The organism is Agrobacterium sp. LR_9, assembly GCF_041954855.1.
Lineage (GTDB): Bacteria > Pseudomonadota > Alphaproteobacteria > Rhizobiales > Rhizobiaceae > Agrobacterium > Agrobacterium leguminum.
On the sequence record NZ_JAVAYA010000001.1, the window covers coordinates 114702 to 168829 of the forward strand.

The 54128-nt window shown below is 58.6% G+C and carries 61 protein-coding genes and 1 tRNA gene (2 of these 62 cut by a window edge); 29 read left to right on the forward strand and 33 right to left on the reverse strand.

The genetic code is table 11. The features are described 5' to 3' along the window. The 5 genes from RAC79_RS00540 to pncB form a co-directional block, all read left to right on the forward strand. Positions 1–140, forward strand: partial view of a DUF475 domain-containing protein gene (locus RAC79_RS00540; protein WP_065654712.1) — the 3' end only. It extends 967 nt beyond the left edge of the window; 140 of the gene's 1107 nt are visible here — the last part of the coding sequence; the start codon falls outside the window, past its left edge; the stop codon is at positions 138–140. A gap of 363 nt (positions 141–503) precedes the next feature. After that, positions 504–848 (forward strand): helix-turn-helix domain-containing protein, encoded by a 345-nt coding sequence (locus tag RAC79_RS00545; RefSeq protein WP_174038712.1) that lies wholly within the window; start codon positions 504–506, stop codon positions 846–848. 18 nt (positions 849–866) lie between these two features. Then, positions 867–1718: an NlpC/P60 family protein gene (locus tag RAC79_RS00550; protein WP_174038713.1), complete on the forward strand. Its 852-nt coding sequence runs from the start codon at positions 867–869 to the stop codon at positions 1716–1718. A gap of 95 nt (positions 1719–1813) precedes the next feature. Beyond that, entirely contained in the window at positions 1814–2173 is a 360-nt protein-coding gene (locus RAC79_RS00555) for a hypothetical protein (RefSeq protein ID WP_080852826.1), read from the forward strand. Positions 2174–2384: 211 nt separating this feature from the next. After that, positions 2385–3689 carry a nicotinate phosphoribosyltransferase gene (gene pncB / locus RAC79_RS00560; protein WP_174038714.1) on the forward strand — a complete coding sequence of 435 codons (1305 nt, stop codon included), beginning with the start codon at positions 2385–2387 and terminating at the stop codon, positions 3687–3689. Positions 3690–3797: 108 nt separating this feature from the next. Here the strand turns inward: pncB and RAC79_RS00565 are convergent, their stop codons facing one another. Then, complete coding sequence (locus RAC79_RS00565) at positions 3798–5192, reverse strand: M17 family metallopeptidase (RefSeq protein WP_174038715.1); 1395 nt, start codon at positions 5190–5192, stop codon at positions 3798–3800. A 142-nt stretch (positions 5193–5334) separates the two neighbouring features. Between RAC79_RS00565 and RAC79_RS00570 the strand changes: the two genes are divergently transcribed. Then, a complete protein-coding gene (locus tag RAC79_RS00570; RefSeq protein WP_236780813.1) occupies positions 5335–6159 on the forward strand; it encodes a tetratricopeptide repeat protein in 825 nt (274 codons plus the stop codon). Between the two features lie 72 nt (positions 6160–6231). Here RAC79_RS00570 and RAC79_RS00575 read toward each other — a convergent pair whose 3' ends face one another. The 9 genes from RAC79_RS00575 to RAC79_RS00615 all read right to left on the reverse strand — a co-directional run bounded on the left by RAC79_RS00575 (position 6232) and on the right by RAC79_RS00615 (position 15099). Then, on the reverse strand, positions 6232–7218 hold the full coding sequence (locus tag RAC79_RS00575; protein WP_065654708.1) for a type II secretion system F family protein: 987 nt from the start codon (positions 7216–7218) through the stop codon (positions 6232–6234). A 9-nt stretch (positions 7219–7227) separates the two neighbouring features. Next, entirely contained in the window at positions 7228–8232 is a 1005-nt protein-coding gene (locus tag RAC79_RS00580; protein ID WP_065654707.1) for a type II secretion system F family protein, read from the reverse strand. 15 nt (positions 8233–8247) lie between these two features. Next, positions 8248–9720 (reverse strand): CpaF family protein, encoded by a 1473-nt coding sequence (locus tag RAC79_RS00585; protein ID WP_065654706.1) that lies wholly within the window; start codon positions 9718–9720, stop codon positions 8248–8250. Between the two features lie 33 nt (positions 9721–9753). Beyond that, positions 9754–11037 (reverse strand): CtpF protein, encoded by a 1284-nt coding sequence (locus RAC79_RS00590; protein WP_374996844.1) that lies wholly within the window; start codon positions 11035–11037, stop codon positions 9754–9756. A gap of 34 nt (positions 11038–11071) precedes the next feature. Beyond that, on the reverse strand, positions 11072–11764 hold the full coding sequence (locus tag RAC79_RS00595; RefSeq protein WP_078051408.1) for a CpaD family pilus assembly protein: 693 nt from the start codon (positions 11762–11764) through the stop codon (positions 11072–11074). A gap of 56 nt (positions 11765–11820) precedes the next feature. Continuing rightward, a complete protein-coding gene (locus RAC79_RS00600) occupies positions 11821–13404 on the reverse strand; it encodes a type II and III secretion system protein family protein (protein WP_174038716.1) in 1584 nt (527 codons plus the stop codon). After that, a complete protein-coding gene (cpaB, locus tag RAC79_RS00605) occupies positions 13401–14207 on the reverse strand; it encodes a Flp pilus assembly protein CpaB (RefSeq protein WP_174038717.1) in 807 nt (268 codons plus the stop codon). The genes RAC79_RS00600 and cpaB overlap by 4 nt, the downstream gene beginning before the upstream one ends. A 113-nt stretch (positions 14208–14320) precedes the next feature. Then, positions 14321–14836 carry a prepilin peptidase gene (locus RAC79_RS00610; protein ID WP_174038718.1) on the reverse strand — a complete coding sequence of 172 codons (516 nt, stop codon included), beginning with the start codon at positions 14834–14836 and terminating at the stop codon, positions 14321–14323. 83 nt (positions 14837–14919) lie between these two features. Next, a complete protein-coding gene (locus RAC79_RS00615; protein ID WP_174038719.1) occupies positions 14920–15099 on the reverse strand; it encodes a Flp family type IVb pilin in 180 nt (59 codons plus the stop codon). Between the two features lie 414 nt (positions 15100–15513). On the opposite strand from RAC79_RS00615, the gene RAC79_RS00620 reads away from it, so the two are divergent. After that, the gene (locus RAC79_RS00620) at positions 15514–15924 is read left to right on the forward strand and encodes a pilus assembly protein N-terminal domain-containing protein (protein WP_020812471.1); all 411 of its coding nucleotides are present in this window, start codon (positions 15514–15516) and stop codon (positions 15922–15924) included. A gap of 185 nt (positions 15925–16109) precedes the next feature. Here RAC79_RS00620 and RAC79_RS00625 read toward each other — a convergent pair. Then, a tRNA-Leu gene (locus RAC79_RS00625) sits at positions 16110–16196 on the reverse strand. Positions 16197–16315: 119 nt separating this feature from the next. Further along, positions 16316–16621 carry a SelT/SelW/SelH family protein gene (locus tag RAC79_RS00630; protein ID WP_174038720.1) on the reverse strand — a complete coding sequence of 102 codons (306 nt, stop codon included), beginning with the start codon at positions 16619–16621 and terminating at the stop codon, positions 16316–16318. A gap of 145 nt (positions 16622–16766) precedes the next feature. On the opposite strand from RAC79_RS00630, the gene RAC79_RS00635 reads away from it, so the two are divergent. From RAC79_RS00635 to RAC79_RS00650, 4 genes are all read left to right on the forward strand, one after another. After that, the gene (locus RAC79_RS00635) at positions 16767–17216 is read left to right on the forward strand and encodes a DoxX family protein (RefSeq protein WP_174038721.1); all 450 of its coding nucleotides are present in this window, start codon (positions 16767–16769) and stop codon (positions 17214–17216) included. A 137-nt stretch (positions 17217–17353) separates the two neighbouring features. Then, positions 17354–18079: a type 1 glutamine amidotransferase gene (locus tag RAC79_RS00640; RefSeq protein ID WP_162934007.1), complete on the forward strand. Its 726-nt coding sequence runs from the start codon at positions 17354–17356 to the stop codon at positions 18077–18079. A 58-nt stretch (positions 18080–18137) separates the two neighbouring features. Continuing rightward, the gene (locus RAC79_RS00645; protein WP_059759498.1) at positions 18138–18326 is read left to right on the forward strand and encodes a YegP family protein; all 189 of its coding nucleotides are present in this window, start codon (positions 18138–18140) and stop codon (positions 18324–18326) included. 178 nt (positions 18327–18504) lie between these two features. Then, positions 18505–19617, forward strand: coding sequence for a GH25 family lysozyme (locus tag RAC79_RS00650; RefSeq protein WP_174038722.1), 1113 nt, complete (start codon positions 18505–18507; stop codon positions 19615–19617). Between the two features lie 12 nt (positions 19618–19629). Here the strand turns inward: RAC79_RS00650 and RAC79_RS00655 are convergent, their stop codons facing one another. Further along, positions 19630–20505, reverse strand: a complete 876-nt coding sequence (locus tag RAC79_RS00655; protein WP_174038723.1) for a DMT family transporter — start codon at positions 20503–20505, stop codon at positions 19630–19632. Positions 20506–20621: 116 nt separating this feature from the next. On the opposite strand from RAC79_RS00655, the gene RAC79_RS00660 reads away from it, so the two are divergent. Next, complete coding sequence (locus tag RAC79_RS00660) at positions 20622–22034, forward strand: PLP-dependent aminotransferase family protein (RefSeq protein ID WP_174038724.1); 1413 nt, start codon at positions 20622–20624, stop codon at positions 22032–22034. Positions 22035–22106: 72 nt separating this feature from the next. Continuing rightward, positions 22107–22424: a hypothetical protein gene (locus tag RAC79_RS00665; RefSeq protein ID WP_003524488.1), complete on the forward strand. Its 318-nt coding sequence runs from the start codon at positions 22107–22109 to the stop codon at positions 22422–22424. Positions 22425–22495: 71 nt separating this feature from the next. Here RAC79_RS00665 and RAC79_RS00670 read toward each other — a convergent pair whose 3' ends face one another. Beyond that, entirely contained in the window at positions 22496–22954 is a 459-nt protein-coding gene (locus RAC79_RS00670) for an Rrf2 family transcriptional regulator (RefSeq protein ID WP_174038725.1), read from the reverse strand. A gap of 154 nt (positions 22955–23108) precedes the next feature. Between RAC79_RS00670 and RAC79_RS00675 the strand changes: the two genes are divergently transcribed. Continuing rightward, positions 23109–23996, forward strand: a complete 888-nt coding sequence (locus tag RAC79_RS00675) for an NAD(P)/FAD-dependent oxidoreductase (RefSeq protein WP_174038726.1) — start codon at positions 23109–23111, stop codon at positions 23994–23996. On the opposite strand, the gene RAC79_RS00680 is transcribed toward RAC79_RS00675, so the two are convergent. After that, positions 23997–24773 (reverse strand): AraC family transcriptional regulator, encoded by a 777-nt coding sequence (locus RAC79_RS00680; RefSeq protein ID WP_174038727.1) that lies wholly within the window; start codon positions 24771–24773, stop codon positions 23997–23999. Positions 24774–24867: 94 nt separating this feature from the next. On the opposite strand from RAC79_RS00680, the gene RAC79_RS00685 reads away from it, so the two are divergent. Continuing rightward, on the forward strand, positions 24868–25275 hold the full coding sequence (locus RAC79_RS00685; protein ID WP_078051400.1) for a DUF2000 family protein: 408 nt from the start codon (positions 24868–24870) through the stop codon (positions 25273–25275). A 69-nt stretch (positions 25276–25344) separates the two neighbouring features. Here RAC79_RS00685 and lepA read toward each other — a convergent pair whose 3' ends face one another. The 3 genes from lepA to RAC79_RS00700 form a co-directional block, all read right to left on the reverse strand. After that, entirely contained in the window at positions 25345–27183 is a 1839-nt protein-coding gene (gene lepA, locus RAC79_RS00690; protein ID WP_035240402.1) for a translation elongation factor 4, read from the reverse strand. Between the two features lie 61 nt (positions 27184–27244). Then, a complete protein-coding gene (locus RAC79_RS00695) occupies positions 27245–28114 on the reverse strand; it encodes a carbon-nitrogen hydrolase family protein (RefSeq protein ID WP_174038728.1) in 870 nt (289 codons plus the stop codon). After that, positions 28111–28719, reverse strand: coding sequence for a GNAT family N-acetyltransferase (locus RAC79_RS00700; protein WP_174038729.1), 609 nt, complete (start codon positions 28717–28719; stop codon positions 28111–28113). Before RAC79_RS00700 ends, RAC79_RS00695 begins: the two co-directional genes overlap by 4 nt. A gap of 73 nt (positions 28720–28792) precedes the next feature. Here RAC79_RS00700 and RAC79_RS00705 point away from each other — a divergent pair, with 73 nt between their 5' ends. The 3 genes from RAC79_RS00705 (at position 28793) to RAC79_RS00715 (ending at position 30410) form a co-directional block, all read left to right on the forward strand. Next, positions 28793–29194: a ketosteroid isomerase-related protein gene (locus RAC79_RS00705; protein ID WP_078051397.1), complete on the forward strand. Its 402-nt coding sequence runs from the start codon at positions 28793–28795 to the stop codon at positions 29192–29194. Positions 29195–29289: 95 nt separating this feature from the next. Continuing rightward, entirely contained in the window at positions 29290–29871 is a 582-nt protein-coding gene (locus RAC79_RS00710; RefSeq protein ID WP_142844142.1) for a helix-turn-helix domain-containing protein, read from the forward strand. Between the two features lie 20 nt (positions 29872–29891). Continuing rightward, complete coding sequence (locus RAC79_RS00715) at positions 29892–30410, forward strand: GNAT family N-acetyltransferase (RefSeq protein ID WP_078051395.1); 519 nt, start codon at positions 29892–29894, stop codon at positions 30408–30410. An 18-nt stretch (positions 30411–30428) separates the two neighbouring features. On the opposite strand, the gene RAC79_RS00720 is transcribed toward RAC79_RS00715, so the two are convergent. Next, complete coding sequence (locus RAC79_RS00720) at positions 30429–31502, reverse strand: dienelactone hydrolase family protein (protein WP_174038730.1); 1074 nt, start codon at positions 31500–31502, stop codon at positions 30429–30431. A gap of 145 nt (positions 31503–31647) precedes the next feature. Between RAC79_RS00720 and RAC79_RS00725 the strand changes: the two genes are divergently transcribed. Continuing rightward, entirely contained in the window at positions 31648–32742 is a 1095-nt protein-coding gene (locus RAC79_RS00725; RefSeq protein ID WP_174038731.1) for an AraC family transcriptional regulator, read from the forward strand. 7 nt (positions 32743–32749) lie between these two features. Here the strand turns inward: RAC79_RS00725 and RAC79_RS00730 are convergent, their stop codons facing one another. Together RAC79_RS00730 and RAC79_RS00735 are read right to left on the reverse strand one after the other, a co-directional pair. Continuing rightward, on the reverse strand, positions 32750–33853 hold the full coding sequence (locus RAC79_RS00730) for a TRAP transporter substrate-binding protein (protein WP_065654685.1): 1104 nt from the start codon (positions 33851–33853) through the stop codon (positions 32750–32752). Positions 33854–34012: 159 nt separating this feature from the next. Further along, on the reverse strand, positions 34013–34483 hold the full coding sequence (locus tag RAC79_RS00735) for a group III truncated hemoglobin (protein ID WP_174038732.1): 471 nt from the start codon (positions 34481–34483) through the stop codon (positions 34013–34015). A 138-nt stretch (positions 34484–34621) separates the two neighbouring features. Between RAC79_RS00735 and mbfA the strand changes: the two genes are divergently transcribed. Continuing rightward, a complete protein-coding gene (gene mbfA / locus RAC79_RS00740; RefSeq protein ID WP_174038733.1) occupies positions 34622–35605 on the forward strand; it encodes an iron exporter MbfA in 984 nt (327 codons plus the stop codon). A gap of 56 nt (positions 35606–35661) precedes the next feature. Here the strand turns inward: mbfA and RAC79_RS00745 are convergent, their stop codons facing one another. Continuing rightward, a complete protein-coding gene (locus tag RAC79_RS00745) occupies positions 35662–36276 on the reverse strand; it encodes a transglutaminase-like cysteine peptidase (RefSeq protein WP_003524508.1) in 615 nt (204 codons plus the stop codon). 118 nt (positions 36277–36394) lie between these two features. Continuing rightward, complete coding sequence (locus RAC79_RS00750; RefSeq protein ID WP_174038734.1) at positions 36395–37183, reverse strand: carboxylesterase; 789 nt, start codon at positions 37181–37183, stop codon at positions 36395–36397. Positions 37184–37370: 187 nt separating this feature from the next. On the opposite strand from RAC79_RS00750, the gene infC reads away from it, so the two are divergent. The 6 genes from infC to pheT all read left to right on the forward strand — a co-directional run bounded on the left by infC (position 37371) and on the right by pheT (position 43323). Continuing rightward, positions 37371–37907: a translation initiation factor IF-3 gene (infC, locus tag RAC79_RS00755; RefSeq protein ID WP_078051391.1), complete on the forward strand. Its 537-nt coding sequence runs from the start codon at positions 37371–37373 to the stop codon at positions 37905–37907. Between the two features lie 189 nt (positions 37908–38096). Further along, positions 38097–38300, forward strand: coding sequence for a 50S ribosomal protein L35 (gene rpmI, locus RAC79_RS00760; RefSeq protein ID WP_035264590.1), 204 nt, complete (start codon positions 38097–38099; stop codon positions 38298–38300). Between the two features lie 40 nt (positions 38301–38340). Beyond that, positions 38341–38745, forward strand: a complete 405-nt coding sequence (gene rplT / locus RAC79_RS00765) for a 50S ribosomal protein L20 (protein WP_003493358.1) — start codon at positions 38341–38343, stop codon at positions 38743–38745. 176 nt (positions 38746–38921) lie between these two features. Then, positions 38922–39800 (forward strand): lipopolysaccharide kinase InaA family protein, encoded by an 879-nt coding sequence (locus tag RAC79_RS00770; RefSeq protein WP_142844129.1) that lies wholly within the window; start codon positions 38922–38924, stop codon positions 39798–39800. Beyond that, positions 39793–40875 (forward strand): phenylalanine--tRNA ligase subunit alpha, encoded by a 1083-nt coding sequence (gene pheS / locus RAC79_RS00775; protein ID WP_142844128.1) that lies wholly within the window; start codon positions 39793–39795, stop codon positions 40873–40875. The genes RAC79_RS00770 and pheS overlap by 8 nt, the downstream gene beginning before the upstream one ends. 24 nt (positions 40876–40899) lie before the next feature. Further along, on the forward strand, positions 40900–43323 hold the full coding sequence (pheT, locus tag RAC79_RS00780; RefSeq protein ID WP_142844126.1) for a phenylalanine--tRNA ligase subunit beta: 2424 nt from the start codon (positions 40900–40902) through the stop codon (positions 43321–43323). Between the two features lie 38 nt (positions 43324–43361). On the opposite strand, the gene RAC79_RS00785 is transcribed toward pheT, so the two are convergent. Next, positions 43362–44363 (reverse strand): aldo/keto reductase, encoded by a 1002-nt coding sequence (locus RAC79_RS00785; RefSeq protein ID WP_142844124.1) that lies wholly within the window; start codon positions 44361–44363, stop codon positions 43362–43364. Between the two features lie 115 nt (positions 44364–44478). Here RAC79_RS00785 and RAC79_RS00790 point away from each other — a divergent pair, with 115 nt between their 5' ends. Next, positions 44479–45369 (forward strand): LysR family transcriptional regulator, encoded by an 891-nt coding sequence (locus RAC79_RS00790; protein WP_065654677.1) that lies wholly within the window; start codon positions 44479–44481, stop codon positions 45367–45369. Here RAC79_RS00790 and RAC79_RS00795 read toward each other — a convergent pair whose 3' ends face one another. From RAC79_RS00795 to RAC79_RS00810, 4 genes are all read right to left on the reverse strand, one after another. Next, positions 45370–45813: a GNAT family N-acetyltransferase gene (locus RAC79_RS00795; protein ID WP_080855824.1), complete on the reverse strand. Its 444-nt coding sequence runs from the start codon at positions 45811–45813 to the stop codon at positions 45370–45372. It lies immediately after the preceding gene. A 1-nt stretch (position 45814) separates the two neighbouring features. Continuing rightward, the gene (locus RAC79_RS00800; protein ID WP_065654675.1) at positions 45815–46765 is read right to left on the reverse strand and encodes an aldo/keto reductase; all 951 of its coding nucleotides are present in this window, start codon (positions 46763–46765) and stop codon (positions 45815–45817) included. A gap of 109 nt (positions 46766–46874) precedes the next feature. Further along, positions 46875–47858: a GlxA family transcriptional regulator gene (locus RAC79_RS00805; RefSeq protein ID WP_125145158.1), complete on the reverse strand. Its 984-nt coding sequence runs from the start codon at positions 47856–47858 to the stop codon at positions 46875–46877. Beyond that, a complete protein-coding gene (locus RAC79_RS00810; protein ID WP_174038735.1) occupies positions 47858–48418 on the reverse strand; it encodes a cysteine hydrolase family protein in 561 nt (186 codons plus the stop codon). The genes RAC79_RS00805 and RAC79_RS00810 overlap by 1 nt, the downstream gene beginning before the upstream one ends. 180 nt (positions 48419–48598) lie before the next feature. Here RAC79_RS00810 and RAC79_RS00815 point away from each other — a divergent pair, with 180 nt between their 5' ends. Further along, positions 48599–49582, forward strand: coding sequence for a Gfo/Idh/MocA family protein (locus RAC79_RS00815; protein WP_174038736.1), 984 nt, complete (start codon positions 48599–48601; stop codon positions 49580–49582). Here RAC79_RS00815 and RAC79_RS00820 read toward each other — a convergent pair. Both RAC79_RS00820 and RAC79_RS00825 read right to left on the reverse strand, forming a co-directional pair. Then, positions 49579–49950, reverse strand: coding sequence for a hypothetical protein (locus RAC79_RS00820; RefSeq protein ID WP_174038737.1), 372 nt, complete (start codon positions 49948–49950; stop codon positions 49579–49581). The two genes, RAC79_RS00815 and RAC79_RS00820, sit on opposite strands and share 4 nt — an antisense overlap. A 12-nt stretch (positions 49951–49962) precedes the next feature. Beyond that, a complete protein-coding gene (locus RAC79_RS00825; protein WP_078051379.1) occupies positions 49963–50205 on the reverse strand; it encodes a hypothetical protein in 243 nt (80 codons plus the stop codon). A gap of 189 nt (positions 50206–50394) precedes the next feature. Here RAC79_RS00825 and xseA point away from each other — a divergent pair, with 189 nt between their 5' ends. Further along, on the forward strand, positions 50395–51993 hold the full coding sequence (xseA, locus tag RAC79_RS00830; protein WP_142844121.1) for an exodeoxyribonuclease VII large subunit: 1599 nt from the start codon (positions 50395–50397) through the stop codon (positions 51991–51993). On the opposite strand, the gene RAC79_RS00835 is transcribed toward xseA, so the two are convergent. From RAC79_RS00835 to RAC79_RS00845, 3 genes are all read right to left on the reverse strand, one after another. Then, complete coding sequence (locus RAC79_RS00835) at positions 51994–53196, reverse strand: mandelate racemase/muconate lactonizing enzyme family protein (protein ID WP_174038738.1); 1203 nt, start codon at positions 53194–53196, stop codon at positions 51994–51996. Positions 53197–53244: 48 nt separating this feature from the next. Beyond that, positions 53245–53952 (reverse strand): FadR/GntR family transcriptional regulator, encoded by a 708-nt coding sequence (locus RAC79_RS00840; RefSeq protein WP_078051376.1) that lies wholly within the window; start codon positions 53950–53952, stop codon positions 53245–53247. Between the two features lie 107 nt (positions 53953–54059). Then, a protein-coding gene (locus RAC79_RS00845) for a MarR family winged helix-turn-helix transcriptional regulator (protein WP_162936740.1) crosses the window boundary here: on the reverse strand, positions 54060–54128 show its 3' end. It continues 432 nt past the right edge of the window; only the last 69 of its 501 coding nucleotides appear in the window; its start codon lies beyond the right edge, outside the window; the stop codon is at positions 54060–54062.

Genomic DNA, 54128 nt, shown 5'->3' on the forward strand with positions numbered 1-54128 from the left:
AGACCATGGTGCATATTCCGGAGGTCATCACGGGCCTTGGCGGCGCTGGCCTGATCGGTATCTCGCTCTGGTCGTCGATCCGCTATAACCGGCGACAGAATGTCGATGCGGTCGAGGCCGCGCGCGGCGCGGAGATCTGATCCGCATTTACCCATGCCTTCCGCTGTCGCGGCGGAAGGCAGTTTTTAATCATTGAATTATTTTTTGCCTGTTTTTGTTGCTAGTTGTCCTTTGCGGAAAATTTCGCCACAAGGCGGAGTTAATGCCTTAAGTTGCTGTTTTTACGGGTATTTGTGCGCTGCATCAAAACTGGCACGCTTCCTGCATCTCATTCTGCAAGTCCAGAGGGGACATGATGGCTCGAAAACGGGTCAACAAATACCGCCGCGCCGCGCGATCTTTCTAATCTGCGCCGTGCGGCGGTTCTGTTTGTGCGGGATGGTTCTTGAGTTTTCCGTTCGGTTGAATGAAAACGATAAGACAACGACTGGAAGGGTCACGGTTTGCCTGCACAATTGTCGCCCACGGAGGCTCTGGGTCTCTGGCATCGTGTATCCACGGCGCAGGTCATTGACGATCAGCCGGATTTGACCTTGCGTCAAACCGCCATCCTGCTGCAGATTTATCTCGTGCCGCCGCCGCACACCGTGCGCGGTATCGCCGCCATGCTGGGTGTGACCAAACCGGTTATTACCCGCGCCCTCGACAGTCTGGGTGCTCTTGGATTGGTCGACCGGGTTCGGGATGAGCGGGACAAGCGCAATGTCGTGATAAAACGCACGGTGGCCGGTTCGCTTTATCTGGAAAAATTCGGCGATCTGATTATTGATCAGGCACGCAAGATCTAACCTCTGGATGTGAAACCCATGATGCTCGACCGCCGCCTGAATGTCTTCCGCTCCGATCTCGCCGATGAAAAGCTGCAGGGCGTCGTGCAGGCCGAACGTTTCGTCAGCGGCTCGCCCGCGCAGATCGCGGTGCCGGTTGTTGGCCTGCGGCCGACGCCGGACCTTGCCGCCGGCATCGATACCGAGCTGCTGTCTGGCGAAACCGTCCGTGTTTTCGAGCACGCGAATGGCTGGGCATGGGTGCAGGCGGATGCAGATGGTTATGCCGGCTATGTGCCGGAAACGGCGATCGGCGATGTCGTTGTCGCCACCCATCGGGTGATTGCACCGCGCACTTTTCTCTATCCAGCCGCTGAATTGCGCAAACCGCCGGTCGCAGCGCTGTCCATGGGCAGTCTCATCCGCATCGTTGGTGAGGCGGAGACACGCGGCACCCGTTACCTGCTGACCGAGAAGGGCGAAGGCATCATCGCCGCCCATTGTCGCGCCGTGGATGCGGCGCTTGAAGAGGATTATGTGGCGGTAGCACTGCGCTTTATTGAGACCCCCTATCTCTGGGGCGGCCGTTCCGGCTTCGGTATCGATTGTTCCGGCCTTGTGCAGCTTTCCATGGCCATGGCGGGCCGGCGGGTTCTGCGCGATACCGACATGCAGGTGAAGTCGCTCGGCGTAGAAATAGAGCGGGATGAATTGCGCCGCGGCGATCTCGTCTTCTGGAAGGGCCATGTCGGCCTCATGGAAAACGAGGAAGTTCTGCTGCATGCCAATGGCCATACGATGAATGTCGCACGCGAAAATCTCGATGCGGCCATCGAGCGCATCGGCTGGCTTTACGAAAAGCCGACGGCTTTCCGCCGCCTGGAAGACTGAAAAGGCGGCTTTCACGAAATTGTGCCTGTGAGGCCCTTTGTGCGAGAGCCGCCGACCGCCTACATCGGTTGGATGATGGTTCGGGACCGGCATCGATGAAGACAAGAACGGCGACACGATTGGCAGCGATCTTCGCGGCGGTTTTGCTCAGCGCGTCAGCGCAGGCGCAGACGGTTTTCCAGAATGGTTTTGCTCCCGCGCCGGATGCCTATGCAAACCTGCCCGGCGTCAAGGATCCGCGCACGCTGCAGCCAAAGGTCCGTTACAATTGCCACAGCGCACTTGGCTCGACCGGATATTCCCGCGGCCCCTACCGGAATGTTTTCGGCAGCCGTGGACTTCCCGTTCAGGGTTACCGCTGCACCGATGAAAACGGAATTTCCAGCTTCGGCGGCAGAAACCCGGTTTCCAAGGACTGGTATCCCGGCATAAACCCCGTAGACCCGACCTTCTGAGGCGGCATCGCTCCAAGCAGCGGACCGAAAACCCCATTGCGCTCTTCGGAAAATCGATGCGCGGGCGGTGGCGGCGGGCATTTGCCTGGCCGGTGCTCTGGACTTGTTGTCGCTTTTTCAGATAAATCTTCCGCATGACAGGTTGATACCTGCCGGGGTGCGGAGTGACATCGGCTATTCTGACCTTTGGCCGATATTGGGGAATGCGAGTATGACGAAGACCGATATAGCCACCCGTGTCCATAATCATACCTGGAAACTCGACCCTATCGTCCGCAGCCTGATCGATACGGATTTCTATAAGCTATTGATGTTGCAGATGATCTGGAAACTCTATCCGGAAGTCGATGCGACGTTTTCGCTTATCAACCGCACGAAGACGGTGCGGCTGGCGGAAGAAATCGACGAGATGGAGCTGCGCGAACAGCTCGATCATGCACGCACCCTGCGTCTTTCCAAGAAGGAAAACATCTGGCTTGCGGGTAACACGTTCTACGGCCGCTCGCAGATTTTCGAGCCGGAATTCCTCTCCTGGCTGTCGAGCTATCAATTGCCGGAATATGAGCTTTTCAAGCGCGACGGGCAATATGAGCTGAATTTTCATGGCCGCTGGATGGACACGACGCTCTGGGAAATTCCGGCGCTCGCCATCATCAACGAGTTGCGCTCGCGCAGCGCCATGCGTTCGCTCGGTTATTTCACGCTCGATGTGCTTTACGCCCGCGCAAAGGCCAAGATGTGGGAGAAGGTGGAGCGGTTGCGGGAGCTGCCGGGCCTGCGCATTTCCGATTTCGGCACCCGCCGCCGCCACAGTTTCCTTTGGCAACGCTGGTGCGTCGAAGCGCTGAAGGAAGGCATCGGGCCCGCCTTTACCGGTACGAGTAACGTCCTGCTCGCCATGGATTCCGATCTCGAAGCCGTGGGCACGAACGCGCATGAACTGCCGATGGTGGTAGCAGCGCTGGCGCAAACGAATGAGGAGCTGGCTGCTGCCCCCTATCAGGTTCTGAAGGACTGGAACCGGCTTTATGGCGGCAACCTGCTGATCGTGCTGCCTGATGCCTTTGGCACGGCGGCTTTCCTGCGCAACGCGCCGGAATGGGTGGCAGACTGGACGGGTTTCCGTCCCGACAGTGCGCCGCCGATCGAAGGTGGGGAAAAGATCATCGAGTGGTGGCAGAAGATGGGCCGCGATCCGCGCAAGAAGATGCTGATCTTCTCCGACGGTCTCGATGTCGACGCCATCATCGATACCTACAGGCATTTCGAAGGCCGCGTTCGCATGAGCTTCGGTTGGGGCACCAACCTCACCAATGATTTTGCCGGTTGCGCGCCAAAAACCATCGCCAGCCTCAAGCCGATTTCTATCGTTTGCAAGGTGAGCGACGCCAATGGCCGGCCGGCGGTGAAGCTCTCGGACAATCCGCAAAAGGCTACCGGCGACCCGGCCGAAGTGAAGCGCTACCTGAAGTTCTTCGGCGAAGAAGACCACAAGGAACAGAAGGTTCTGGTTTAAAGCTTTTCCAGGAAAAGTGGAGCCCGGTTTTCATCCGGAAATGCTCTGAATTGAGAACGGGCGCTCCGGTTGACGAAGCGCCCGTGGAAGCCCGAACCTATCAGCAGATTACTTCGCGAACTGGTGTGCGATGTAATGGAAGAGTGCGCGGATACCCTGCGCCTCCCCACCGATCGAGGAGTGATGTCTCTCGCTTAGAGACCAGCCGTAAATATCGAAATGCGCCCAGCGCCTGGTATTGGTAACGAAACGCTTCAGGAACAGGGCGGCGGTGATCGATCCGCCCATGCCGCCCGAAGGCGCGTTGGTGATATCGGCTGCGCGTGAGCGGATATCCTTGTCGTAGCCCATATAGAGCGGCATGCGCCACAGCGGATCGTCCGTGTCGATGCTGGCTTCCGCGATATCATGCGCCAGATCCTCATCATCGGTGTAGAAGGGCGGCAGATCCGGGCCGAGCGCGACGCGTGCGGCACCCGTCAGCGTTGCCATGTCGATCATCAGGTCCGGCGCATCTTCGTCCGCATAGGCCAGCGCATCGGCCAGAACAAGACGGCCTTCAGCGTCGGTATTGTCGATCTGCACCGTCAGCCCCTTGCGGCTGCGGTAGATATCGCCGGGGCGGAAGGCATTGGAGGAGATGGAGTTTTCGACCGCGGGCACGAGAACGCGAAGATCGACCGGCAGCTTCGCATCCATGATCATCAGCGCAAGGCCGAGCACATTGGCCGCGCCTCCCATATCCTTCTTCATCAGCGCCATGGAGGCGGCGGGTTTAATATCGAGGCCACCTGTATCGAAGCAGACGCCCTTGCCGACAAGGGTGAGGCGCGGATTGCCCTTCTTGCCCCAGTTCATCTCCAGAAGCCGCGGCGCGCTTTCGCTGGCCCGGCCGACAGCATGGATCAGGGGGAAGTTTTCCTTGAGCAGATCATCGCCGGTGGAGACCTTCACCTTTGCCTTGTAGTGGGCGGCAAGCGCGCGAAAGGCAATCTCAAGCTCATCCGGACCCATGTCGTTGGCCGGAACATTGATGAGGTCGCGCGCAAGGAAAACACCGGCCAGAACGCGCTTGATCTCGCCGTCTTCCGCGTCCTGCGGAATAAGGAGCTTTGCCCCGTTCGTCTTGGTGGTCTTGTATTTGTCGAAGCGGTAGCTGCCGAGACCGAAACCGAGAGCGAGGCGATTGGCCGTCAGGGGTGCGGTCTCGATGTGCCATTCGCCTTCCGGCAGCTCACGGGCGAGTTTCCCGGTGATGAAGGGGATTTCCGAGGGATTGCCGCCGAGGCCGAGAAGCACGCCACCCAGCGAGCCATCGGCGGAAGGAACGAGCAGGATGGCGCCTGCCTCCGCCTTGAACCCCGCCTTCTTCGCCCAATCCAGAGCGACAGGGTCGATGGCGCCCTGTTCGATATGGGCCGGTGTGACGGCGAAAACCGGCAATGTGCTGCCGGCCTTGGAGCTGAAAGGGGTCGGGCGTTCGATGAACTGATAGGGCGCCATTGTATGCTTCCGTAAATGTCGAGAATCGGTGCGATTAACGCTCTGTTAGGGTTAACAGATTATTGCTTAAGCGAAAGTTGCGTCATGTGAGTCTGTCGTGTGTCGGGCGCAAGATCGATCATTCTTGGGCGGGGGCGCTGCCATGACTGCATTTTCTTTGGGCGAGACAGGCCGGACAGGGTTGCTGCGGGGAGCATGTCTTGCCGCATTGGTTCTTGCGGTTTCAGGATGCGCGAGCACCAACAAGCCTGATCGCATGTCCACCGGGTCCATTCCGGCCGCCACACGCTCCTATGATCAGATGAACATGGAGCAGCTGCGGCAGGCGGAGGAGAGCGCCGGCAAAGCTTATGAACGCAGCCCCAAGGATAAATCGGTCGGCATGAATTATGCCAGCGTGCTGATGATGACCGGCAAGAACACACAGGCTCTCGCCGTCATGCAGCAGATCGCCATCGCCAATCCGGCCGACCGCGATGTCCTTGCCGCCTATGGCAAATCGCAGGCCGCCGCCGGCCAGCTGGAACAGGCGCTTTCGACCATCCAGCGTGCACAGACGCCGGACCGGCCCGACTGGAGGCTTTATTCCGCCGAGGGCGCCGTGCTCGATCAGCTTGGACGCTCGAACGAGGCGCGTTCCCGCTACAGGCAGGCGCTTGACCTGAAGCCGAACGACCCGAGCGTGTTGTCCAACCTCGGCATGTCCTATGTCCTGTCGAGCGATCCGCGCACTGCCGAAACATATCTGCAATCTGCCATCGCCCAGCCGGGCGCCGATAGCCGCGTTCGCCAGAACCTCGCGCTCGTGGTCGGTCTACAGGGCCGCTTTGCCGAAGCCGAGCGCATCGCGGTTCAGGAACTCTCGCCACAGCAGGCACAGGCAAACCTCACCTATCTGCGTGCCATGCTTTCGCAGCAGAACTCCTGGCAGCAACTGGCGAAAAAGGACGGCAAGCCGGCTGGTTGATACGCTTTCGCAGGTATAGAAGGGTTGCCCTGATCGAACGATTTCCGGTTTCGCTCCTGCGCGTTTCCGTCGTTAGAACGTGTCGGCGACACGAATGCCGGCAGGCCCGAGAATAACGGCGATGAGAACCGGCAGGAAGAACACTATCATCGGTACAGTCAGTTTGGGCGGCAGCGCTGCGGCCTTTTTCTCAGCTTCATTCATTCGCTCGTCTCGACCTTCCTGCGCCAGAACACGCAGAGCCTGTGCGAGCGGCGTGCCATATCGTTCCGCCTGGATGAGGGCCTGCACCACGCTTTTGACACCGTCCAGTTGTGTGCGCATACCAAAATTCTCAAGCGCGACACGCCTGTCCTGAAGGAAGGACAATTCCGCTGTCGTCAGGATCATTTCTTCCGCAAGTTCAGGCGACTGTTCTCCCATCTCTTCCGCCACGCGGCGCATGGCCGCTTCCATCGAAACACCGGATTCGATGCAAATCAGCATGAGATCAAGTGCATCTGGCCAAGCCCGCTTGATCGAGACCTGTCGCTTGGTCATGCGGTTAGAAACGTAGATATTGGGAGCATAAAAGCCGATATAGCCGAAAAGAAGAACGGCCATCAGTCGAATGAAGAAGGCTTTATCCGCAAGATTTCCGAGAACGAAAATCCAGGTGAATGCGACGGCCAGAAAAATGAACGGCAATATGAATCGGGCGGCAAGAAATGTATTAAGCGCATTTTGCGAACGAAAACCGGCCGCTCGCAGCTTGTTCATTGTGTTCTTGTCGGCGAGCGCTTCCTGGAGATTGAATTTTTCGACGATTCGCCGTGCGGACTTGTTGTTGTTGCCACGCAGGGAGGCCTTGCCGTCTCTGGTTGCAGTTGCCAGACGCTCGCGCTCGCGGCTGCGAATAAGTTCCCGTTCGGACGATACGGCCTTCATTCGCTTGGCAAAGTCCTTTCGTTCGAAGAAAGGCGTAATGAGCGTATAAAGGGTGGCGAAAACCGCCACTGTTACAAGAATCGCAATTATAGTTTGCGGATTTGTCAGGTCTGAAAGGAGATTTCCTGTCATCGGTGACCCTCAAATATCGAAATTGATCATTTGACGCATGATGAAAATTCCGATGAGCATCCATAGCCCGGATGCACCCAGAATGATGTGCCCGCGCATATCCGTGAAGAGGACCGCGAGATAGTCGGGCGACGTGAAGTGCACCAGCAGCATCACAATGAAAGGCAATGCGCCGATAATGACGGCCGACGCTTTTGCCTCCATCGATAGAGCGTTCACTTTGGCGCGCATTTTCTTTCGGTCACGCAATACCTTTGAAAGGTTGGATAATGCCTCCGAAAGATTGCCGCCCGCCTGTGCCTGGATATTGATGACGGTGCTGAAGAAGCTGACTTCGAAAAGCGGCATGGTCAGCATCATACGCTCTATCCCTTGGGGAATCCCGATACCAACCTGCTGCGCATCTACGACCCGCTGAAACTCTGTTTTCACCGGCTCCTGACCATCGGACGCGATCAGTCGCACGGCGTCGTTCAGCGGCAATCCGGATTTGATTGAGCGGCACATGACATCCAGCGCATTGGGAAATTCCTCAAGGAATTTTTTCTGCCGGCGCTTGAGGATGAACGCCAATACCCAACGGGGCAGCCCTAAAGCAACTACTGCGCCTATGAGCAGGGCGGTTATTAATGATAGATCATATAGAAGCGCGATGAGAGTGGCGAGAGCCGAAGCACCTGCGCTCAGGAGATGAAACTGCCGAACGGAGATTGCCAGCCCAGCCTGCACCAGTTTATCGCGCAGGCTCACATTCTTCGCTTTTTTCGCCTTTTCATTTTGTTTCTTTTCCATATCCCGCAGGCTGTCCTGCATGGATTTGCGGCGCTTGCTGAGTTCCTGGACCCGATCGCGTGCAGCTTTGATATTTACGTGATCCGTCTCTGCCGCCTGCACCCGCTTGAAACGGCTTGTGGTCTTTTTCTCGACCTCTATCTGCTGGAAAAGAAAGACGTAGGCGAGTGCTCCTGCCGAGATGGCGACAAGTACGGCCAGTAACGCTATTGTCGGGTCCATGGCAGTCGCTTTCCCTTAGGATGTCTTTTCCATCTCATCGAGCGCGGCTGCCAGGCGTTTCTCTTCGCCGTAATAGCGTGCACGATCCCAGAAATTGGGCTTGCTGATGCCGGTCGATACGTGCCTGCCGATCAGCTTGCCGTTCGCATCTTCGCCTTCGATTTCGTATCGCATCAGATCCTGCGTGACGATGACATCGCCTTCCATACCGATCACTTCCGTAATCTGGGTTATCCGGCGCGAGCCGTCACGCAGACGCGCTGCCTGAATGACGACATCGATCGATCCCGAAATGATTTCACGCACGGTCTTGGCCGGCAGGGTGAAGCCGCCCATGGCGATCATCGATTCGATACGGCTGAGGCATTCGCGTGGCGTATTGGCGTGCAGCGTTCCCATCGAACCGTCGTGACCGGTGTTCATGGCCTGGAGAAGGTCGAAAACTTCCGGTCCGCGCACTTCGCCGACGATGATGCGTTCGGGCCGCATGCGAAGGCAGTTCTTGACGAGATCGCGCATTGTGATCTCGCCTTCCCCTTCGATATTGGGCGGACGCGTTTCGAGCCTCACCACATGCGGTTGCTGCAGCTGCAGTTCGGCGGTGTCTTCACAGGTGATGACGCGTTCATCCTTGTCGATGAAGCTCGTCAGGCAGTTAAGAAGCGTCGTCTTACCCGAGCCGGTGCCGCCCGAGATAACGACATTGCAGCGGACGCGACCGATGATCTTGAGCAATGTAGCGCCTTCCGGCGTGATCGCTCCGAAACGTACGAGCTGGTCGAGTGTCAGCTTGTCCTTCTTGAATTTTCGGATCGTCAGCGCCGGACCGTCGATGGCAAGCGGTGGAGCGATGACGTTGACGCGCGATCCATCCGGAAGGCGGGCGTCGCATATCGGGCTCGACTCATCCACGCGTCGGCCGACCTGGCTGACGATGCGCTGGCAGATGGAAAGCAACTGCGCATTGTCACGAAAACGGATATCGGATTCGATGGTCTTGCCGCCGACTTCGATGAAGGTCTGGCCGGAACCGTTGACCATGATATCGGCAATGTCGTCGCGTGCGAGAAGCGGCTCCAGCGGCCCGTAACCAAGAACGTCGTTGCAGATATCTTCGAGCAGCTCTTCCTGCTCGGCAATCGACATGGCGAAATTCTTGATCGTGATAATGTCGTTGACGATATCGCGAATTTCCTCGCGCGCGCTTTCCGCGTCGAGCTTGGCGAGCTGCGAAAGGTCGATCGTATCGATAAGCGCGGAAAATACCTGGCTCTTGGTATTGTAGTAGTCTTCCGTGCGGGCGCGTTTTCTCTGCGCGAGCGGTGCACTTGCGGTTGCTTGACGCACCACCGGTGATTGGCCGGGTTCAAGAGTGTCAAGTGCAGCAGAACGAGGTTCAGGCGCCGCCGTTACCTGCATGGGCACAGGTGCAGCAAGATCCGGCTTCGTGCTTCTGGCTGGGCCTTCAGGCCCGCGTTTTCCGAACATCGGCGTTTCCGTCTAAGGACGCAGGCAGAAGGCCTACTTGCGCTTGAGAATATTCTTCAGTTTTTCCAGACCGCCGCGCCTGCTTTTGCGCAGCACGGAGCGGCCGGTGATGGTATGGGCGATTTGCGAAAAGGTTTCCGCCGTCTGGGATTTTTCATCCATCTCGCTGATCATGCGTCCGCTATTGGCGGCGTTTCCGAACAATTGTGCGTCGAATGGGATAATCGCAATCGGCTCGATTTCCAGCGGCTCAAGGAAGTCCGCCGGCGCGATTTCCGGACGCTTGGGCATGCCGACCTGATTGAGAACGAGGTGCGGCAATTTATCGTTGGGTCTCAGCTTGATGAGAGCGTCGAAGAGATTCTTCGTATTGCGCAGATTTGCGAGATCGGGAACCGCCGTTATGACCACCTCATCGGCTTCCGCAAGGACTGCGCGCGTCCAGTCGCACCACTGGTGTGGAAGATCGAGAACCGCAACCGGGGCACTGCGCTGCAAAACCTCGAGGATCGGCAGAAAAGCCTGACGATCGAGATCGTAGGTTCTGTCGAGAAGAGACGGTGCCGCCAAAAGCGACAGATGATCGGAACATTTCGTCAAAAGACGGTCGAGAAATACCTCGTCCAGCCGCTCCGGCGAAAAGACCGCTTCAGCCATGCCCTGGGCAGGGTCCTGATCGAAATCGATATTCGCCGTTCCATAGGCAAGATCCATATCCGCCAGAATGGTTTCCGTGAAGAAAAGACTCGAAATGCCGAAGGCGCAATTATGCGCGATGGTCGATGAACCTACGCCGCCCTTGGCACCAATGAAGGCGATGTTGCGGCCCAGCGGCTCCGCTTCCGGATCGACGAAGATCGCGGCGATCGAAGCCAGGAGATCGGCCATATTGACCGGAGCTACGAGATATTCGGAAATGCCGTTGCGGATGAGATCGCGATAAAGCGTGATGTCGTTGTGTCGGCCGACAATGATGACACGCGTGGAGGGATCACAAACTTCCGCCAGGGGCGCGAGATCGTCCAGCAGCGAGGCGGTTGAGCTTGCCGTTTCAAGAACGATGAGATTGGGCGTGGGCGACGTGGAAAACATCGTGGCTGCCGCATTGATATCGCCCTTGGTCACCCGCAGGGTAACCTTGCTCATGCGCCGGTCGCTGGACAATCCGTCCATGACGCCTTGCATGTTGTCGCTGACGCAGAAAGCGTGAACGGAAATGCGGGGCAGGGGGCGCAGGCGATCCATATCCGAAGCGCGCACGGGCGGCTCGGCTTCCCCGCCGCCGCTAGGTTTGATATCGTATTCTACAGCGCTCATCGTCTATCCTGCCGTGACAAATTTTGGGTCTGCATCAATCTGTTGCCGCGGTCGAAGTCTTGCCGCGATAGGTGTCGATGACGACCGCGCGGCGCTCGGCATCGATCGGGCTCATGCCACGCGGGCCGACCAGATCCATGGGATTGGCGATCTGCGCTGCGAGATTGCTTTGGGACGCGCACCCGAAATTGTACCAGTTCTTATTGGCGAAGGTATTGTCCGAGAGATCCTCTGGCCATTGGCCGCACTGACCGGTCATGGCGGTAACGGCGACATAGCTCAAACGGATGGGAGAGGCGTCGCCATTGGGGGAAGCGGCATAACGCGTCTCCATGATCTTGCCCGGCGCCACACCCGCGCCGGAAAGCGTCGAGCGAATCTGTTTCGCCATTCGCGATGCGGCCGCCGAGTTGGCCGATCCCGACGGCGTCTGAATATTGATGATCCCGGTGGACATCGACGCATAATTCTGGGCAAAGCCGCGGACATTATCCGCCATCGCTGTGGTCAGCCGACTGTCGCTGGCCGAGACCGGAATATCCAGCGAATGCTCCGCTTCCGACAGGGTAATCGGGTGGCGTGTGCGATAATCGTCGGGAATGGCGTTGGTGGTCATCGGATCGCGTGCGCAACCCTGCAACAGGCCGGCGGCAAGCGCGGCAACGACGACGAGGCCGGTCCGTCTTCCGGAAAGGTAGGGGGAAAAGGAGGAATAGGGTTCCTTCATGACGTTTCCTGCCCTGACCGGGCTTGCTGTGAAGAGGGGATTTTGTGTGCGTGTCGTCATTTGTAGATGAACCCCACTGACCCCTGATAGGGCGCGGCCTGAACCTGATCCTTGCGGCCATAGACCTTGTTGACGCGGTTCATGAAATACATGGCAGCGTCGTTTTCCGGATTGAAGTTATCATCTGGCCGGGCGATCTGATTGCGGGCAACGGGCCGCACCAGATAGGGCGTTGCGATAATGACCAGTTCGGTTTCGTTGCGCAGGAAGTCCTTGCTGCGGAAAAGCGTGCCGAAAATCGGGATTTTCGACATGCCCGGAAGCCCGGACATTGCCTGGCGGATATTGTCCTGAACGAGACCTGCAATCACGATCGAACCGCCAGAGGGAAGCTCGACCGTTGTGGATGTTTCACGCTTGCGGACAGACATGTAGGTCGAACCTGGAATGCCTCGCCCGTAGTTTCCGGTGACGACATTGCCTTCATAAGTCGGTTCAGACACGTTGGTCTCGATCTTGAGACTTATCCTGCCGGGCGAAAGCACAACGGGCCTGAAGTTCAAAGTGATGCCGTAGTCGACTGTTTCCATCTCGCGTTTGATGAGATTGGAATTCGTTTCCTTGTCGAACGAAACCTCCTGTTCTGCAGAAATCCGGAAGTCTCCCCCCACATAAAATTTTGCCTGCTCCCCGGAAATTGCCGTCAGGCTTGGTTCCGCCAATGTACGCATGACGCCAGCCTGCTCCATGGCGTTGAGGTAGGAGGCGAATCTGAGAGAGCCTGAACCTATCGCACCGCTGGCGATCCGGGACGCACCGTCGATCGCGTTGCCAAGGTTGGACGGATTTGCGAATTCGAAACCGTTGCCGCTTGTTGAACTGCTGATGGAGCCGTTGAAGCCGAGTTGCTTTAGAACCTGTCTGCTTACTTCGGCGACGGTGACCTTCAGCGTCACCTGATCTTCACCTTCGATCGTCAGCATGTTGACGATTTGCGATACCTGTCGGCGCTCGGCAAAAATCGCCGCATCGCCGCCATTGTCGCCGCCCGTCAACGATATATTGCGGGTGGTGGCCTCACCGCCTTTTAGAAAGGCGTCGGCAAGTTGAACGGCGCGTGCGGAGTCCTGAGGTGTGCGCACGGATCCCGTAAGAACGATGTTGTCCGAGACGATTTCCACCTTGATGTCCGACTCCGGAATGAAACGGCGGATATTCGCCTCGAGCCCGGAGATGTCCCTCTCTACTTCCAGATCGAGACTGACGATTTCCCGGCCACCCTCACCAAAAATGAAAATGTTGGTCTGTCCTACCGTTTTACCGAAAAGATAAATACGTCTGGACGTGCGGGTGACGGCATCGGCAAGACTCGGATCGGCAACGAGAATGTCGTGTGCATCTTCGGGCAGGTCGATGACCAACGCCTTGTTTAAACCCAGCTTTAAGCGCTTGCGAATGCCTGTGCCGCTTTCGGTAATCCGCACGATGCTTGTGCTTTGCGCCTCCGCTTCGCTGACGTGCAGAAACTTGGGGGAATGCTGGCCGGGAAGGCCTGAAAAGGCCAGGCAGAATGCGAGCCCACCCGCCATCGATGAACGCAGGCGTTGGTTGAGACGATTTGTCATGAGCCTTCCGGTCATTGTGATGCTCCTTGACCGCTCTTCACGATCGAGCCGGATTTGATCACTTGAATTTCCGGCTGTCCGGAGCCGCCGCTGAGAAGATGGCCAGCCGAAAGCGTATCGTTTTCCTGCGCATCGGCGACGGAGCGCAAAGCAAGCGTGAGACGGTCCGCCATTTGCTGCGCCACCGTTATGATCTTCGCCTGTTCCGGTGTGAGTTCGAGCGTGGCGGTTGCGCCGACCACCGCCGACGTTCCGTCCTCGCCTTCCTTGATCTGCTGATCGATTGCCAGGACACGAACATTGTTCAAAACATTTTCGGTCAGAAAGTTATTATTGTCGCCCTTGCGGACCATGATCACATCGACCCGGTCATTCGGCAGCACGAAACCGCCTGCGCCTGTCGAGACGGAAATCTCGGTGGCGACAGCGCGTTTCCCGGCCGGCAAAAGGGAGGACATGATGCGCGTGCTGGAATCGACCACTTTTTCCGGCCGTATCGGCTCACCTTCGAACAGAGGCAGCCGCACGACCGCACCGGTGAGTTCGGTGATGGCGTCAGGCCTTTTCGCTTCCGTTATGAAACTGCCGACCACATTGCCCTGTGGCCAGGGTGTCCAGCGCACGGAACTGTCGTTCAGGCGGCTACCGACGGGCAGATTGACCGAAGAGACGAGAACGTTGACCGTCGGTTCTTTCTGGATGATCGTTTCTGCTTTTTCGATGACCTGCTTCGTGCCGGAAATCTGCATGGCGACTAGGCCGGCAAGACCGGCGGCCACCAGAGCAACGGAAAGGATAACGATACGCGACGGTTTCATGCTCGATCCTTGAGGGAATCAGATTCTTGTCCCGTCAGGATGGCGCGCGATTGGTATAATTATGGTTAATATTATGCCTGGATTTGTAGTTAACCGATACTTAACGCTCAATGTTACTCAAGAAGGCCCGCAATGGCTGCCTTGACAAGTGGTGTTTCCCCATAGGTTAGAAGACCAGCTACCGCTATGCCGATACCGTAAGGGATTTTTTTTGCCACCAGCAGGGAATCTGGCACCGGAATGCCGGCCGCCATGATTTCTCTTGAGCGTGTTCGCAAAAGAAGGATGCCGACCGTCAAAGCACCGCCGATAAATGTCACCGCAAGTAGAAACTCGATGACGGAGATGTTGAAGCCATACCAGATCGCTGCGGCGGTCAAGAGTTTCGCATCTCCCCCGCCCATGACATTGGCGGCAAAGAGCGCAAAACAGGCGGCAAAAACTGCAGTGCCAGCGGCAAAACTAAGGGCAAAAGTTTGCCAGTCCATGCCTGAAACGGGCGCGACGATTATAAAGGAAAATAACAGGATGAGCGGTATCCTGTTGGGAATCGTCATGGTAAAGAGGTCGTTCAGCGCGGCGAAGCTGAGACATAATGGAAGTATAAGGAATATCGCCGCAACTGTCATAATTTTTAAATCTACCTATGGTTACGGATTGTGTTGCGCCGACGATGGCCGGCGCAACACAATCAAATTCAGTATCAACTAAATTACTCGTTTTTCTTCACGTTCATGTAGCTACCCAGGTTCGTGAACTGGGTGCTGAGCTTTGTGCCCAGAGTGGTGGCGCCGCCGATGATGGCGACAGAAATGAGCGCAGCAATCAGGCCGTATTCGATTGCAGTAGCACCGGATTCATCCTTGAGGAAACGAGCGAAAATCTTGGTCATAGGGTCTCTCCTAACTTGTGTTGGTTCAGCACGCCGACAACTGTTCTCCGTTGTTCGGTTGGGTTCAAACTACAGCGGGGCGATTTCCAAGCGCTTAAAAAAAACGATTAACTCAAAGTAAACGGCAGGATGAGTTTCTCTTGGTAAATAAAAACAAAAAGTATTGTCTGCATTTTTATATTTGCTGATAAACAAATATATTCAGACGCTGGCCATTTCTCTCGTCCGGCTAAGTTTCGGTTGAAAGAGGCGAAGCTGTTCAATTTTGACGCGGGGCGAAGAGACATGAAAATATCAATACATTACGAATGGTTACCATCCTCGTTCCGGATTTCCGCCATTTAACGCTTCATTCACTAAAACCGCGCATTCTGTGGAGCAACAAAGTGCGGGTAGTGAGCAAGGGCCAAACGCGTGTCATCCGGAAAACTGGCGAAAATTGTGGTCGGCTTGTCCGTCTTTCTATCGGGTTCGCTGCAGCCCGCCTTTGCTGAGGATGACATTTTGCGCGTTTCGATGAATCACGCCCGTGTCCTTCGTCTCGACCGCGCCGTCAGCAAGGTTATCGTCGGCAACTCCAAAGTCGCCGATGCTACCGTTGCCGATGCCACCACGATTGTTCTGACGGGTCGCAGTTTCGGCACGACCAATCTCGTGCTTCTGGATGCCGATGGTAATCCAATCGTGGATGAACGCATTCTCGTCTCCATCGACGAGGGCAATACGGTGCGTGTTTTCCGCCAAACGGAGCGGACCGTTCTGTCCTGTACGCCGAATTGCGAACAGCATTCGCAAAATAGTGGCGATAAAGACGCTCAGCCATAACAGGCAAGGTCGATCATATTTCAGACAGGACAACAGGCCTTCCGACAAAAACGGAAGCGGCCTGCTCGTAGCTTTTCTGTAAGTGGAAAAGGCGAAAAAGCAACACGCTTTCCGGCGTTCACCGGTCGGCGATATGTTGCTGTTTTTCGGCTAAGTTCTTGATCTGGCTAAGATCAAAAATGGAATGGTGCCCAGAAGAGGACTCGAACCTCCACACCCTTGCGAGTACCAGCACCTGAAGCTGGCGCGTCTACCAATTCCGCCATCTGGGCGACGGAGAGCGATGTACGAGGGCAGCCGCCCGGTGTCAACAGACTTTTTGAACTTTTATGACGATCATTGATTTTAAAGGGAAAAAACTTGGTTGGGGCTGTTGAAACATGTGGCCGGGTCAGGTGTCGAGCCCTTCATGCTTCGTTCTGTCCACATGACCGAGGCCGCGCTCCGGGTCGATGATGTCACGGATTCTCTGTTTGAGTTCTTTTGGGCCGGGAAAACCGCCATCGCGTTTGCGTTCCCATATGGTCGTGCCGTCGACGGTGATCTCGAACAGGCCGCCGGTTGAGGGAACGAGGCTGACTTCGCCGACATCGGAAGCGAAGGTCTGAAGGATTTCCTGCGCCATCCAGCCTGCCCGGAGCAGCCAGTTGCATTGCGTGCAATAGCGGATGGTTATGCGGGGTTTTGTCTCGGTCATCCTCAGGTCTCCTTCACCGCGCAGCGGCAATAATGTTCACGATAATGTCAACTATAATACTCATGTTTTTACCGGGCGTACGCTTGTTCTTATCATGCGGCTTTGCGAACAGAGAAGCTGTCGAAGGCTGAAACGTGGAGATCCTATGGCCCAGTTCGAGAATAATCGTCAGCGTCTTTTCGTTCCGGCGGTCGCACCGCTTTATAATGCGACACATGATCTGGCGGAGACGATCCTGCGCGTCACGGCCGGGCTTCTTCTTGTCACCCATGGTTTCGGCAAGATCGTCAATCCTTTCGGCGCAGTCGGCATGGTGGAGAGCCTCGGTTTTTATCCCGGCGCCTTCTGGTCGCCGCTGCTTGCCGCCACGGAATTTTTCGGCGGCATTCTGGTCGCCATCGGCCTGTTCACACGGCCGGCATCTTTCGCGGCCATGATCGTTCTTCTGGTAACGGTTTATTTTCACGGCATCGTAAAGGCGGAAGGTCTGGGCGGCGCGGAAAAATCGATCCTTTGGGCCGCGATTTTCCTGTTCTTTGCCGTTCGTGGCGGCAACCTGCATTCCGCAGACGCCAAGCTGGCGCGTGAATTCTAAGGCGCATAGGTCAGGTCATCCGCCTGTCGTCGCACTGACGACGCCGCGGCTCTTGAAAATCGATTTTTCTCGTGGTGAAGCTGGATTCGATCGGCACTCTTGGCCGGTTGAATCCATTGTCGTCTCCACGAGGTCTTATGCGCGTCGCAATCATAGAAAACATGGCGGGTACGCCGCATGGGCAACTCGGCGTAGCGCTGGAAGAAGCGGCGGCGGAAATCCATGTGATCCGCGCCTATGCGGGTGAGCCTCTCCCAACGGATGCCGCCGACCATGATGCGCTTGTCGTTCTGGGCGGCGAACAAAACGCGCTTGACGATGCGCTTTATCCCTATCTGGCTGATCTCGCCCTTCTCATGAAAGCCTTTGGCGATGCTGGTAAAGCGGTCATGGGTGTGTGCCTCGGCAGCCAGTTGCTGGCGCGCGCCTATGGCGGAGAGAATATTCTCTCGGGACCGCCGGAATTCGGCTGGCAGGATGTCTCCCTGACGGAAGAGGGCGTGTCCGATCCGCTATTGGCCGGGTTGGAAAAGACCTTTCCTATTTTTCAGTGGCATTGCGATACATTTACGCTTCCGCCGGACGCCACGCGGCTTGCGACCAATGGCGCGACACGAAATCAGGCCTTTCGCATCGGCCGGGCGGTCTATGGCACGCAATTCCATTTCGAGGCCTCGACCGCCGTGGTTGATGGCTGGTGCCAGGCGTTTCCTGCTTCCGTCGAAAGAATGTCGCCGGGCTGGCTGGAGAATTATCGTGACCACCGTGGCTTGCGCGCAGAAATGGCCGATGCAGCCGGGCTGGAGATCGCTCGAGCCTGGGTGCGGCTCATTCAGATCGGCGATTTTCCGTTGCGAAAGTGACCGAGGCCGAACAGAGTTGCGGCTGATGGACTACCGCGCGAAAGGAGGCGCAAAGATTATGTACAAATTCGAAATCTATCAGGACAAGGCCGGCGAATATCGTTTCCGCTTCAAGGCATCCAACGGGGAGACAATGTTCTCGTCGGAAGGGTACAAGGCGAAGGCGTCGGCCATCCATGCGATCGAATCGATCAAGAGAAACTCCCCCGGCGCCGACACTGTCGATCTGACCGCCATGACGGCCTGAGCCGCGCCACGACGCGAGAACTCGAACCGTTTCGCCTGCCAGAAATGACGGGCGCATCGGCGTGTGCCGACGTAAAGATAAGATTCAGTCTTTTTTGATAATCTTCCGTTAGCATTTGTATTTCGAGGTCTCCGGGCGGCATCAGAGTGCCCCCGATTTGTTTTGCGTACGGGTTCTCATGCGTTCATCGGCTGTGCCAGCACTTTTCTTCGGTTGCTTCCTGCTTGGAGGCTGCACGTCCAGTTCCGGGCCGGAAAGCCTGGTGGCCGGTTTGCCCTCGAAGGAAACGACGAGTTCGGTCACGCCATCCGCGCCGGTGCCGCAGGCAAGTGTCGGTACCCAGCCCATTTCAGCACAGCCACGGCAGGAAGTTCTGGCATGGGGCGGGCCGGTGCCTGACGAACCCAAGGCCTTTTCCGCTGTCACCCCCAGGGCGTCGTTAACGCAGAATGCGCCTGAAATCCGTTTGCCGGTTCCGTCACAGGCGGCGGGAATGGTGCGGCCGGCGGAGCGCCCCACGATCAACCAGATGGAGCGCCCGGTCCAGTTGGCCATGGCTGCGGCCCCGGCGGCGAGCGCCGGTGCGCAAATCCGCTCGCGCATTTTCCGCTCCAGCTTCAGCGATGCCAAGCCGATCAATTTCGGCAAGGTCCAGCCGCGTCATTTCCAGGTCCACGGGGTGGATGTATCCCGCTGGCAGGCCAATATAAACTGGCCGCAGCTGCGCACACGCGGCGCCAATTTCGCCTTCATCAAGGCGACGGATGGCGGCGACCATCTCGATCCGATGTTCCGCACCAACTGGCAGCGCGCGAAGGAGGCGGGCATTCGCCGCGGCGCTTACCACTTCTTCTACTGGTGCCGCAACGCCAGCGAACAGGCGGACTGGTTCATTCGCAATGTACCGCGCGACCCGGACGCCCTGCCGCCGGTCATCGACGTGGAATATAACGGCGAATCGAGCTGCAAGATGCGCCATTCCCGTGAACGCGTTCTGGAAAAGATGCGCGTCTTCATGGACAAGCTTGAGCGCCATTACGGCCAGCGGCCGATCATTTATACGGCGCCCGATTTTTACAAGGACAACCTCCAGGGCGAATTCCAGGATTATCCCTTCTGGCTGCGCGCCGTCGCCCAGCATCCATCGGTGGTTTATCCCGGCCGCAAGTGGCTGTTCTGGCAATATTCCGGTTCCGGCCTGTCGCACGGCGTCGATGGCCGCATCGATCTCAATGTCTTCAACGGCAGTGAGGATGCATGGCATCGCTGGGTGGACCGCCGTTCGAGCTGAGGATGGCAGCCGTCAACGCGCGAATTTTCGTGCGCCTGCAACACAGAGCACCACCACAAGCGTAACGGCGATCATGGCCGGGCTCACTTCCTCATGCAGCAGGGTCGCGGCAAGTGCCAGCCCGAAAAAGGGCTGAAGCAATTGCAGTTGGCCGACGGCTGCGATGCCGCCAAGCGCCAGCCCGCGATACCAGAAGATGAAGCCGATCAGCATGCTGAACAGGGAAACATAGGTAAGGCCGGCCCAGGCCTGCAGATTGATGCCGGCGAGTGTTTCCGGCCCGGTGAAGAAAGCAAGCGGCAGTATTACCGGCAGGGAAAGAACCAGCGCCCAGGAAATGACCTGCCAGCCGCCCAGCTTGCGGGAAAGGGCAGCACCCTCCGCATAACCGAGCCCGCAGACGATGATTGCGCCGAGCATCAGAAGATCGCCGGCAAGCGAGGCCTCGATCCCGGCGGCAAACGAATTCGACAGCGAAAACCCCGCAACAAGCGCGCTTCCAAGACAGGAAAAGAGCCAGAAGACGGGGCGTGGGCGTTCTCCGCCGCGCAGCACGGCGAAGATTGCTGTTGCGAGCGGCAAGAGCCCCACGAAAACGATGGAATGCGCCGAGGTGACATGCCGCAGGGCGAGTGCGGTCAGTAACGGGAAGCCCACCACGACACCGAGCGAGACGATGAAAAGCGATGTCAGGTCATCGCGCGCCGGGCGCTTTTGCCTGAACAGAAACAGCAGCGCCAGCGCCAGCGCGCCGGCAATGCTGGCGCGGGCGACGGTCAGGAACACCGGATCGAAACCCGTTACCGCAATGCGTGTCGCGGGCAGCGAACCGCTGAATATCACCACGCCTGTCAGACCGCTCAGCCAGCCGCTCGTCGTCTTGTCCATTGTCAACTCCTGCGTTTTGCCTTTCTTGATCCGGAATGGCTGGCAGGAACAGCGACAATCATATACAATTTCAACAAACTGTTATGGTATCATAAGCGGTACAGTTGGAGGAAAGTGTGGACGGACAAGTCGCTGCGGGCACGCGCATAGAGAAGGTGATGGCAAGTGTGCGGCAACGCATCGCCTCGCGCAGCCTGGTGCCTGGCGCGCGCCTGCCGTCGGTCAGGGCACTGGCGAAGACCATGCAGGTTTCCACCTCCACCGTTGTCGAGGCCTACGACCGGCTCGTGGCGGATGGTACGATAAGCTCGCGCCCCGGCTCCGGTTTTTTCGTTTCGGGCCCGCTTGCGCCCCTGTCGCTTGCCGATATCGAGCCGCAGCTCGATAGGGCGGTGGATCCCTTGTGGGTCTCGCGGCAGGCGCTGGATGAGGGTTCCGTTCTCGCCAAACCCGGCTGCGGCTGGCTTCCCGCATCGTGGATGCCGCAGGAAGCGTTGAGGCGGGCGATGCGCGGGCTTGCCCGCGCCGACGCCGCCCTGCTGACGGATTATGGCAGTCCGATGGGGCTGTTGCCGCTGCGCCAGCTTCTGTCGCGCCGGCTGGCCGAACACGGGGTGCAGGCGGGCGCCAGCCAGATCATGCTCACCGATTCAGGCACGCAGGCGATCGATCTTCTGTGCCGTTTCCTGCTGCAACCGGGGGATACGGTTGTTGTCGATGATCCCTGTTATTTCAATTTCCACGCCCTCTTGCGGGCGCATCGGGTGAAGATCGTCGGTGTTCCCTATACGCCGACCGGACCGGATCTGGCACTCTTCGAGCAGGCGCTGAAAGACCATCAGCCCCGGCTTTATATTACCAATTCCGCAATCCATAATCCGACAGGTGCAAGGCTTTCCGCCGTTTCCGCCCATCGCCTGCTGATGCTCGCCGAACAGGTGGGGCTGACCATCATCGAGGATGATATTTTTGCCGATTTCGAAACCCAGGCCGCGTCCCGGCTGGCGGCCTTCGACGGTCTTAACCGCGTCGTCCAGATAGGCAGTTTTTCAAAAACACTGTCGGCCTCCGTGCGGTGCGGTTTCATTGCAGCGCCCGTCGCATGGGTGGAAGCCCTGACAGATCTCAAGATCGCCACCACTTTTGGCGGAACGCATTTTTCGGCGGCGCTGATCCTGTCGCTTTTGACTGATGGCAGTTACCGCAAGCATGTCGAGGCGCTGAGGCAACGTCTTGCGGCAACGATGCCGGAGGTGGCGGCGCGTCTGAGGTCGGTCGGATGTGTGCCGTGGATCGAACCGCAGGCGGGCATGTTTTTATGGTGCCGTCTGCCGGACGGGGTTGATGCCGCCGATGTGGCGCGCCGCGCGCTTTCGCGGCAGGTGGTGCTGGCCCCCGGCAATGTGTTCAGTTCCTCGCAGAACGCCTCCGGTTTCATGCGTTTCAATGTCTCGCAAATGGCAGGTCCGCAGGTCATGACGGTGCTGGCGGAGGCGCTTCAGAAAACACCCGAACCTCGTCGGTTGTAAGCGTTCTGGAAGGAATCGGAACAAAATCCCGTGAACGTCGTTTTCTCCGCAGAATGAAGAGGAGGAAACACCATGACATTCGATCCCAACAACCCGCGTCCGGACCGCGATCTTCGTCCGGAAGTGAATATCAGCAATGAACCGCGTGCCCGCACGTCGTCGTCCTGGGTGCCGTGGTTGGCGATCATCGTCGTCGTATTGGTGGGCGTTTTCGCCTGGTCGCAGATGAGCGGCCCGACCACCGATCCGGCCACGACATCCTCCACCACGCCGCCTGCGGCAACGGATCAGGCACCGGCGCCCATGGCTCCGACCGCTCCGGCAACACCGCCTGCGAACAACACCGCACCGGCAAGCCCGAATACGGGCGGCACGCAGACCCAGCCGTAACGGGCCTACTGATATGATAAAACCGCCTGCCTCCGGGCAGGCGGTTTTTCTTTGCGGCCCTTTTCCGCGCCCTAAAGCTGCTCCATCGCGGAAGGGTGGTTGGAAACCCTGGACCAACGGCTGATGGATTCCTGTGCCAGTTGCGAAAGGGCAATGCTCCCGAAACGGGATAGCAGAATGTTTTCCGCCTCTTTCATGGCGTCGAAAAGTACTGCATTGACGGCCTGTTCAATAACGCAATTCGGGTTGTCGCCCGCCAGCCCGATTGAGAACAGTTCCGGTGCGCCAAGCGCCCGGTAAATGTCGAGCAGCGTGATTTCGCTGAGCGGCCGCGCCAGCACCCACCCGCCGCCATGGCCCTTTTCCGACGAGACATAACCATGCTCGCGCAAGCCGGCCATCGTCCTGCGCACCACCACCGGATTGGTCTGAAGCATCGCCGCGATGCTCTCGGATGTCGCCGCACCCTTATGATTTTCCATATGGATCAGAATATGCAGCACCCGTGAAAGGCGCGTGTCGTGTCTCATCGTCCAAACCCGTCTATTTACACCGACGCTATCACTTTCGAGGTGACGTAACAATATAAGTTGCGTGACTATTGACTCCGAAAATCACGTAACAATATAAGTATCGTGAAACGAACGGGCACTTCCGCCTCTTTCCTGAAACGATGGGTGCATCATGAAATTCGACGTCATCATTATCGGCGGCAGCTATGCCGGCCTCTCAGCCGCCCTGCAGCTGGGACGCGCCAGAAAAAACATTCTGGTGGTGGACGCTGGGGAACGGAGAAACCGTTTCGCCAGCCATTCCCACGGTTTTCTCGGCCAGGATGGAAAGGCGCCGGGTGAAATTATCGCCGAGGCGCGCCGCCAGATCGAACGTTACCCGACCATAGATTGGGCTGAGGGCAGGGTGACTGATGCCGAAGGCTCCTTCGACGATTTTGTAGTCGAGATCGACGGCAGCCGCCGTGAGACAGCGGACCGGCTGATCCTCGCCATGGGCGTCACCGATGAATTGCCTGCTATTGCCGGGCTGAAAGAGCGTTGGGGCTCTTCGGTCTTCCATTGCCCCTATTGCCATGGTTACGAGCTCAATCAGGAAAAGATCGGTGTCATCACCGCTTCACCTCTGGCCATTCACCACGCATTGATGCTGCCCGACTGGGGCGAGACGACCTTTTTCACCAATGGCGTATTCGAACCGGATGGGGATCAGCAAGCATTGTTGTCGGACCGGGGCGTGCGGGTGGAAACAACCCGCATCCGGGAAATTACGGGGCATGCGGATGTCGTTCTGGTGGATGGACGCAGCATCCCATTGGCTGGCCTTTTCACCCAGCCGAAATTGCGTATCGCCTCGAACTGGCTGGAAAAACTTGGCTGCGCCGTGGAGGAGGGGCCGATGGGATCGACCATCGTGACAGATCCCATGAAACAGACCACCGCCCGCGGTATCTTCGCCTGCGGTGATGTGGCAAGGCCTGCCGGCTCAGTCGCCCTTTCGGTGGGAGACGGCGCCATGGCGGGTGCTGCGGCGCACCGGTCAATCCTGTTTCCGGAATGATCAATGCGAAACAAGATTGAGCCAGCGGCCCGGCGGCATGCCGAAGGCATTTTTGAAATGTCGGGTAAAATGCGCCTGATCCGCAAAACCGCAGGCAAATGCCGTTTCCGCAAGGCCCGCACCCGCACGCATCATCTCTTTGCATTTTTGCAGCCGGCGCATGATGAGATAACGGTGCGGGCTGGTGCCGAACAGGAAGCGAAAGTGCCGAAAGAGCGTGAAGCGGTCGAGCCCGCTTATCCGCTCCAGCTCTTCGGAACCGACGGTGTCGGCGCTATTCTCCAGCAGATAGTCCCGGCACCGTAAAACGGCGATCCGGTCGATCCGTTTGATGGTTCTGGCGCTTCCGTTTGAATGTTTCCATAGCAAATCCGCCAGTCTCGACTGCCAGTCGGTGAGAAGCAGATTGTCCGGCTTGCCTTCCAGATTGCCAAGCGCCTCGATGAGGCATTGCCGGAATTCCTCATCCTCGATGACGGGATTCTGGGCGAAGGGCAGCGCGTTATATCCCGCCTCAGTCGTTTTTTCGGGCGGAAGATAAAGCATACGGTAGCGCAGGCCTTCATCGGTGCCTGCGCCGCCATCGTGAACTTCGTCCGGATGCAGCACGATTACCCTTCCGGGCGTGCTGAAATGCGATTTCCCCCGATAGGAAAATGTCTGGACGCCGGAAAGCGTGACACCCAGCGCATAGGTATCATGACGGTGCGGCGCATAGGCGTTGCCATGAAAGCGCGCTTCGATGCGTTCTATGCCTTCGCTGGAGGGTGCCTGCACGATCCCTTCGAATTTGCACGAACGTTCAAGATCGCCGACGCCCCGAGGCGCTAGGATCGCTTCTCTTTCGTAACCACAGCCAGATTGAGTTCGCATGTTTGATACCAAGATCGCCGTCATCCTTCGCGATGACCTTGCCGTGTGGCAAAAACTGAACGTTACCGCATTTCTCATGTCCGGGATCGTCGCCCAGACCAAGGAGATCATTGGAGAACCATACCGCGACGGGGCAGGCAACGTCTATAATCCCCTGTCCATCCAGCCGATTGTCGTCATGGCCACGGATCAGGAGGCGCTGCGCAAAATCCATCAGCGATCCCTCGAGCGCGACGTCACGACTTCGCTTTATATCGAGGAAATGTTCGCCACCGGGCACGATGTCGCCAATCGCCAGGTATTTTCGGAGTTTTCGCCGGAGAATGCCAAGGTGGTCGGCATGGCGCTGAGGGCCGACAGGAAGATCGTCGACAAGATCACCAAGGGCGCAAAGCTGCACGCGTGATAGAAGCCTAAACGCAAAAGGGAGGCTGTGGGCCTCCCTTCCATAGCGATGGCAATATGATTTTGCCGCTTATTCGTCGTTCATCTTTAGCGCAGCGATGAAGGCTTCCTGAGGAATTTCCACCTTGCCGAACTGGCGCATGCGCTTCTTGCCTTCCTTCTGCTTGTCCAGAAGCTTGCGTTTGCGCGTCGCGTCGCCGCCGTAGCACTTCGCCGTCACGTCCTTGCGCAGCGCGCGTACGGTTTCGCGGGCGATGACCTTGCCGCCGATGGCCGCCTGGATCGGAATCTGGAACATGTGCGGCGGAATGAGTTCCTTCAGCTTTTCGCACATGCCGCGCCCGCGCCGATCGGCCGCCGAGCGGTGCACCAGCATGGAGAGCGCATCCACCGGATCGCCATTGACAAGGATCGACATCTTGACGAGATCGCCTTCGCGATAGTCGATGATGTTGTAATCGAACGAGGCGTAACCCTTGGAGATGGATTTCAGCCGGTCGTAGAAATCGAACACCACTTCGTTGAGCGGCAGTTCATAGGTGATCATCGCACGGTTGCCGACGTAGGTCAGCTCCGTCTGCAGGCCGCGCCGGTCCTGACAGAGTTTCAGGATGCCGCCGAGATATTCGTCCGGCGTCATGATCGTCGCCTTGATCCAGGGCTCGCGGATTTCCTTGATCTTCACAACGTCGGGCATGTCGGCCGGGTTGTGAAGTTCCTTCTCCGTGCCATCGGTCAGCGTCATTTCATAGACGACCGAAGGCGCGGTGGCGACGAGATCGAGATTGAACTCGCGCTCAAGGCGTTCCTGAATGATTTCGAGATGCAGCAGGCCGAGGAAGCCGCAGCGGAAACCGAAGCCGAGGGCGGCGGAGGATTCCATTTCGAAGGAGAAGGAGGCGTCGTTGAGACGAAGCTTGCCCACCGCCGCGCGCAAATCTTCAAAGTCGGCCGCATCGACCGGGAAGAGGCCGCAGAACACCACGGGCTGCGCAGGCTTGAAGCCGGGCAGGGCCTGCGCCGTCGGGCGCTTGTCGTCGGTGATGGTATCGCCAACACGGGTATCGGCGACTTCCTTGATCGAGGCGGTGATGAAGCCGATCTCGCCGGGGCCGAGGCTGTCGACATTGACCATCTTCGGGGTCAGCACGCCGACGCGCTCGATGCCGTATTTCGCGCCCGAACCCATCATGCGGATCTGCTGGCCCTTGCTCAGCACCCCATCGATGACGCGCACCAGAACCATGACGCCGAGATAGGTGTCATACCAGCTATCGACCAGCAGCGCTTTCAGCGGTCCGTTTTCGCCGACTTCGCTCTTCGGCGGCGGCAGACGGTGGACGATGGCTTCCAGAACATCCGGAATGCCAAGACCGGTCTTGGCGGAAATCATCACGGCGTCGGAGGCGTCGATGCCGATCACCTCTTCGATCTGCTCCTTGATGCGGTCGGGTTCGGCCGCCGGCAGGTCGATCTTGTTGAGCACCGTCACCAGTTCGTGATTGTTGTCGATGGCCTGATAAACGTTGGCGAGCGTCTGGGCTTCCACGCCCTGCGATGCGTCGACCACCAGCAGCGAACCTTCACAGGCCGAAAGCGAGCGGGACACTTCGTAAGCGAAGTCGACGTGGCCGGGCGTGTCGATGAGGTTCAGCACATAGGTCTCGCCGTTATTCGCCTTGTAGTGCAGGCGCACGGTCTGGGCCTTGATGGTGATGCCGCGTTCGCGCTCGATATCCATCGAATCGAGAACCTGTTCCGACATGTCGCGTTCGGCAAGGCCGCCTGTCGACTGGATCAACCGGTCGGCCAGCGTCGATTTGCCATGATCGATGTGGGCAACGATCGAGAAGTTGCGGATATGGTCCAGGGGCGTGCGGGTCGAATTTGTGCTCATGTCCCGCGCTATAGCAGGGGCTTGTCACACCGCAAAGCGGGAATTTGGTTAAAAGCCTTTTAAAATGGGCTTTTCAGATCGCAAATTGCTCCGGCCAGTCGCGCCGGGTGGCCACCTGTCCTTCGGTGCGGAGCCTTGCGACGGCGGCAAGATCGATATCGGCGATCAGAAGCGTGCTCTGTGTCACCGCATCGCTTTCGCTTTCCGCAATGACGCCGGATGCCGGCATGCCATAGTCCGAAGGCACGTAAAGGGCGGCGCGGCCGCGATTTTCATCAACCGCAGGAGACCAAGGGGCCTCGCCCGCGGTGGGGGAGGAGAGGATGGCATATTGGTTTTCCAATGCCCTGGCCTGCGCGCCGATGCGCACCCGGTAAGCACCCGCCAGCGTATCGGTGCAACTCGGCGCGAGCACCAGTTCCACATCCAGTTCCGCCAGTCTGCGGCCCAGCATCGGGAACTCGTTGTCGTAACAGATGAGGATGCCCAGCCTGCCTATCGGCGTCTCGAAGGCTTTCAGGCCCTCGACGCCGGCATGAATGTTCCATTGCTCCCGCTCGAAGCGGGTCATGATCTGCTTGTCCTGATAACCGATCAGCCCATCCGGGCCGAACAGCCATGCGCGGTTGCGGAACTTGCCGTCCGGGTCCTTCACCGGCGCGCTGCCCGGCTGGAAGAGGATTTGATGTTGCCGCGCCAGCTCCTCGCAAAGCTCCACCCAGGACGGGATCAACGGCTGTATCTCTTCGATGGAACGATGCAGATCGGAGCGCGCGGCGGGCGGCAATTGCCCGGTCAGCGTCATTGCCGAATATTCCGGCAAAAGCAGCAACTCAGCGCCTTTTTCCTTCGCTTCGCGAACGATGGCGGAGAGATGCGCGGCATAAGCCTCCCATGTCTCGATCAGCTCGATGGCATATTGGCTGGCGGCAAGGCGTGTCATTTGTCTCCGTCTCCGGCAAAAATGGTCTTCATCCAGAAGGACAGCGGCTTCGGGCTTTCAACGCTTTCGTCGAGGTCCTGCCATGTGAAGCTGGTGCGCAGTTCCGGGTGATGGCTATAACCGCGCTTTTCCCAGAAAGCGTTCAACGGCACGTAGTCCGCCGGGCGTCGTGGATGGTCTGCGGGTCGCTCCACAGCACAGAAAGTGCACCTGTCGAAACCGAGCCGCTTTGCATGCGCCTCCCGTTCTTCGAAGAAGCGCACGCCAATGCCGTGGCCGCGATAGTCGGGCAGAAGTACGCTTTCACCGAAGTAGAATATCCGGTCCGGATCGTAACCTGCTTTGACGAAGGGCTCCTTTACCTCCTCGGTCTCTGCCGCCATCGGCATGCCGGTCGACATGCCGACCACTTTGCCGTCATCAAGCGCCAGCACGAAGACCGCGCCGTCCGTATCGGCATAGGTCGCGAGATATTTGCGCTCATAGTCCAGCGAGCCGTCATAGAGATAGGGAAAGGCGCGAAACACCTCGATCCGCAGGCGCGCGAGGTCATCGAAATAGGGTGTGGCGTCAATGCCGGAAAGAGACTTGATTTCGACGGTCATGGGCATTTTCACTTTCGGTTGCAATGGTTATACCGTCATGGAAAACCCGCGCAAGCATTGAACGGAGAAGACGATGACCGCTGCCGAGACCATCCGCGCCTACTACGAAGCCTTCAACCGTCAGGACATGGATGCTTTTCTGGCGCTTCTTCACGATGAGGTGGTGCACGACATCAATCAGGGCGAGCGCCAGACCGGCAAGGCCGCCTTCGCTTCCTTCATGGACCATATGAACCGCTGCTATAAGGAAAATCTCACCGACATGGTCATCATGGCGAGCGAAGATGGCAAGCGTGCTTCCGCAGAATTCATCGTCAACGGCGAATATCTCAAGACCGACGAGGGATTGCCCGAGGCGAATGGCCAGAAATACGTACTGCCGGCCGGTGCCTTTTTCGACCTGAAGGACGGAAAAGTTAGCCGAGTAACGAACTACTATAATCTGAACGACTGGATTGCCCAAGTCGGCGCCTGACACGTTCTTTTGCCGCAAAGCAACTGGCGGCAAAGACGGTGATAATTTCCATTATCATGGATATTGACACCATCATATGAGAGTGCAATTCTCATATGATGGAAAACGAAGATCATATTCTTGAGCGCTCCATCGGCGAGCGGATCAAAACATTGCGGGCTGAAAACGGCCTGACGCTGGACAGGCTCGCCGCCGAATCCGGCGTCAGCCGCGCCATGATTTCCCGGATCGAGCGTGGAGAGGCGAGCCCCACGGCCTCGCTGCTGGCCCGCATCTGCGCAGCCCTTGGCCTGTCGCTTTCCGGTTTCTTCGCTGAAAACGAAGAGGCTGTGTCCCCGCTTATGAAAAAGCGTGATCAGCAGCTCTGGAAAGATCCGGAGACCGGTTATGTGCGCCGCGCCATCTCTCCGCCGCGTGTGGGATCCGATGTCGATATCGTCGAAGTCGAATTTCCGCCCGGCGCGCGCGTCGGCTTCCCTCCGCATGCGGCGAGCCGGGGGATGACGCAATATGTCTGGCTTTTCGAAGGTGTACTGGAAATGACGAGCGGCGGAGACGTTCACCGGCTGGAACCCGGAGATTGCCTTTTCATGCCGGTTGGCGAGGGGCATGTTTTCCACAACCCCTCCGAAAAACCTGCCCGTTATGCCGTCGTGCTGGACCAAAGACAGCGCTGATTTCCCCGACAGGAGTTTTTATGACCACCATCCGCGTGTTGAACCGGGAAGAGACCATCGATGTCTTGCCCGAACTCTGTGAGGTTCTGGCTGCCTGCGTGAACGGCGGCGCGTCCGTCGGCTTCATGTTGCCCTTTTCTCCACAGGATGCCGAACCTTTCTGGCGATCCGCAGCGGAAACAGTGGGCGAGGGGGCGACCATTCATGTGGTGGCGGAAGTGGATGGCAAGGTGATGGGCACCGTGCAGGTCGGCCTTGCCTCCAAACCCAACCAGCCGCATCGCGGCGATTTGATGAAGCTTCTGGTGCATCCGTCCGCGCGAGGCCTCGGACTTGCCCGCAAGCTCATGCAAAAAGTGGAGGAGGAGGCGGCAAAACGTGGTCGTACCCTGCTGGTGCTGGATACGGCCACGGGCAGCGATGCCGAGGCGATCTATCCTCGCCTCGGCTGGGAGCGGGTCGGCGTCATCCCCGATTACGCCCTGTTTCCTGATGGACGCTTTTGCGGCACGACCCTTTTCTATAAGCGGATCGGCTAGGCCTTTCAGTCTGCCGCCTTACTGACCCGGCTTCAGTGTACGGTTGAAGGCGGCAGCGATAATCGTCTCCAATTGTGCGTGAATATCCGCGCGGTCCCGCGGTCCGGCCGGTTCGCAGATGGGATCGCGCTCGCCGACGGATTTGAGAAAGGCGTCGGCATCCGGTTTGCACAACGGCAGGAAGCTGAAATGATTGGCCTCGTCCACTTGCTGATAGGTCGCGCCGGGCACTTCGTTCGCGAGTTTATCTGCAAGCACGGCGGGTGGAATTTTGCCCTTACTGCCGAGATTGATGAAGGTGAGCGGAATATCGATCTGCTTCAGGCTGTCAGGCCGAAAGGCGAGCGCCAGACCGGGATCGACCAGTACGGCGGACCGAATACGGGGATCGCGGTTCTGCTGCTCGAAACGTGCCTTGTCGATGGTTCTGAGATCGAGCTTCGGCACGCTGACCGGCTCGCCCTTGAGATAACCCCGGGCACCGGCGAACCATTGGCAATCCATCATCGTGGCATAGTCTTCGCAATAGCGCGCATAGGCATCGAGATCGGCGCGCGCGCCCGAAATCTCCATCGCCGCGCTGCCGCCGAGCGAAAAGCCGAGCACGCCGATCCTTTGCGCGTAAATCGCACTCGACCATTTGCCCTTTGCCGTTAGAACAGTGACAATCGTGGAGAGATCGTCCGTTCGCTCCCAGATTTTCGGTGTATCGGCGGGTGTGGAATCGCCGCTGGTGGTGCCGGGGTGGTTGGCTCCGGCCACAATGAAACCTTCGCTCGCAAGTTTCGCGGCGATCCATGCCATGCCGGACACTCGTGAACCCGAGCCGTGAGACAGAAGCACAAGCGGCAGCCGACCCGGCTTCACCGCGCTATCCTTGAACACGGGCGTGCCCTGAAAAATCCGGTCATCGCCGGAAACCGTCTGCGTGCCCTTTCCGTCGGAGGGATACCAGATGGTGACGGCAAGGTCCTTGCCGCGTGCCGGCGAATGGATGGCGGTTTCGCTGACGCCGACAGCCTCGCCTGCAAGAACAGGCTGGCTGACGAGAGCGGAAAACAGGATGGCCGTGACGGTGGCGATAGGGCGCATGAAAACCTCGTGCGGTTGGAAAGAACGGGGTTCAATCTGCGCCGCCACATATGTTTTGCGTCCTTGATCGTGTTAAAGGTCGTCCCGAAACGCGATCTGGTCCATGAATTGGCAATATAAGCCGTTGTTTCGGGGATATTCATTCGTGCTGTTCATTCCGCTGCCTTTCGTCGTGGCGCTTCTGCTGGTTGTCATGTTCATCGTGTTCTTTCGAGGCGGAGACGATGTGCGAACCAATCGGGCCTTTCTGACGTTGATCGCGCTTTGTGCCCTTCAATCCGTCCTTGTCGGACTGCGCTGGGGGTATGGCGTCAGCGAAGCGCGTTATGTTTTGCCGGTCCTCGCCGCCTGCCTGCCGCCGCTCGTCTACATTGCTTTTCGTGGGCTGATGAGAGTGGCGGCCGAGAGCAGGATAGCGATGCTCGCGAACCTCGTCCTATCGCCTTTGCTCATCGTCATCATGGAATTCATCTGGCCGATGGCGATCGATCTTGCGCTGATCGTCATCTTTGTCGGCCACGCCATTGCCCTGCTTCTTCTTGGCAGAAAGGGGCCGGATGGGCTGGACGAGGCCCAATTTGCCAGCGTCACCTCGGCGCACCGGGCGCTTATTATCGCTGCAATCGCTCTTTGCGTTTCTGCCCTGTTCGATCTGCTCGTGTTTTTCGATTTCGAATGGGCGCATGGGCAGAATGTTGCAGCGCTGGTCAGTAACGCCAATCTTTTTGGCCTGCTGTTGATTGGCCTCATGGCCGCGCTGGCCGGCAAGAGCAAGGGACCGCAAACAGGCATAGAACCTGTCGCGGAATTGTCAGCATCGGCGGAGCCATCGGAACAGGACCGCGATATCGTCGCAAGGGTTGATCGGCTGATGGAGACACAGGCGCTTTACCGCGACGAGGATCTCAACCTGTCGCGGCTTGCAAGACGCCTCGGCCTGCCGAGCCGGCAGATATCAGGCGCGATCAACCGCTCGCTCGGCGTCAATGTCTCGCAATATGTCAATCAGTTGCGCATCCGCGAAGCCTGCCGGTTGCTTGAAGAGACGGAGCAATCGGTGACGGCGATCATGCTGTCCTCCGGCTTTCAGACCAAGTCCAACTTCAATCGCGAATTTCGCCGCGTCACCGGCATGAGCCCGGTGGACTGGCGGGAGCGTGAAGTGTGGAAGCTGGTCTCTCCAAACAAAACGGTCACCCGGCAGATGCCGGATGACCGTTTGAAGATCGTCGGGAAATGATGGGGGATCAGAGCGTGCCGTTGCGCTGCTGGATCATCATATAGGTGTCATAGGTATATTCGGCGATCTGGGCCCATAGATAGGCGTCCTTCTTGAAGGCCTGCTGGCTCTCGTAGATTTTCTTGAAGCTTTCGTTCTTGGCAGAAATCTCCGCATAGGTGTCCTGTGCCGCCTTGTGGCAGACATCGAGGATTTCCTGGCTGAAGGGGCGCAGGATGGCGCCCTGCGCCACGAGTTCCTTCAGCGCCTTGGGATTGCGGGCGTCGTAACGCTCCAGCATGCTGGCGCTGCCGGCGGCGCAGGCGTCTTTCAGGATGCGCTTGTAGTTCTCCGGAAGCTCGTTGAACTTCTGCAGGTTCACGAAGGCATGCACGGCCGGGCCGCCTTCCCACCATGCCGGGTAGTAATAATATTTCGCGACCTTGTAGAAGCCGAGCTTCTGGTCGTCATAGGGACCGACGAATTCGGTGGCGTCGATCGTGCCCTTTTCCAGAGCAGCATAGACATCGCCGCCGGCGATCTGCTGCGGCGTGACACCGACCTTCTGCATCACCTGACCGGTCAGGCCGGCGATACGCATCTTCAGACCCTTCAGGTCGTCGATGGTGTTGATTTCCTTGCGGAACCAGCCGCCCATCTGGGCACCGGTATTGCCGAGCAGGATCGAGTAGATATTGTGCTGGGCAAGGAATTCGTTGAGCAGCTCATTGCCGCCGGCCTGGTTGAACCAGGCATTCGTCTGGCGTGCATTGAGACCGAAGGGAACCGAAGTTCCGAGCGCGAAGGTCGGGTCCTTGCCGACGTAATAATAGGAGCAGGTATGCGCCATTTCGACGGTCCCGGCCGTCACCGCATCCGCCGCCTGCAGCGCCGGCACGATTTCGCCGCCGGCAAAGTGCTGAATGACGAAGTTGCCGCCGGAGGCTTCCTTGACATGGTCGGCGACGATCTGGCCCGCGCCGAAAAGAATGTCGAGGCCCTTGGTGAAGGACGACGTCATGCGCCAGGTGATCTTGGGGTTTTCCTGTGCGATGGCCGGAGCGGCAAGCGCCGTTGCGGTAACACCGGCGCCGAGAGCGCCCGCCTTGCGGATAAATGATCTGCGATCCATGTCGATAAGCCCCGTTATGTCTGCATATTGCAGGCGAACCGCACGGTACGCCTCCCGCAGGTTAATCATTTATCCCCGCAGCCATCAAGAGGGAATGTTCGAAACTTGCGTGATCTCCGGTGATGCTTGGCGAATGTTGCTTTGTCACGTCTTTCCGCGTCACTTGCTGCGCATCAACGCCGGGTCGTCCATTGCAGGATTATAAAACAGCGAAAGCGTCAGGCTTCTGGCGATGCGTTCCGCCGTTTCCATGAACCAGCCATGGGCCTCTCTGTTCGGCGCGATGTCATCCAGCGTGGCGGAAAAAAGCGCAAGCCATTGCGGGAAAAGCTCCGCCGACATGCCCTTTACGCCGAGATGCGCCTGCACCGGCTTGCCGCCATAACCACCATTCTTGAACGCGACAGCCGCCCAGAACTGTTTCATCCTGGCCATATGTTCCGGCCAGCGCCCGGCAAGCCGCGCATCAAAAACCGGGCCGAGCGTGGGATGTTCAAGAACGCGGCCGTAGAATGTCTCCACCAGCAAATCGATGAAACCGGCATCGACGCCAATCTCCGCCATGGCTTTTTCCGCCCTGTCCTGAATTTCCGCGCTGTGAGCGGCTCTGGCCGCAACGTCGTCCTGCATGGTGTTTCCTTTTTGCGAATTTACTCCGCTGCGATGCGGCCCGCAATGCGACCCTTTGCCTTATTAGAATTATTCTAAGAAGGCTTGATCCCGGTGCGATGCGGATGTATTTAGAATTATTCTAAAAAGGTTTCAGCCATGTTTCGCAGTCTTTTTTCCCTGTCCAAACGTCCCTTTTCCTCCCTCGGCGAACAGGAGATTCTCGCGCTCGCTATTTCATCCGAAGAGGACGATTCCCGTATCTATCGCTCCTATGCCGATCATCTGCGCGCGCAATATCCGCAATCGGCTAAAGTCTTCGACGATATGGCGGAGGTCGAGCAGCAGCATCGAAACGTGCTGATCGATATGCATCGCCGCCGCTTCGGAGAAACCATCCCGCTGATCCGCCGCGAACATGTCCGTGGTTTTTATGAGCGCACCCCGGACTGGCTGGTGAAGAATCTCTCGCTCGAAAAAATCCGCGCCCAGGCCGAATTGATGGAAGCGCAGGCGATCCGCTTCTACGATGAGGCCGTCAAGCGTACCAGCGATGCCTCAACACGCAAGCTCCTCGGCGATCTGGCCGAGGCGGAGCGGGGTCACGAAGACATTGCGCAGATGCTGCAAGAAAAACACCTTGATGAAAACGGCAAGACCGAAGAGGCGGAAACCGCAAAACGGCAATTTCTTCTGACCTATATTCAGCCGGGTCTTGCGGGGCTTATGGATGGCTCCGTCTCGACGCTCGCGCCGATTTTCGCGGCCGCCTTTGCCACGCAGGATACCTGGCAGACCTTCCTTATCGGCCTCTCGGCCTCCGTTGGTGCGGGTATTTCCATGGGCTTCACCGAAGCCGCCCATGATGATGGCAAGCTTTCTGGCCGCGGTTCTCCGGTAAAGCGGGGCCTGGCCTCGGGCATCATGACGGCCATAGGCGGCCTCGGCCACGCATTGCCCTATCTCATTCCGCATTTCTGGACGGCGACCGCGATTGCCGCCGTCGTCGTTTTCGTGGAACTCTGGGCCATCGCCTTCATTCAGAACCGCTTCATGGAAACGCCGTTCCTGCGCGCGGTGTTTCAGGTGGTCCTCGGCGGCTCACTGGTGCTTGCGGCCGGCATTATCATCGGCAATGGGTGAAAAAAGAAAGAGCCCGCAATAGCGGGCTCTTAATTCCTTCGAACCTGGCATAGGCGTTAGCGCAATGCGCCGACCAGCACGTCGCGGCCATCCTCAATGGAGACCCAGCGGCCCGTATTGAAGGACGCCTGCCGCTTCAGATAGGTGTAGTTGGTGTCGGTCCACAGCTTCACGTCGTCGGTGAGATTGTCGAGAATATAATCGCCGTCGGTGGTGCGAAGGGTCAGCACGGCATGGCCTTCGCCATCCGGCTTGCGCACGACGGTGATCAGAAGATCAGCCACGGAAAAACCACGCTCGACCAGCTTCTTTCGCTTCAGCAGCACGAAATCTTCGCAGTCGCCGGCGGTCGTCGGATATTCCCAGACTTCGTCCTTGCCGTAGATTTCCTGATCGGTCATCGCCACGATGGTGGTGTTGACGGACGTATTGACCTCGCGAATGACATCCCAGCCATAATCCGTGACGCGCGGCGGCGGCGTCGCCTTGCTGCGAATATTGCATTCGTCGGCATATTTCTGACAGAACTCATAATGGCCGATAGGCTGGGAGGTAATCCCCCCCGTCACCATGGAAGGGCTTCCCTTGGTTTCCGCCGTGGCGGAGGCAGCAGTCATTAGCCCGGCGGCAACTGCAAACAGCAGCGCACGCGCCAGCGGTGCGTTCATCATGAAACCCGTCCCTTAATTCTTAACGAAAAGTTAAGAGGGATAGGGGGCTTGAGTCAATCGCTAGCAATCGGCGGCGCGCAAGACTCGTCGAATATGGTTAAGAGCGTTGCGCAAATGCCTATATGGCAAGGGCTTTGACCGCGGCGAGCATCCGCTCGATATCCTGCGGCCGGGAAAGCCGATGGTCGCCGTCGCGGATCAGCGTCAGCACGACGTCGTCGGACGGAAGGTGTTCGATAAGCTTTAGTGCATGCTGATAGGGAACATCCGGGTCGCGCATGCCCTGCAGGATGTGAACGGGGCAGCCGGTGGTGATGATACCCTGCAGCACGCGGTTCTGCTTCCCGTCCTCTATCAGCGCGCGGGTGAAGATGTTGGGCTCGGGGCTATATTCCGAATGTTCCTCGAAATAACCCTTTTCCGCCAGAGAGGTTTTTTCCGCATCCGAAAGGCTGGGCTCTATCAGCTCCTGCGTGAAATCCGGCGCTGGCGCAATGAGGACGAGACCGGCGACGGATGGCGCGCTATCCGCCTTGCGCAACTCCTCGACCATGCGTAGCGCAATCCATCCGCCCATGGAGGAGCCGATGAGAACGACGCGCGACGGCGCCTTTGCGCGCACCACGGCAAGCGCCTCTTCCAGCCAGCGGGAAATCGTGCCCTTCCTGAAGTCGCCGCCGGAGGCGCCATGGCCGGAATAGTCGAGCCGCAGGCAGGCAAGACCGTTTTCAGCGGCGAAGCGATCGAGTTCAACCGCCTTGGTTCCGGTCATGTCGGAACGATAGCCGCCGAGCCATACCAGCATCGGTATATTCTCACCCGAAGCCGCCGGGCGATGAAGGAAAGCAATGTCGCGGGTGTCGTTGTCTGGGCCTACGCGCAGGAATTCAGCGGCTTGTTCGGTCATGTCTATGCAATTCTCCTGATTTTGGTGCAACAACGGCGGCGTATTTGCAAAAACCGTGACAACAGGTGATCTTTTCGGGCAGATATGCTATTGACTTCGCCACGGCAATAACGACATTTCCGCCGCTTGTACCAAACAAGCTGTTTTTTGCTGACGTGATCCAGAAACAGATCAGGAGAATACGACCATTCGCAGACCTTTCAAAGCCGATGCCCCCGTCAAGGAGGGGCCGCGCTCCAACCGGGAAATTCGGGTTCCCAGAGTTCAGCTTATTGATGAAGAGGGCCAGAACCTCGGTAGCATGCCGACGGATCAGGCTTTGAAACTGGCGGAGGAGGCCGGTCTCGATCTCGTTGAGATTTCGCCGAACGCTGAACCGCCGGTATGCAAGATCCTCGATCTCGGCAAGCTGAAGTACTCGACCCAGAAAAAGGCCGCTGAAGCGCGCAAGAAACAGAAGATCGTCGAAGTTAAAGAAATCAAGATGCGCCCCAACATCGACACGCACGACTATGACGTGAAGATGAAGGCGATGGGCCGTTTCTTTGACGATGGCGACAAGGTGAAGGTAACGCTGAAGTTCCGCGGCCGCGAAATGGCCCACCAGGAACTCGGCATGAAGCTTCTCCTTCAGGTGAAGGAAGACACCCAGGCGATTGCCAAGGTGGAGGCCGAGCCGAAGCTGGAAGGCCGTCAGATGATGATGGTTCTCGCCCCGAAATAATTTGCGCCAGCCTTTTAAGGCCGCATGAATCGCCATCGCAAGGGGAAGTTTGCTTTCCCCGTTGCGCTTTTAGCCGACTGCGGTTATAAGCGCGCGTCCGAACGGTCCGGCAGGGCATGCCGAGGCCGTTCCTGAATAGCTTGAAATAGGCCTCGTCTGCCTGTTTCGATACAAAAACGGAGTAGCAAAATGCCCAAGATGAAGACGAAGTCCGCTGCAAAGAAGCGGTTCAAGATCACCGCAACCGGTAAGGTTGTTGCAGCCGCCGCCGGCAAGCGCCACGGCATGATCAAGCGTACCAACAAGTTCATTCGCGACGCGCGCGGAACCATGGTTCTCGCCGACGCTGACGGCAAGAAGGTCGTCAAGAACTACCTGCCGAACGGTCTCTGAGACTTTTCCGCACATTTGGACACTTTAAGGAGATCATGACATGGCACGCGTAAAACGTGGCGTAACTTCCCGCGCCAAGCACACCAAGACACTCAAGGCAGCCAAGGGCTTCTACGGCCGCCGCAAGAACACCATCCGCGCAGCAAAGGCTGCCGTGGATCGTTCCAAGCAGTACGCTTACCGCGACCGCAAGGTCAACAAGCGCAACTTCCGCGCTCTGTGGATCCAGCGTATCAACGCTGCTGTTCGCGAATTCGGCCTGACCTATGGCCGCTTCATCGACGGCCTGAACAAGGCTGGCATCGAAGTCGACCGCAAGGTTCTGTCCGACATGGCTATCCATGAGCCGGCAGCATTCGGCGCGCTCGTCGAAGCAGCGAAGAAGGCGCTTGAGTACCTCAAGGATGCTGGTACGGCCAACGAGTTTGAAACCGCTGTAAAGTAATTACGGCGCGGACAATCTGTTGTTCATTTGAAACCCGCGCCGGTTCTCCGGCGCGGGTTTTGCGTTTGGCTGGTGCAACCGCCTGGTCGAGAATGTATCGTAGTTTTTAATTTAGAAATTTAGGAAAAATAGAGTATCCAGCGCGTCTGCCCTGAAAAATCTCCTGGTGGACGAGAATGCTGGTTAATGAAAATCAGGCTGATACAGCCGAAGGGTTTCGAGTACATCTTGATGATGCAGATATTGCCACTCTCATGCACGCTTTGTTAAAAAGCGAGCGGCGGGTCCAGAAGGTTGAGCTGTCGCAACTGACAGTATGGATCAAGCGCCAGGGCACGGAAACGCCGTCCTGGTGGATAAAGCTGCAGACCTTTCTCGCAAAGCTGCTTCCTTACACCTTCATGCGCCCTTCGCCGCCGCTCGACGGTGCCGGCCTGATGCGTCGCGAACTCGACACGCTGCAGGCCTTCAAGGCCAGTGGTTTTCCGGTTCCGCCCGTGATCTATTCTTCCCGGACCGCAGTTGTGCTGGGCGACGTTGGCCCCACCATCATCGAGCGCATGGACGCGATAAAGACAGCCGCGCCGGCGGAACATGATGCCCTGCTGGTAAAATCTGCCGAGGCACTCGGCGAATTGCATGCGGCAGGCCTTTGCCATGGGCGCCCGCATGTGCGCGACTTTTTTCTCGAAGACGGCCGCGTTGGTTTCATGGATTTTGAGGAGCGCCCGCAGGAAGTCATGCCGCTCGAGACGGCGCAGGCCCGCGATGTCTGGCTGCTGTTTTTACAGGTCGCGACCCGCGCCTGCGATGCGCGGAAAACCTGCGATGCCGCCTTTGCCCGCTGGCGCGAAAACGCCCCGCCCCGGGCGCTGGAAGAATTGTGCCGTCTGACCGGCATTCTGGGGCGTTTTTTACCGGTTGCCCGGTTGATCGGGCGCGTGCGGATGGGTAGTGATCTGCGACGCTTTATCATGGCGACCGACTATCTGATGAATGCTGTGAACCCCGAAGCCGCTGTTAAAAAGACCGGCAAGGCAGGAAAAGATGACTGAACTTGATACCTTGAAATCGCAATTGATGTCGGAGATCGCCACGGCTGCCGATGAGCCGGCCATTGAAGCCGTGCGCCTTTCCGCGCTTGGCAAGAAGGGCTCGGTTTCGGAGCTTCTGAAGACGCTTGGCAGCATGACGCCGGAAGAGCGCCAGACCCGCGGCGCCGCCATCAACCAGCTCAAGACCGAAATCACCGACCTCATCGGCGAGCGCAAGAATGCGCTGAAGGACGCTGCCATTACTGCCCGGCTGAAGGCGGAAACGGTGGATGTCAGCCTGCCGGTCCGCCAGTCTCCGGCCGAGCGCGGCCGCATTCATCCGATCAGCCAGATCGTCGATGAAATCACCGCGATCTTCGCGGATATGGGTTTCTCGATCGCCGAAGGTCCGGATATCGAAACCGACTATTACAACTTCACGGCGCTGAATTTCCCCGAAGGCCATCCGGCCCGCGAGATGCACGATACCTTCTTCTTCCAGCCGGATGAAAAGGGCGAGCGCAAGGTGCTGCGCACCCACACTTCGCCAGTGCAGATCCGCACCATGGAAAGCCAGAAGCCGCCGATCCGCATCGTCATTCCCGGCAAGACCTATCGCCAGGATTCCGACGCTACCCATTCGCCGATGTTCCATCAGGTCGAAGGCCTTGTCATCGACAAGAAGGCGCATGTCGGCAATCTGCGCTGGATTCTGGAAGAATTCTGCAAGACCTTCTTCGAGGTCGACAGCGTCGTCATGCGCTTTCGCCCCTCCTTCTTCCCCTTCACGGAGCCGAGCTTCGAGGTGGATATCCAGTGCGACCGTTCCGGCCCCATCGTCAAGTTCGGCGAAGGCAAGGACTGGATGGAGATCCTCGGCTGCGGCATGGTGCACCCGAACGTGCTGCGAGCCGGCGGGCTGGACCCGGATGAATATCAGGGCTTTGCCTGGGGCATGGGCCTCGACCGCATCGCCATGCTGAAATACGGCATGCCGGACCTGCGCGATTTCTTCAACGCCGATGTCCGCTGGATGAACCACTACGGCTTCCGCCCGCTCGACATGCCGACGCTGTTCGGCGGTTTGAGCGTTTAATCCGGTTAGCCAAGGAGCAAAGACATGAAATTCACTCTTTCCTGGCTGAAAGAGCATCTCGATACCGATGCGACGCTGGATGAGATTTGCGAGCGGCTGACGGCAATCGGCCTTGAGGTCGAGGACGTTGACGACAAGGCGGCCTACAAGCCTTTCGTCATCGCCAAGGTGCTCTCCGCCGAGAAGCACCCGGAAGCTGACCGCCTGAAGGTTCTCTCCGTCGACGCCGGCGACGGCAAGCCGGTGCAGATCGTCTGCGGCGCGCCGAATGCACGCGCCGGCCTCGTCGGTGCGCTCGCGCGTCCGGGCGTGTATGTTCCGGGCATCGACGTCACCCTTGCCGTCGGCAAGATACGCGGCGTGGAAAGCCACGGCATGATGTGCTCCGAAAAGGAGCTGAACATTTCCGAAGATCACGACGGCATCATCGACCTGCCGGAAGATGCGCCGGTCGGCACCTCCTTCGCCGCCTATGCCGGGCTCGACGATCCGGTCATCGAAATCAACCTGACCCCGAACCGCCCGGACTGCACCTCGATCTACGGTATTGCCCGCGATCTCGCTGCTTCCGGTCTCGGCAAGCTGAAGACGAGACCCGCGCCGTCCTTCAAGGTGGAAGGCGCAACCCCGGTCGACGTGAAGCTTGAGCTGGACGATGCGGCGCTCTGCCCCGGCTTTTCGCTGCGCGTCGTTCGTGGCGTGAAGAACGGCCCCAGCCCGAAATGGATGCAGCAGCGCCTGCTGGCAATCGGCCTGCGTCCCATCAATGCGCTAGTCGACATCACCAACTACATGACCTTCGATCAGGGCCGGCCGATGCACGTCTTCGACGCCGCCAAGGTCAAGGGCGATCTCACGGTTCGCCGCGCAAAAGAGGGCGAGACGATCCTCGCGCTCGACCAGCGTGAATATAAGCTCGGCCCGAACAATGTCGTCATCGCCGATGAGAAAGGTCTCGAATCCATCGGCGGCGTCATGGGTGGCGAACATTCCGGCTGCGATGACAATACTGTCGACGTGCTGATCGAATCCGCTCTCTGGGATCCGATCAACATTGCCAAGACCGGCCGTTCGCTCGGCATCATCACCGATGCGCGTTATCGTTTCGAGCGCGGCGTCGATCCGGAATATATGGTTCCGGGTCTGGAGCGTACCACCGAACTGGTTCTCGAATTGTGCGGCGGCATTGCCGGCGAGGCGAAGGTCGTTGGTTACAAGGGTTATGAGCTCAAGGTCGTGGATTTCCCGCTCGCGGAAGTAAAGCGCCTGACAGGTCTGGAAGTCTCGGCGGAAGAGAGCCTCGCCATTCTCAAAGGCCTGGGTTTCAGCGTCGAGGGAACGGGCGAGCGCGTCTCCGTCACCGTGCCGTCCTGGCGTCCGGATGTCGATGGCAAGGCCGATCTGGTGGAAGAGGTCATGCGCATCCATGGCGTCGACAACATCAAGCCCGAGCCGTTGGAAAGCTTCGGCGCGGTCAACGGCCGTATCCTGACCACGCTGCAAATCCGCACCCGCACCGCGCGCCGTGCGCTGGCAAGCCGCGGCATGCTCGAGGCCGTCACCTGGTCCTTCATCCCGGAAGCGCAGGCGAAACTCTTCGGCGGTGGTTCGCCGGCCCTCAAGCTCGCAAACCCGATTGCGGCCGATATGTCGGACATGCGGCCCTCGCTGCTGCCCGGCCTGCTGACTGCCGCACAGCGCAATGCCGACAAGGGTTATGGTGACGTCGCGATCTTCGAGGTTTCCGGCACCTATGAGGGCGATACACCTGATAAGCAACGCCGCGTTGCTGGCGGTGTTCGTCGTGGCACGGCCTCGCTCGCAGGCAGCGGCCGCATGTGGTCCAATGCTTTGAAGGGCGGTGGCAAGCCCGTGGATGTCTATGACGCCAAGGCCGATGCGCTCTCGGTGCTGGAAGCTTGCGGCCTGCCCATGGCCAATGTGCAGATCGAAGCCGGCGGCCCCGGCTGGTATCATCCCGGCCGCTCCGGCACCATCAAGATGGGTCCGAAGGTCGTGCTCGGCTATTTCGGCGAGTTCCATCCGAAGACGCTCTCCGAACTGGATGTCTCCGGCGCCTATTGCGGTTTCGAGATTTATCTCGACGCCATGCAGGAGCCGAAGAAGAAGGCCACCCGCACCAAGCCTGCGCTCGAGCTTTCGCCCTTCCAGGCCGTCAAGCGCGATTTCGCCTTCGTGGTCGACAAGTCGGTCGAGGCGGGCGCCATCATCAAGGCTGCGACCAGCGCTGACCGCAAGCTGATCACCGGCGTCAATGTCTTCGATATTTTCGAGGGCGCATCGCTCGGTGAAAACCGCAAGTCGGTCGCCATCGAAGTGCAGATCCAGCCGGTCGACAAGACGCTGACGGACGAGGATTTCGAGGCCCTGACGGCCAAGATCGTCGGCAATGTCGAGAAATCGACGGGCGGCGTCCTGCGCGCCTGAAATGAAAAAAGCCGCGGCACTGCCGCGGCTTTTTGTTGTTATCGGTTGGCCATCCGTGACATCTGTTCCGGGTAACGCGCGCCGGCGACTTTTGCGGGCGAAAGCAGTGCGCCGAGGCTGGCGGCTTCTTCTGCCGTCAGCGACACCTCCGCTGCGGCAACGTTCTTCTCCAGATTGGCGATTTTTGTCGTGCCGGGAATAGGAACGATGAAGTCGCCCTGCGCCAGAACCCAGGCCAGCGCCAGTTGTCCGGCGGTCACGCCTTTCTCAGTCGCCATGTCTTCCAGAAGCTTGATGAGCGCCAGATTGGCGTCGAAGTTTTCGCTCTGGAAGCGCGGCAGGCCGCGGCGGAAGTCGTCGGATGCAAGGCCGTCGAGCGACTTCAGCGCGCCCGTCAAGGCACCGCGCCCGAGCGGGCTGAAGGGGACGAAACCGATGCCGAGTTCTCGGCAGGTTTCCAGCACGCCGTTTTCCTCCACGTCGCGGGTCCACAGCGAATATTCGCTCTGAATTGCCGCAATCGGATGAACGGCGTGCGCTTTGCGAAGCGTTTCGGCACTCGCTTCCGATAGGCCGAGATGCTTCACTTTGCCCTGCCGGACGAGCTCGGCCATAGCGCCTATCGTGTCTTCGATCGGAACATTCGGATCGACGCGATGCTGGTAGAACAGGTCGATCTCATCGACGCCGAGGCGTTTGAGAGAGGCTTCGGCGACGGCGCGCACATTTTCCGGGCGGCTGTCGGTGCCCACCATCATCTGGCCAGCGGGTTTGCTGGTGTCGATTTTGAAACCGAACTTGGTGGCGATGACCACCTTGTCACGATAGGGCTTCAAACCCTTGCCGACAAGGATTTCGTTGTTGTAAGGCCCATAAACTTCCGCCGTATCGAAAAAGGTGACGCCGAGTTCGACGGCGCGGTGCAGCGTTGCAATTGCGCTGCTCTCATCGCCGGTCGGGCTATAGGCGTGTGTCATGCCCATGCAGCCGAGGCCAAGCGCGGAAACGGAAAGGTTGTTTCCAAGGGTTCTTTTTTTCATCTGTTCGTCCTTCCAAAGGAACCGCCCGTCATCAGGGCGTGATGAGAAAATAGCGTCTCATGGCGGCAAAAATAATCGCTGCAAATCCGCGTGGATTGTTCTATCATTTAGAACAATGAACCGTGTGCAACTCTCCCAACTGGCTGTTCTCGCTGCCGTTGCCGAAGGCCGAAGCTTTCGCAAGGCCGCCGCCGAACTTGCCATTGCCCCTTCCGCCGTCAGCCATGCGGTGTCGTCGCTGGAGGCGAGCCTTGGCTTGCGTCTGCTTCATCGTACCACCCGCAGCGTTTCGCCGACAGAGGAGGGCAGGCGGCTTCTCGAAACGCTTGGTCCGGCACTTGCCGATATCGATGCGGTCATCGAGACGCTTGCCGAGCAGGGCGGAAGACCGGCCGGCCCCCTGCGCATCACCCTGCCGCGGCTTGCTGCCGAGGACCTCATCGTGCCCCGGCTGGGTGAGTTCCTGCGGCTCTATCCCGATATTTCACTCGAAATCTCAACGGATGATCGTTTCGAGGATATTGTCGCGAAAGGTTTCGATGCGGGTTTGCGGCTTGGCGAGCACCTCGATGCGGATATGATTGCGGTAAAAGCCAGCGGCGCATGGCGCGGTGCGATTGTCGGCGCGCCCTCCTATTTCTCAGAAAATCCACCACCGCAGGATCCAAGGGATCTCATCCGGCATCGCTGTATCCGCCGGCGTTTCGCCAGCGGCCTTATCTATCGCTGGGAACTGGAGAAGAATGGCAAGCCATTGGTGGTTGATGTGCAGGGGCCGCTGATCCTGTCGGACCAGAGCCTCATTCGCCGGGCTGCCATCGACGGGGCAGGGCTTGCGTTCGTTTTCGAGCAGCGTGTTGAAGACGATATCCGGGCGGGCAGGCTTATCCGCGTGCTTGACGACTGGTGCGCCCCGTTCGACGGTTTTTACATTTATTATCCCTCGCGCCGGCAGATGAGGCCGGCGCTGAGGGCTTTCGTGGATTTCTTCCGCTTCAGGAATTGATCAGAACTTGATGCGATAGCGGATATGGCCGTCGCTCTTCACATAGCTGTCGTAGAGCTTCTGGGCGCGGTGATTGTCCTCGCCGGTGTGCCAGTAGAGCCGTGACCAGCCCTTGTCCTTGCAGATGGCGACAAGATCGTCCATCAGCGCCCGGCCCGTTCCCTTGCCGCGGATTTCGCCATCGACGAACAGGTCTTCCAGATAGCAGTCAGGCGTCTTTACCCAGGTGGAATCATGGAAGTGGTGAATGGCGAAACCGGCCATGCGGTCGCCGAGCATGGCCACGCGCATGGAAACCCGGGATGCGGGATCGAGAATGCGCGCCCAGGTATGCTCGGTCACCTCATCGGCAAGTTCGACATCATAAAAGGCAAGATAGTCGTTCCACAGGCGCAGCCATTCCGTCCGGTCAGCCGGCTGCGCATCGCGAATTCTGAGCTCCATGTTACGCACCCGCCTTGTCGAGCAGCGTCATCATCTCATCCGTCAGCTTTAACTCGACGGCGCGTTTGAAGCTTTCAAGCTGGGAGAGGCTGGTGGCGCTGGCGATCGGCGCGGTTATCGCCTTCTTTCGCAACAGCCAGGCCAGTGCGATATCGGCAAGCTTGGCCCCGGTTTCCACTGCCACGGCATCCATGGCGCCCAGAATGGCAAGCCCGCGCGTATTGACATATTCACCCACGCGATAGCTGCGGGCGACGCCTTCCGTATCCGCCTTGGCACGATATTTCCCGGTGAGGAAGCCGGCGGCGAGGCTGTAATAATTGATGACGCCGATCTCTTCCTTCTGGCAAAGCTCGGCAAGCGGACCTTCGAAATCCTTGCGGTTATAGAGATTATACTCCGGCTGCAGCACGTCATAACGGGGAAGATTGTTTTTTGCGGCCGTGTCCAGCGCTTCCTGAAGCTGGCTTGCGGAATAATTGGAGCAGCCGATGGCGCGGATTTTTCCCTGCTCCTTCAGCTTGCCGAAAGCGGCGAGCGTTTCCTCCAGCGGCACATCCGCATCCGGCTTGTGGGCGAGGTAAAGGTCGATATAGTCGGTTTGCAGCCGCTTCAGCGACGCTTCCACGGCCTCTTCGATCCACTTGGCGCTGAGGCCTGTCTTCTGGCCGCGATTGTCAAAACCGACCTTGGTGACGATTACCGCATCTTCGCGCTTCACGCTCGACTGCTTCAGCCATTTGCCGATGATCGTCTCGGACTCGCCGCCCACATGTCCGTCCACCCAGGCGGAATAGACATCCGCCGTGTCGATGGCGTTGAACCCGGCGTCGAAAAAGGCGTTGAGCAGCGCAAAGGAAGTCTTCTCATCCGCTGTCCAGCCGAACACGTTACCGCCGAAAACGATCGGGGCGATGGAGAGGCCGGTGCGGCCGAGGCTTCGTTTTTCCACGGGGAATGCTCCTGTTGCTGTCTTGGTGGCAAGGTTAGCAACTGCTCATCCGCATAACCATTCAATTCCTTTGATGGCATTCATCAGGCAGCGACAGGGTTTGAGATTATCAGGCCTGAAAACCGCGATAATGGCTGGGCGGGTAACGATTATGCTGCTGCCAGACACGCCGTAAATGCCGGGCGGAGGCAAAGCCCGCCCGTTCGGCAATGGCTTCCATATCCAGGCGACTGTTGGCGAGAATGTCGCGGGCGAGATTGACCCGCATCAGGTTGACGTAGTCGATGACGCTGATGCCGGTATGCTCGCGAAACAGTCGCGACAAATGCCTTTCGCTGAGCGCCGCAATATCGGCCAGCCGCTCCAGCGACCAGTCCTGCGCCGGCTCGGCCATCACACGGTCCTGAACCCGGTGAATGGCGGGGTGGATGTGGTTGCGGCCGGTCATCCAGGGGGAGATTTGCGGATCGTTGCCGCTGCGTCTGAGATAAACCACCATGGTTTTGGCAATACGCGCGGCGACAGCCGGGGATGTCAGCCGGGAAACCACATGCAGCATCAGATCGACGCCGGTGGAAATTCCGGCGCTTGAGAAGCGGTTGCCATCCTCGACGAAAAGGCGGTTTTCGGCCACCTGGGACAGCGGCGCGATGCGACGCAGCCCTTCAAGGCAATCGGCATGGGTCGTGCAGTTGCGCCCATCGAAAAGCCCGGCTTCGCCCGCCAGCAGCGCGCCGGAACAGATGGAAATGACTGTCGTATCGGGGCGCACAACACGGCGCAGCCATGCCGCCAGCACTTGCCGCTCTCGCCCTGTCTCCGGATCGTTGTCGAAGCGTGATGTGCTGCCGGAGATCAGCAGGAAAGCATTTTCCGGCAGGGTCGCAGGCAAGTTCTCCAGCCCTGAAAGCGCAAGACCGATGGAAGATTGCTGTTTGTCAGTCGCAGCAATGTAGCGGCAGTCGAAATGGATGTCCCGCTGTTCCCCATTGGCATAACGGATCACTTCGAGCGGGCCGGCAATATCGAGCAACAGCGCATGTGGCGGCACAAGCGTATAAAAGGGAATGGTGCGCGTGCCGCCTTTATCCATCAGGCGGCCTCTTTGACGGTGGCCAGTGCATCATCGACGGTCACGATGCGCGCGAAGCGGCCGGCCAGCACCAGCTCGGTTCGCTTGCGGATATCGTCCGGGCTGAAGACGGTGCCGGAAGCATGTGTCATCGGGAAAGTCAGCGTCGCTTCGGTGACGTAATCGACGCTGTAACCGAGATCGGAAGCGTGCCGGGTGGTGGTTTCGCAGCATTGTTCGGTGCGGATGCCGGAGACGATCAGCCGGTTGATGCCCTTCTGCGTCAGCCAGATTTCGAGGCCGGTGCCGGCAAAAGCCGAATGGCGGTTCTTGTGAAAAGTGACATCTGGGGCAATCCGCACACCCTCCAGCGCCCGGATATAGCCGCTGTCTTTTGAAAAGGCCCTGTCGCCATCGACGTGGAAGATTTGTACGACGGGAATGCCCGCAGCCCTGGCGCCGTCGATCAGTGCCTGCTGCTTCTCCAGATAGGCGGTAAGCTCGCTTTCCTCGAAGTAAGGGGCGTGCCGAAAGGATTCCTGAACGTCGATGACAAGCAGTGCTGTATGGGAAGAGGACATTTCATGTTTCTCCATTGGGTTCATGCATAGCATAATTCCCCTTATCCAGATCGGAGAAAAGCAGGCATACCGACAAAGACAGGACAAATTCAGCCATACATTATTCTGTCATTCATCTGCGGCTTGCCAGACCGTGTGACGATGGTAAGTTTCCGATGGATGGCAGAGCGGGAGAACGGAATGCTGCGCTTCGGAATAATCTCAACGGCGAAAATCGCTCAGGATCACGTCATTCCGGCGATACAGGATGCGCAGAACTGCGTGGTCAGCGCCATCGCCAGCCGTGACCATGCCAAGGCCCGCGCGGTGGCGGATCGTTTTTCCGTGCCACACGCCTTCGGCTCTTATGAGGAGATGCTGGCCTCGGATGTGATCGACGCCGTCTATATTCCGCTTCCGACCTCGCAGCATGTGGAATGGACCATCAAGGCCGCCGATGCCGGCAAGCATGTTTTGTGTGAAAAGCCGATTGCATTGAAGGCGGGGGAGATCGACACCCTCATCGCCGCGCGTGACCGCAACCGTGTTATCGTCTCGGAAGCCTTCATGGTCACCTATGCGCCCGTCTGGGAGAAGGTGAAGGAATTGCTGGCATCCGGCGCGATAGGCACACTGAAGCATGTTCAGGGCGCTTTCAGCTATTTCAACCGCGATCCCGGCAATATGCGCAATATTCCCGAACTGGGTGGCGGCGCCCTGCCGGATATCGGCGTTTACCCGACCATCGTTACCCGCTTCGCTACCGGCGCGGAGCCCCGGCGCGTACAGGCCACCGTCGAGCGCGATAAGGAGTTCGGCACAGATATCTATTCCAGTGTCAGGGCCGATTTCGGCGGCTTCGAACTGAGTTTTTATCTGGCCACACAGCTTGCCGCCCGTCAGCTCATGGTTTTCCATGGCACTGAGGGATACATTGAGGTCAAATCTCCCTTCAACGCCAATCGCTGGGGTGCGGAAGAGATCGAGCTGACCAATCAGGCCCATAACCAGTCGCAAATCTTCGGGTTTCAGGATAGCCGCCAATATAAGCTGGAGGCGGAGGCCTTTGCCCGTGCGGCGAAGGGCGAAGGCGACGTCGTGACGCTGGAAAGCTCGAGAAAGAACCAGCTTTTCATCGACGCTATCTACCGGGCGGCGGAAAAGGATGGCTGGGAGACGGTTTAGTCCTGATCTTGCCGTTGCTTTTGAAGCCGCCAATAGCCGTAAAGCGCCAGCGCCAGCGCTGCGATTATTGAAAAGGCAAGCGGGACGAGCGGCTGCACGAGAGGATTGCGCCATTGCAGCAGGGCAAACAGGCCGACACTGACGATACGTGAGGTGAGCGTGACGGCATTCATCAGAAAGCTGTTCAGCCCGGCTGATGCCTCACCATTTGCACGGTTCAGCCGCCAGCTTGTTGCAAGCCCCGTTGCTGCACCCGGTAAACGGGCGGCCAGCGGATCGACGCCGAGATAGAAAATAAGCAGACAGGTAACGGCAAGGTCGGCGGCCAGTCCGCAGATCTCGGTCAGCGCAAAGTCCGGACGCCTCAAGACCGTGGGCTTTTAGAGGGTTGGCTGGGTGGAACGCGGGCGCTGCAGCACCAGAAGGCTGAGGACGACACCCACGACACCGAAATTATAACCGGCGAGCGCCAGAAGCAGCGACATCAAGGGCACGGCCGTGGAAGAAAGTGCAATCGCCACGCCATAGGCACCGATAATCATCATGCAGATGAAAACGATGCTGAAAACCGAACGAAGCGCAACTGCGGTTACGCCGAGTGCTGTGGCGGTAAGAAAAATCATGATGCCGCCTCCTCTTTGGTTATCGGGCCTGGGGCAAGACGTAACGCCGTTTTCCCTAACGAACCCTTGTTTCCTCCTCCAATCCCCATTTTCCTAACTCGTTAGTTGAGGATATGGTTTCATCGCCGTTAAAATGAGGCTGGCCGGCGCCGGCATTTCCGAATCGACGGGTTTTGGTTACAAACGGGCATGAGCGATATCTTCTCCCACGCAGCATTGAGCAATCTTGCCGAGTTCTCGGTCTCCGAACTGTCGGGTTCCATCAAGCGCACGGTGGAGACGGCTTTCGAGCAGGTGCGGGTGCGCGGCGAGATTTCCGGCTATCGCGGTCCGCATTCTTCAGGACATGCCTATTTCTCGTTGAAGGACGACCGCGCCCGTATCGATGCGGTGATCTGGAAAGGCACCTTCTCGCGGCTGAAGTTCCGCCCGGAAGAGGGCATGGAAGTCATTGCCACCGGCAAGGTCACAACTTTTCCCGGCTCGTCGAAATACCAGATCGTCATAGAAAGCCTCGAGCCTGCCGGCGCCGGCGCGCTGATGGCGCTCTTGGAAGATCGCCGCCGGCGTCTGGCGGCGGAAGGGCTGTTCGATGCGGCCCGCAAGCGCCGGCTGCCCTTCATGCCGCATGTCATCGGCGTCGTTACCTCGCCCACGGGCGCTGTCATTCGCGATATTCTTCACCGCATTTCGGATCGATTTCCTGTCCATGTGGTCGTCTGGCCGGTCAAGGTGCAGGGCGAAGGTTCGGGCGAAGAAGTGGCGAACGCCATTCGCGGTTTCAATGCGCTTCAGCCCGGCGGTGAGATTGCGCGGCCGGATGTGCTGATTGTCGCGCGTGGCGGCGGCAGTCTGGAGGACCTCTGGAGCTTCAACGACGAAATCGTCGTACGCGCCGCTGCCGAAAGCGAAATCCCGCTGATTTCCGCCGTCGGGCATGAAACCGATACGACCTTGATCGACTACGCTGCCGATGTGCGTGCGCCGACCCCGACGGGGGCCGCCGAAATGGCCGTGCCGGTGCGGGCTGAACTGGAAGCGCAGCTTTCCGGTCTTGCCGCCCGTCTTTCAGGCTCTGTATCGCGGCAGATGGACAATCGCCGTCAGGGCGTGCGGGCGCTGGTGCGCGCGTTGCCGTCGCTCGATCAGCTTCTGGCCCTGCCGCGCCGCAGGTTCGACGAGGCCGCGAGCGGTCTCGGGCGTGGACTGGAATTGACAACCCTGAACAAGCGCCGCGCTTTTGAGCGGTCCGCTTCGGGTCTCAGGCCGGAAACCCTGCTGAACGGTCTCAAACAGCACAGGCAACGGTTTACCGAGCGCATGCACCGGGCTGAGACCCTGGTGGAGCGCCGTCTGCTGCAGGGTAAAGGCCGCGTCGATGCCTTCGATTCCGCGCTGCGTTCGCTTCCCGCCCGGCTGCTCGGCCAGGTGGAGCGGCAGAAGGAGCGGGTCGTCACCGGCGCGCGCCGGGCCGATACAGCGGTATTGCACCGCATGGCACAGAACCGTGCGGGCCTTGCCGCCCATGACCGCATCCTGCAATCGCTCTCTTATAAAAACGTGCTGAAACGCGGTTATGCCGTGATCCGCGATGAGGAGAACAGGCCGCTGACCCGCGCTGCCGCTATCGCTTCAGGTGCTGTGGTCTCGATGGAATTTGCCGATGGCCGCGTCTCGGCCATCACGACGGGGGAGGGCGCGCCATCCCCCGATAACCCAATAGTGCCAAAAAAGAAGCCGGCCAAACCGGCTTCTTCCGATCCGGGCAATCAGGGCAGCCTGTTCTGATCAGATCGACGCCGCATCCGAAAAACGGCGGCTGACGGTGAAGGTCTTTTCGATATCGGGATGTAGTTCCATGCCAAGGCCGGCGCCCGGCGGCACGGTGATCATGCCGTTCTTCACCTCAGGCAATGCGGTGACGAGATCGCGATACCAGGTCTTGTAGAAGGCGCGCACGCTCTCCTGCACCAGCGCGTTCGGCGCGTTGAGCGACAGATGGGTGGAGGCGCAGAGCACCACCGGCCCGGTGCAATCATGCGGGGCGACGGGCAGATGCCAGGCTTCCGCCATAGAAGCGATCTTGCGCGCCTCCGAAAGCCCGCCGCACCAGCTGATGTCCAGCATCACCACACCGGCAGCACCTGTCTCCAGCAGATCGCGGAAGGCCCAGCGGGAGCCGAGCGTCTCCGAGGCGGAAATCGGCGCGGGTGAAACGGCGGCATAACGCGTCAGGCTGGAAAGACTGTCCATCTTGATCGGGTCTTCATGCCAGAAGGTTTGGTAGGGGGTGAGTGCCTTGGCGATCTGCATGGCGGGCAGAAGCTGCCACATGGAGTGAAACTCCACCATGATATCCATCTTGTCACCCACTGCCTTGCGGATTTTTTCAAATGGCTCGAGCGCGCTTTTCAGGTCCGGCATCGAGACATATTGCCCGCGCGTCTTTTCCGCCGCCGCATCGAAGGGCCAGATCTTCATGGCGGTGATGCCGTCTTCCAGCAGCGAATGGGCAAGCTCGTCTGCCCGGTGCAGGAAGCCGTTCAGGTCGTCATAATCCTTGCCGCCGGAAAGGCCATAATTGGCGGTCTGCTGCCCGGTCGCCTTCTTGATATATTCGGTGCCCGCGCAGGTGTTGTAGGTGCGGATTTCCTTACGGCTGAAACCGCCGAGTAGCTGGGCGATGGGCTGGTTTGTCGCCTTGCCGAAAATGTCCCACAGCGCAATATCGAAGGCGGAGTTGCCGCGCACTTCCGCGCCCGATGAACGGAAGCCGAGATAACCGACGAGGTCCTGCGCCAGAAGGTCGATCTGCAGCGGGTCGCGGCCGATCACGCGGGGGGCGATATATTCGTGAACATAGGTCTCCACCGTCTCGGCGCCATAAAAGGTTTCGCCAAGCCCGGTAATGCCCTCATCGGTGTGGACCAGAACCCAGAGCAGGTTTGCCCGTTCCGCCACACGAACGGTCTCGAGTTTCGTGATTTTCATGAAAGTGTCTCCTCCAGAGATTTTCGTCTGGGATTTCGTTGAAAAAAATCAGGCTATGCCGGCGGCCAGAAGCGCATGCACGCTTTCATCGAAATGACGCGCCATCAGCGTTGAGGCCGTTTGCGGGTCACCGGCGGCAATGGCCTGCCCGATGGCGATATGAAGTTCCCCGGCTGCATGACGCTGCGCGTCGGATGTTCGGCTCTTCCATCCGATCGGCCATGTCTGGCGCGTCACGTTTTGAAAGGCGCCGAGAATGAGTTCGAAAACCGGGTTCTTCGAGGCTCGGGCAACGGCGAGGTGAAAAGCAAGGTCGTGTTCCATGACCTTGTCATTGTCACCGAAATCCCGCTCCATATTGTTGGCATGGTCGAGAATGGTGAGCGCTTCCGCATCCGTTCGCCTCAGTGCCGCGAGCGTCACGGTTCTGACTTCGATCGTGCGGCGCACGTCGTAAATCTGCTGGATGTTGATCTGTTCGGTGTGAATGCCATGTTCGAACATCAATGACATTGCACCGTGATCCAGCGTCGCCACCGTCGCGCGCTTGCCGGCACTCACGTCGATCAACCGCATGGCCGAGAGGGACCGGAAAGCCTCGCGAACGACGGTGCGGGAGACACCTAGCTGCTGCGAGAGCGAAAGCTCGCTGGGGAGCTTTGCTCCCGGTGCAAGTTCGTTTTCGCGGATATGGCGGGTGATAGCGCCGATCGTGCTGCTGACGAGACCGGATTCATGCGAAATGGCAGTTAACATTTTTCCTCCAACCTGTAGTACAGGTTTATGGAAAATTGCTTACAAGATTTTTTGGAGCGAAACAAGCGCCATCACGGAGCCATTGTGTGTTTGTTGGGCCGAAAAGCCTATTCTTCGAAATCCCGCAAAAACCGTTTCAGCAGCCGGTTCAGCGTCACGCGCTCTTCTTCGCTGAG

What these genes read in the sequence shown, in the direction of transcription:
- RAC79_RS00840 (WP_078051376.1), bottom strand. Translation starts at nt 53,952, where the DNA reads ATGTTAACTGCCATTTCGCATGAATCCGGTCTCGTCAGCAGCACGATC.
- RAC79_RS00665 (WP_003524488.1), top strand. Translation starts at nt 22,107, where the DNA reads ATGACATTCGATCCCAACAACCCGCGTCCGGACCGCGATCTTCGTCCG.
- RAC79_RS00575 (WP_065654708.1), bottom strand. Translation starts at nt 7,218, where the DNA reads ATGACAGGAAATCTCCTTTCAGACCTGACAAATCCGCAAACTATAATT.
- RAC79_RS00790 (WP_065654677.1), top strand. Translation starts at nt 44,479, where the DNA reads ATGAACCGTGTGCAACTCTCCCAACTGGCTGTTCTCGCTGCCGTTGCC.
- RAC79_RS00705 (WP_078051397.1), top strand. Translation starts at nt 28,793, where the DNA reads ATGACCGCTGCCGAGACCATCCGCGCCTACTACGAAGCCTTCAACCGT.
- RAC79_RS00715 (WP_078051395.1), top strand. Translation starts at nt 29,892, where the DNA reads ATGACCACCATCCGCGTGTTGAACCGGGAAGAGACCATCGATGTCTTG.
- RAC79_RS00675 (WP_174038726.1), top strand. Translation starts at nt 23,109, where the DNA reads ATGAAATTCGACGTCATCATTATCGGCGGCAGCTATGCCGGCCTCTCA.
- RAC79_RS00720 (WP_174038730.1), bottom strand. Translation starts at nt 31,502, where the DNA reads ATGCGCCCTATCGCCACCGTCACGGCCATCCTGTTTTCCGCTCTCGTC.
- RAC79_RS00640 (WP_162934007.1), top strand. Translation starts at nt 17,354, where the DNA reads ATGCGCGTCGCAATCATAGAAAACATGGCGGGTACGCCGCATGGGCAA.
- RAC79_RS00710 (WP_142844142.1), top strand. Translation starts at nt 29,290, where the DNA reads ATGATGGAAAACGAAGATCATATTCTTGAGCGCTCCATCGGCGAGCGG.
- xseA (WP_142844121.1), top strand. Translation starts at nt 50,395, where the DNA reads ATGAGCGATATCTTCTCCCACGCAGCATTGAGCAATCTTGCCGAGTTC.
- RAC79_RS00735 (WP_174038732.1), bottom strand. Translation starts at nt 34,483, where the DNA reads ATGCAGGACGACGTTGCGGCCAGAGCCGCTCACAGCGCGGAAATTCAG.
- RAC79_RS00615 (WP_174038719.1), bottom strand. Translation starts at nt 15,099, where the DNA reads ATGACCAAGATTTTCGCTCGTTTCCTCAAGGATGAATCCGGTGCTACT.
- RAC79_RS00835 (WP_174038738.1), bottom strand. Translation starts at nt 53,196, where the DNA reads ATGAAAATCACGAAACTCGAGACCGTTCGTGTGGCGGAACGGGCAAAC.
- RAC79_RS00550 (WP_174038713.1), top strand. Translation starts at nt 867, where the DNA reads ATGATGCTCGACCGCCGCCTGAATGTCTTCCGCTCCGATCTCGCCGAT.
- pncB (WP_174038714.1), top strand. Translation starts at nt 2,385, where the DNA reads ATGACGAAGACCGATATAGCCACCCGTGTCCATAATCATACCTGGAAA.
- RAC79_RS00595 (WP_078051408.1), bottom strand. Translation starts at nt 11,764, where the DNA reads ATGAAGGAACCCTATTCCTCCTTTTCCCCCTACCTTTCCGGAAGACGG.
- RAC79_RS00685 (WP_078051400.1), top strand. Translation starts at nt 24,868, where the DNA reads ATGTTTGATACCAAGATCGCCGTCATCCTTCGCGATGACCTTGCCGTG.
- RAC79_RS00700 (WP_174038729.1), bottom strand. Translation starts at nt 28,719, where the DNA reads ATGACCGTCGAAATCAAGTCTCTTTCCGGCATTGACGCCACACCCTAT.
- rpmI (WP_035264590.1), top strand. Translation starts at nt 38,097, where the DNA reads ATGCCCAAGATGAAGACGAAGTCCGCTGCAAAGAAGCGGTTCAAGATC.
- pheS (WP_142844128.1), top strand. Translation starts at nt 39,793, where the DNA reads ATGACTGAACTTGATACCTTGAAATCGCAATTGATGTCGGAGATCGCC.
- rplT (WP_003493358.1), top strand. Translation starts at nt 38,341, where the DNA reads ATGGCACGCGTAAAACGTGGCGTAACTTCCCGCGCCAAGCACACCAAG.
- RAC79_RS00555 (WP_080852826.1), top strand. Translation starts at nt 1,814, where the DNA reads ATGAAGACAAGAACGGCGACACGATTGGCAGCGATCTTCGCGGCGGTT.
- RAC79_RS00650 (WP_174038722.1), top strand. Translation starts at nt 18,505, where the DNA reads ATGCGTTCATCGGCTGTGCCAGCACTTTTCTTCGGTTGCTTCCTGCTT.
- RAC79_RS00750 (WP_174038734.1), bottom strand. Translation starts at nt 37,183, where the DNA reads ATGACCGAACAAGCCGCTGAATTCCTGCGCGTAGGCCCAGACAACGAC.
- mbfA (WP_174038733.1), top strand. Translation starts at nt 34,622, where the DNA reads ATGTTTCGCAGTCTTTTTTCCCTGTCCAAACGTCCCTTTTCCTCCCTC.
- RAC79_RS00590 (WP_374996844.1), bottom strand. Translation starts at nt 11,037, where the DNA reads ATGAGCGCTGTAGAATACGATATCAAACCTAGCGGCGGCGGGGAAGCC.
- RAC79_RS00825 (WP_078051379.1), bottom strand. Translation starts at nt 50,205, where the DNA reads ATGATTTTTCTTACCGCCACAGCACTCGGCGTAACCGCAGTTGCGCTT.
- RAC79_RS00655 (WP_174038723.1), bottom strand. Translation starts at nt 20,505, where the DNA reads ATGGACAAGACGACGAGCGGCTGGCTGAGCGGTCTGACAGGCGTGGTG.
- RAC79_RS00770 (WP_142844129.1), top strand. Translation starts at nt 38,922, where the DNA reads ATGCTGGTTAATGAAAATCAGGCTGATACAGCCGAAGGGTTTCGAGTA.
- RAC79_RS00730 (WP_065654685.1), bottom strand. Translation starts at nt 33,853, where the DNA reads ATGGATCGCAGATCATTTATCCGCAAGGCGGGCGCTCTCGGCGCCGGT.
- cpaB (WP_174038717.1), bottom strand. Translation starts at nt 14,207, where the DNA reads ATGAAACCGTCGCGTATCGTTATCCTTTCCGTTGCTCTGGTGGCCGCC.
- RAC79_RS00635 (WP_174038721.1), top strand. Translation starts at nt 16,767, where the DNA reads ATGGCCCAGTTCGAGAATAATCGTCAGCGTCTTTTCGTTCCGGCGGTC.
- RAC79_RS00580 (WP_065654707.1), bottom strand. Translation starts at nt 8,232, where the DNA reads ATGGACCCGACAATAGCGTTACTGGCCGTACTTGTCGCCATCTCGGCA.
- RAC79_RS00805 (WP_125145158.1), bottom strand. Translation starts at nt 47,858, where the DNA reads ATGGATAAAGGCGGCACGCGCACCATTCCCTTTTATACGCTTGTGCCG.
- RAC79_RS00695 (WP_174038728.1), bottom strand. Translation starts at nt 28,114, where the DNA reads ATGACACGCCTTGCCGCCAGCCAATATGCCATCGAGCTGATCGAGACA.
- RAC79_RS00810 (WP_174038735.1), bottom strand. Translation starts at nt 48,418, where the DNA reads ATGTCCTCTTCCCATACAGCACTGCTTGTCATCGACGTTCAGGAATCC.
- RAC79_RS00670 (WP_174038725.1), bottom strand. Translation starts at nt 22,954, where the DNA reads ATGAGACACGACACGCGCCTTTCACGGGTGCTGCATATTCTGATCCAT.
- RAC79_RS00815 (WP_174038736.1), top strand. Translation starts at nt 48,599, where the DNA reads ATGCTGCGCTTCGGAATAATCTCAACGGCGAAAATCGCTCAGGATCAC.
- RAC79_RS00795 (WP_080855824.1), bottom strand. Translation starts at nt 45,813, where the DNA reads ATGGAGCTCAGAATTCGCGATGCGCAGCCGGCTGACCGGACGGAATGG.
- RAC79_RS00600 (WP_174038716.1), bottom strand. Translation starts at nt 13,404, where the DNA reads ATGACCGGAAGGCTCATGACAAATCGTCTCAACCAACGCCTGCGTTCA.
- RAC79_RS00565 (WP_174038715.1), bottom strand. Translation starts at nt 5,192, where the DNA reads ATGGCGCCCTATCAGTTCATCGAACGCCCGACCCCTTTCAGCTCCAAG.
- pheT (WP_142844126.1), top strand. Translation starts at nt 40,900, where the DNA reads ATGAAATTCACTCTTTCCTGGCTGAAAGAGCATCTCGATACCGATGCG.
- RAC79_RS00570 (WP_236780813.1), top strand. Translation starts at nt 5,335, where the DNA reads ATGACTGCATTTTCTTTGGGCGAGACAGGCCGGACAGGGTTGCTGCGG.
- RAC79_RS00785 (WP_142844124.1), bottom strand. Translation starts at nt 44,363, where the DNA reads ATGAAAAAAAGAACCCTTGGAAACAACCTTTCCGTTTCCGCGCTTGGC.
- RAC79_RS00610 (WP_174038718.1), bottom strand. Translation starts at nt 14,836, where the DNA reads ATGACAGTTGCGGCGATATTCCTTATACTTCCATTATGTCTCAGCTTC.
- RAC79_RS00585 (WP_065654706.1), bottom strand. Translation starts at nt 9,720, where the DNA reads ATGTTCGGAAAACGCGGGCCTGAAGGCCCAGCCAGAAGCACGAAGCCG.
- RAC79_RS00645 (WP_059759498.1), top strand. Translation starts at nt 18,138, where the DNA reads ATGTACAAATTCGAAATCTATCAGGACAAGGCCGGCGAATATCGTTTC.
- RAC79_RS00745 (WP_003524508.1), bottom strand. Translation starts at nt 36,276, where the DNA reads ATGATGAACGCACCGCTGGCGCGTGCGCTGCTGTTTGCAGTTGCCGCC.
- RAC79_RS00630 (WP_174038720.1), bottom strand. Translation starts at nt 16,621, where the DNA reads ATGACCGAGACAAAACCCCGCATAACCATCCGCTATTGCACGCAATGC.